This window comes from Aeromonas bestiarum (assembly GCF_000819745.1).
GTDB classification, from domain to species: Bacteria; Pseudomonadota; Gammaproteobacteria; order Enterobacterales; family Aeromonadaceae; genus Aeromonas; species Aeromonas bestiarum.
In genome coordinates this window covers 76,914-134,584 of record NZ_CDDA01000005.1, presented here as the reverse complement: position 1 = coordinate 134,584, position 57,671 = coordinate 76,914, and the positions used below count along the sequence as shown (strand labels likewise).

General features: G+C 58.2%; 53 protein-coding genes, 1 tRNA gene and 1 pseudogene (1 of these 55 only partly in view). 28 read left to right on the top strand and 27 right to left on the bottom strand.

From position 1 onward, the window contains the following. The 10 genes and pseudogenes from BN1118_RS01315 to BN1118_RS22115 all read left to right on the top strand — a co-directional run. A protein-coding gene (locus BN1118_RS01315) for a glycosyltransferase family 2 protein (protein WP_043554212.1) crosses the window boundary here: on the top strand, positions 1-195 show its 3' portion. 789 nt of this gene lie to the left of the window's left edge; 195 of the gene's 984 nt are visible here — the last part of the coding sequence; the start codon falls outside the window, past its left edge; the stop codon is at positions 193-195. A 44-nt stretch (positions 196-239) separates the two neighbouring features. Next, positions 240-1,328, top strand: a pseudogene (gene glf / locus BN1118_RS22425) (UDP-galactopyranose mutase); the annotation flags it as partial. An 81-nt stretch (positions 1,329-1,409) separates the two neighbouring features. Further along, complete coding sequence (locus BN1118_RS22420) at positions 1,410-2,402, top strand: glycosyltransferase family 2 protein (RefSeq protein ID WP_338072521.1); 993 nt, start codon at positions 1,410-1,412, stop codon at positions 2,400-2,402. Then, positions 2,399-3,454, top strand: a complete 1,056-nt coding sequence (locus BN1118_RS20910; RefSeq protein ID WP_080741203.1) for a glycosyltransferase — start codon at positions 2,399-2,401, stop codon at positions 3,452-3,454. The genes BN1118_RS22420 and BN1118_RS20910 overlap by 4 nt, the downstream gene beginning before the upstream one ends. A gap of 182 nt (positions 3,455-3,636) precedes the next feature. Next, entirely contained in the window at positions 3,637-4,914 is a 1,278-nt protein-coding gene (locus tag BN1118_RS20905; RefSeq protein ID WP_165576270.1) for an FkbM family methyltransferase, read from the top strand. 1 nt (position 4,915) lies between these two features. Then, positions 4,916-6,151, top strand: coding sequence for a glycosyltransferase family protein (locus tag BN1118_RS21515; RefSeq protein ID WP_131245270.1), 1,236 nt, complete (start codon positions 4,916-4,918; stop codon positions 6,149-6,151). Between the two features lie 17 nt (positions 6,152-6,168). Further along, positions 6,169-7,086, top strand: coding sequence for an NADH dehydrogenase (locus BN1118_RS20900; protein ID WP_080741201.1), 918 nt, complete (start codon positions 6,169-6,171; stop codon positions 7,084-7,086). A 1-nt stretch (position 7,087) separates the two neighbouring features. Beyond that, entirely contained in the window at positions 7,088-8,182 is a 1,095-nt protein-coding gene (locus BN1118_RS20895) for a DegT/DnrJ/EryC1/StrS family aminotransferase (RefSeq protein ID WP_080741200.1), read from the top strand. Continuing rightward, on the top strand, positions 8,179-8,856 hold the full coding sequence (locus tag BN1118_RS21510; RefSeq protein WP_156994790.1) for an acetyltransferase: 678 nt from the start codon (positions 8,179-8,181) through the stop codon (positions 8,854-8,856). Before BN1118_RS20895 ends, BN1118_RS21510 begins: the two co-directional genes overlap by 4 nt. Before the next feature lie 11 nt (positions 8,857-8,867). Beyond that, entirely contained in the window at positions 8,868-10,019 is a 1,152-nt protein-coding gene (locus BN1118_RS22115; RefSeq protein ID WP_052449142.1) for a glycosyltransferase, read from the top strand. 452 nt (positions 10,020-10,471) lie between these two features. On the opposite strand, the gene pseC is transcribed toward BN1118_RS22115, so the two are convergent. The 11 genes from pseC to BN1118_RS01240 form a co-directional block, all read right to left on the bottom strand. Then, positions 10,472-11,605 (bottom strand): UDP-4-amino-4,6-dideoxy-N-acetyl-beta-L-altrosamine transaminase, encoded by a 1,134-nt coding sequence (gene pseC / locus BN1118_RS01290; RefSeq protein ID WP_043142848.1) that lies wholly within the window; start codon positions 11,603-11,605, stop codon positions 10,472-10,474. Beyond that, complete coding sequence (gene pseB, locus BN1118_RS01285; protein WP_043142845.1) at positions 11,602-12,606, bottom strand: UDP-N-acetylglucosamine 4,6-dehydratase (inverting); 1,005 nt, start codon at positions 12,604-12,606, stop codon at positions 11,602-11,604. The genes pseC and pseB overlap by 4 nt, the downstream gene beginning before the upstream one ends. A gap of 221 nt (positions 12,607-12,827) precedes the next feature. Next, entirely contained in the window at positions 12,828-14,657 is a 1,830-nt protein-coding gene (gene malZ / locus BN1118_RS01280; RefSeq protein WP_043142843.1) for a maltodextrin glucosidase, read from the bottom strand. A gap of 5 nt (positions 14,658-14,662) precedes the next feature. Next, the gene (locus BN1118_RS01275) at positions 14,663-15,511 is read right to left on the bottom strand and encodes an HDOD domain-containing protein (RefSeq protein WP_043142842.1); all 849 of its coding nucleotides are present in this window, start codon (positions 15,509-15,511) and stop codon (positions 14,663-14,665) included. A 70-nt stretch (positions 15,512-15,581) separates the two neighbouring features. Continuing rightward, positions 15,582-16,001 carry an META domain-containing protein gene (locus tag BN1118_RS01270; protein WP_043142840.1) on the bottom strand — a complete coding sequence of 140 codons (420 nt, stop codon included), beginning with the start codon at positions 15,999-16,001 and terminating at the stop codon, positions 15,582-15,584. 188 nt (positions 16,002-16,189) lie between these two features. Beyond that, positions 16,190-17,551 (bottom strand): molecular chaperone, encoded by a 1,362-nt coding sequence (gene yegD / locus BN1118_RS01265; protein ID WP_043142837.1) that lies wholly within the window; start codon positions 17,549-17,551, stop codon positions 16,190-16,192. A gap of 178 nt (positions 17,552-17,729) precedes the next feature. Then, on the bottom strand, positions 17,730-18,719 hold the full coding sequence (locus BN1118_RS01260) for a 2-hydroxyacid dehydrogenase (RefSeq protein ID WP_043142834.1): 990 nt from the start codon (positions 18,717-18,719) through the stop codon (positions 17,730-17,732). A gap of 77 nt (positions 18,720-18,796) precedes the next feature. Then, a complete protein-coding gene (locus tag BN1118_RS01255; RefSeq protein WP_043554211.1) occupies positions 18,797-19,288 on the bottom strand; it encodes a CreA family protein in 492 nt (163 codons plus the stop codon). A gap of 21 nt (positions 19,289-19,309) precedes the next feature. Then, positions 19,310-19,756, bottom strand: a complete 447-nt coding sequence (locus BN1118_RS01250) for an Mpo1 family 2-hydroxy fatty acid dioxygenase (RefSeq protein ID WP_043554210.1) — start codon at positions 19,754-19,756, stop codon at positions 19,310-19,312. 181 nt (positions 19,757-19,937) lie between these two features. Beyond that, on the bottom strand, positions 19,938-20,792 hold the full coding sequence (locus BN1118_RS01245; RefSeq protein WP_043554209.1) for a type 2 periplasmic-binding domain-containing protein: 855 nt from the start codon (positions 20,790-20,792) through the stop codon (positions 19,938-19,940). Between the two features lie 185 nt (positions 20,793-20,977). Continuing rightward, a complete protein-coding gene (locus BN1118_RS01240) occupies positions 20,978-21,364 on the bottom strand; it encodes a TraR/DksA family transcriptional regulator (protein ID WP_043554208.1) in 387 nt (128 codons plus the stop codon). 467 nt (positions 21,365-21,831) lie between these two features. Between BN1118_RS01240 and BN1118_RS01235 the strand changes: the two genes are divergently transcribed. The 9 genes from BN1118_RS01235 to BN1118_RS01195 all read left to right on the top strand — a co-directional run bounded on the left by BN1118_RS01235 (position 21,832) and on the right by BN1118_RS01195 (position 31,139). Continuing rightward, positions 21,832-23,163 carry a glutamine synthetase family protein gene (locus BN1118_RS01235; RefSeq protein ID WP_043142823.1) on the top strand — a complete coding sequence of 444 codons (1,332 nt, stop codon included), beginning with the start codon at positions 21,832-21,834 and terminating at the stop codon, positions 23,161-23,163. 174 nt (positions 23,164-23,337) lie between these two features. Beyond that, entirely contained in the window at positions 23,338-24,699 is a 1,362-nt protein-coding gene (locus tag BN1118_RS01230) for an aspartate aminotransferase family protein (RefSeq protein ID WP_043142820.1), read from the top strand. 54 nt (positions 24,700-24,753) lie between these two features. Continuing rightward, a complete protein-coding gene (locus tag BN1118_RS01225) occupies positions 24,754-25,851 on the top strand; it encodes a polyamine ABC transporter substrate-binding protein (RefSeq protein ID WP_043142817.1) in 1,098 nt (365 codons plus the stop codon). A gap of 141 nt (positions 25,852-25,992) precedes the next feature. After that, positions 25,993-27,054, top strand: coding sequence for a polyamine ABC transporter substrate-binding protein (locus BN1118_RS01220; protein WP_241279475.1), 1,062 nt, complete (start codon positions 25,993-25,995; stop codon positions 27,052-27,054). Between the two features lie 75 nt (positions 27,055-27,129). Beyond that, positions 27,130-28,284, top strand: coding sequence for a polyamine ABC transporter ATP-binding protein (gene potA / locus BN1118_RS01215; protein WP_042870317.1), 1,155 nt, complete (start codon positions 27,130-27,132; stop codon positions 28,282-28,284). Then, positions 28,281-29,186, top strand: coding sequence for an ABC transporter permease subunit (locus BN1118_RS01210; RefSeq protein WP_043142812.1), 906 nt, complete (start codon positions 28,281-28,283; stop codon positions 29,184-29,186). Before potA ends, BN1118_RS01210 begins: the two co-directional genes overlap by 4 nt. A gap of 73 nt (positions 29,187-29,259) precedes the next feature. Next, complete coding sequence (locus BN1118_RS01205; protein WP_043142811.1) at positions 29,260-30,102, top strand: ABC transporter permease subunit; 843 nt, start codon at positions 29,260-29,262, stop codon at positions 30,100-30,102. Positions 30,103-30,191: 89 nt separating this feature from the next. Continuing rightward, complete coding sequence (locus tag BN1118_RS01200) at positions 30,192-30,908, top strand: MOSC domain-containing protein (protein WP_043554204.1); 717 nt, start codon at positions 30,192-30,194, stop codon at positions 30,906-30,908. Between the two features lie 154 nt (positions 30,909-31,062). Then, positions 31,063-31,139, top strand: a tRNA-Pro gene (locus BN1118_RS01195). 32 nt (positions 31,140-31,171) lie between these two features. Here the strand turns inward: BN1118_RS01195 and BN1118_RS21500 are convergent. The 3 genes from BN1118_RS21500 to BN1118_RS01185 all read right to left on the bottom strand — a co-directional run bounded on the left by BN1118_RS21500 (position 31,172) and on the right by BN1118_RS01185 (position 32,590). Further along, positions 31,172-31,354, bottom strand: a complete 183-nt coding sequence (locus tag BN1118_RS21500; RefSeq protein WP_156994789.1) for a hypothetical protein — start codon at positions 31,352-31,354, stop codon at positions 31,172-31,174. 120 nt (positions 31,355-31,474) lie between these two features. Next, complete coding sequence (locus tag BN1118_RS01190; RefSeq protein WP_043142807.1) at positions 31,475-32,002, bottom strand: AbiTii domain-containing protein; 528 nt, start codon at positions 32,000-32,002, stop codon at positions 31,475-31,477. A gap of 123 nt (positions 32,003-32,125) precedes the next feature. Further along, a complete protein-coding gene (locus BN1118_RS01185) occupies positions 32,126-32,590 on the bottom strand; it encodes a thioesterase family protein (protein ID WP_043142803.1) in 465 nt (154 codons plus the stop codon). A 133-nt stretch (positions 32,591-32,723) separates the two neighbouring features. Here BN1118_RS01185 and recQ point away from each other — a divergent pair, with 133 nt between their 5' ends. After that, positions 32,724-34,547 carry an ATP-dependent DNA helicase RecQ gene (gene recQ / locus BN1118_RS01180; protein ID WP_043554203.1) on the top strand — a complete coding sequence of 608 codons (1,824 nt, stop codon included), beginning with the start codon at positions 32,724-32,726 and terminating at the stop codon, positions 34,545-34,547. Between the two features lie 93 nt (positions 34,548-34,640). On the opposite strand, the gene BN1118_RS01175 is transcribed toward recQ, so the two are convergent. Further along, positions 34,641-34,940 (bottom strand): c-type cytochrome, encoded by a 300-nt coding sequence (locus tag BN1118_RS01175; RefSeq protein WP_043554202.1) that lies wholly within the window; start codon positions 34,938-34,940, stop codon positions 34,641-34,643. Positions 34,941-35,044: 104 nt separating this feature from the next. On the opposite strand from BN1118_RS01175, the gene BN1118_RS01170 reads away from it, so the two are divergent. The 3 genes from BN1118_RS01170 (at position 35,045) to BN1118_RS01160 (ending at position 37,614) form a co-directional block, all read left to right on the top strand. Continuing rightward, a complete protein-coding gene (locus BN1118_RS01170) occupies positions 35,045-36,472 on the top strand; it encodes a protein adenylyltransferase SelO (RefSeq protein ID WP_043554201.1) in 1,428 nt (475 codons plus the stop codon). A 10-nt stretch (positions 36,473-36,482) separates the two neighbouring features. Continuing rightward, complete coding sequence (locus BN1118_RS01165; RefSeq protein WP_043554200.1) at positions 36,483-36,770, top strand: DUF3630 family protein; 288 nt, start codon at positions 36,483-36,485, stop codon at positions 36,768-36,770. 169 nt (positions 36,771-36,939) lie between these two features. Next, the gene (locus BN1118_RS01160) at positions 36,940-37,614 is read left to right on the top strand and encodes a 7-cyano-7-deazaguanine/7-aminomethyl-7-deazaguanine transporter (RefSeq protein ID WP_043554198.1); all 675 of its coding nucleotides are present in this window, start codon (positions 36,940-36,942) and stop codon (positions 37,612-37,614) included. Between the two features lie 273 nt (positions 37,615-37,887). Here the strand turns inward: BN1118_RS01160 and rraA are convergent, their stop codons facing one another. Beyond that, positions 37,888-38,373 (bottom strand): ribonuclease E activity regulator RraA, encoded by a 486-nt coding sequence (gene rraA, locus BN1118_RS01155; RefSeq protein WP_021138460.1) that lies wholly within the window; start codon positions 38,371-38,373, stop codon positions 37,888-37,890. Between the two features lie 146 nt (positions 38,374-38,519). Between rraA and BN1118_RS01150 the strand changes: the two genes are divergently transcribed. Next, the gene (locus BN1118_RS01150) at positions 38,520-40,373 is read left to right on the top strand and encodes a methyl-accepting chemotaxis protein (protein ID WP_043554197.1); all 1,854 of its coding nucleotides are present in this window, start codon (positions 38,520-38,522) and stop codon (positions 40,371-40,373) included. 71 nt (positions 40,374-40,444) lie between these two features. On the opposite strand, the gene mgtE is transcribed toward BN1118_RS01150, so the two are convergent. From mgtE to BN1118_RS01120, 6 genes are all read right to left on the bottom strand, one after another. Further along, positions 40,445-41,869 (bottom strand): magnesium transporter, encoded by a 1,425-nt coding sequence (gene mgtE / locus BN1118_RS01145; protein WP_043554196.1) that lies wholly within the window; start codon positions 41,867-41,869, stop codon positions 40,445-40,447. Positions 41,870-42,021: 152 nt separating this feature from the next. Further along, on the bottom strand, positions 42,022-43,428 hold the full coding sequence (gene cysG, locus BN1118_RS01140) for a siroheme synthase CysG (RefSeq protein WP_043554195.1): 1,407 nt from the start codon (positions 43,426-43,428) through the stop codon (positions 42,022-42,024). 12 nt (positions 43,429-43,440) lie between these two features. Beyond that, positions 43,441-44,253, bottom strand: coding sequence for a nitrite transporter NirC (gene nirC / locus BN1118_RS01135; RefSeq protein WP_043554193.1), 813 nt, complete (start codon positions 44,251-44,253; stop codon positions 43,441-43,443). A 51-nt stretch (positions 44,254-44,304) separates the two neighbouring features. Then, entirely contained in the window at positions 44,305-44,622 is a 318-nt protein-coding gene (gene nirD, locus BN1118_RS01130; RefSeq protein ID WP_043554191.1) for a nitrite reductase small subunit NirD, read from the bottom strand. Then, positions 44,622-47,213: a nitrite reductase large subunit NirB gene (nirB, locus tag BN1118_RS01125; protein WP_043554189.1), complete on the bottom strand. Its 2,592-nt coding sequence runs from the start codon at positions 47,211-47,213 to the stop codon at positions 44,622-44,624. Before nirB ends, nirD begins: the two co-directional genes overlap by 1 nt. 300 nt (positions 47,214-47,513) lie before the next feature. Continuing rightward, on the bottom strand, positions 47,514-48,434 hold the full coding sequence (locus BN1118_RS01120; protein ID WP_043554187.1) for a LysR family transcriptional regulator: 921 nt from the start codon (positions 48,432-48,434) through the stop codon (positions 47,514-47,516). A 196-nt stretch (positions 48,435-48,630) separates the two neighbouring features. Here BN1118_RS01120 and BN1118_RS01115 point away from each other — a divergent pair, with 196 nt between their 5' ends. Beyond that, positions 48,631-50,073, top strand: a complete 1,443-nt coding sequence (locus BN1118_RS01115) for an MFS transporter (protein ID WP_052449141.1) — start codon at positions 48,631-48,633, stop codon at positions 50,071-50,073. 20 nt (positions 50,074-50,093) lie between these two features. Here BN1118_RS01115 and hslU read toward each other — a convergent pair whose 3' ends face one another. The 4 genes from hslU to argS all read right to left on the bottom strand — a co-directional run bounded on the left by hslU (position 50,094) and on the right by argS (position 54,801). Next, positions 50,094-51,422 carry an HslU--HslV peptidase ATPase subunit gene (gene hslU / locus BN1118_RS01110; protein ID WP_043554186.1) on the bottom strand — a complete coding sequence of 443 codons (1,329 nt, stop codon included), beginning with the start codon at positions 51,420-51,422 and terminating at the stop codon, positions 50,094-50,096. A 54-nt stretch (positions 51,423-51,476) separates the two neighbouring features. Next, entirely contained in the window at positions 51,477-52,025 is a 549-nt protein-coding gene (gene hslV, locus BN1118_RS01105) for an ATP-dependent protease subunit HslV (RefSeq protein WP_043142765.1), read from the bottom strand. A gap of 187 nt (positions 52,026-52,212) precedes the next feature. Continuing rightward, positions 52,213-53,052 carry an SPOR domain-containing protein gene (locus tag BN1118_RS01100; protein WP_043554185.1) on the bottom strand — a complete coding sequence of 280 codons (840 nt, stop codon included), beginning with the start codon at positions 53,050-53,052 and terminating at the stop codon, positions 52,213-52,215. Between the two features lie 3 nt (positions 53,053-53,055). Beyond that, a complete protein-coding gene (gene argS, locus BN1118_RS01095) occupies positions 53,056-54,801 on the bottom strand; it encodes an arginine--tRNA ligase (RefSeq protein ID WP_043142759.1) in 1,746 nt (581 codons plus the stop codon). 313 nt (positions 54,802-55,114) lie between these two features. On the opposite strand from argS, the gene BN1118_RS01090 reads away from it, so the two are divergent. The 3 genes from BN1118_RS01090 to BN1118_RS01080 all read left to right on the top strand — a co-directional run bounded on the left by BN1118_RS01090 (position 55,115) and on the right by BN1118_RS01080 (position 57,056). Continuing rightward, positions 55,115-55,681: an LON peptidase substrate-binding domain-containing protein gene (locus BN1118_RS01090; RefSeq protein WP_043142757.1), complete on the top strand. Its 567-nt coding sequence runs from the start codon at positions 55,115-55,117 to the stop codon at positions 55,679-55,681. Between the two features lie 132 nt (positions 55,682-55,813). Next, positions 55,814-56,383 (top strand): sigma-70 family RNA polymerase sigma factor, encoded by a 570-nt coding sequence (locus tag BN1118_RS01085; protein WP_042035936.1) that lies wholly within the window; start codon positions 55,814-55,816, stop codon positions 56,381-56,383. Further along, entirely contained in the window at positions 56,376-57,056 is a 681-nt protein-coding gene (locus BN1118_RS01080; protein WP_043554184.1) for a ChrR family anti-sigma-E factor, read from the top strand. The genes BN1118_RS01085 and BN1118_RS01080 overlap by 8 nt, the downstream gene beginning before the upstream one ends. Positions 57,057-57,117: 61 nt before the next feature. Here BN1118_RS01080 and BN1118_RS01075 read toward each other — a convergent pair. Next, the coding region (locus tag BN1118_RS01075; RefSeq protein ID WP_043554182.1) for an undecaprenyl-diphosphate phosphatase at positions 57,118-57,671 on the bottom strand (554 nt) is incomplete at its 5' end.

Genomic DNA, 57,671 nt, shown 5'->3' with positions numbered 1-57,671 from the left:
CACTACTACTCTGCCGCGCTCTATTTCTTGCGGCAGGGAGACGACGCCCGTTTTCTCAACCTGCTTGAGCAGTCGGCGAGCGAGGTGGCCACGCTGGCACCGGGCTGGTTTTTCGACGAGCGGCACCAGCTGGCGTGGGAGGGGCGCACCAATCCGGCCGGCGTTGTGCAACAACTGTTTGGAGATGCAGCGTGAGTTATCAGGCGATTGTCATCGGAGCCGGGCTGTCCGGCGCCGTCATGGCGGAGCGAATGGCCAGCCAGCTTGGCTGGAAGGTACTGGTGCTGGAACAGCGCGACCATATAGGCGGCAACTGCTTCGATGAGTATGACGAGCATGGGGTGCTGATCCATCGCTATGGACCGCACCTGTTTCATACCGACAAGCAGGAAGTTTGGGATTACCTGTCGCAGTTTACCGCCTGGCGGCCTTACGAGCATCGTGTGCTGTCACGGATCGATGGTCAGTTGGTGCCCATCCCGTTCAACCTGACCAGCATAGAGCGTTGCTTCCCGGCCGAGAAGGCAGCGGCCATGATTGAGGCTCTTCAGGCCAGGTTCGGTGAGGGGGCCAGAGTGCCCATCATGGCACTGCGGCAGGAAGCTGAGCCTCTGCTGGCTGAGCTGGCCCAGTTCATCTATGAGCGTGCCTTCGTCAACTACACCAGCAAGCAGTGGGGTGTATCACCAGAGCAGGTCTCGCCCGAGGTCACTGCGCGAGTGCCGGTCGTCGTCAATCGTGATGACCGTTACTTCATCGATCCCTGGCAGGCGGTGCCAGAGCAGGGCTACACCGCCATGTTCGAGCGCATGTTGGCGAATCCCTTGATTGAGGTCAGGCTCTCCACCCCCATGGGATCCCATGTTTGCCTGGATTGGCAACAGAAACGGATACTGCTGGATGGCGTGCCTTTTGCCGGACCCTTGGTCTATACCGGCATGCTGGATCAGCTGATGCCGGAGGATCACTATGGTCTGCCGTATCGCTCGCTGCGCTTTGAGCACTGTCATCTGCCGCAAGCCCAATTTCAGCCGGTGACCACGGTCAATTACCCGAATGAAGAGGCCTATACCCGCATCACCGAATTCAAGCATTTGACAGGGCAGCAACATCCCGGTACCAGCATTGTTTATGAATATCCCTGTGCCTATGCGCCAGGGCAGGGGCTGGAGCCTTACTACCCGCTGTTTACCGATATGGCCAAACAGAATTATCAGGCTTGCCGCGATGAGTTGGCCCAGTTCCCGCAATTGATTGCCCTGGGGCGCCTTGCCGAATATCGCTATTTTGATATGGATGATGCGGTGGATAATGCCTTGAAAAAATTCCAAGAATTTCGTTCAGTACAGAAAGGGACCGTAGTTTCTGAAACAGGAAGGTCTACAGGAACCCCTGTTATTTCTGCATTGATGAGTACGTATAATAGTGCTGATTATATTCGGGCTACAATTGATTCAATATTGACTCAGAGTCTTCAAGAATTTGAGATTGTTATTGTCGATGATGGTTCAACAGACAACACTGTCGATATCATAAAAAGTTATCATGACCCTCGGATTCGACTATTTATCAGATCGCATAATAGAGGTGTTGGATATTCACTTTCACAGGCGCTTGAATATATTTTGGCGCCCGTCTTGATCAAAGTTGATTCTGATGACTTAAGCCACCCACAGCGCTTTGAAAAACAACTGAAATTTTTAAATGACAATCCTGACATAGGGTTGGTTAAATGTTACTTTGAGTATTTCTCAGATGATTCAGGTATATTGGATAGTGAGCGATTCAAGGCAAGAGTGCATGATGCTGAAAGCATAAATAGTATCAATACAGAACAACTGATCTCTGAAAATATACCGCGTTGGTTATGTATCGAGCATACAACATATTGTGCTAGAACATCCGCGGTGCGTGCATCTGGCTATCAAGACCAGCGCCTCTGTGAAGATTATTCTTTATTCTATCGGATGCATCAACATGGTTGTCGGATGGCATGTATACCAGAAGTCTTAGTAAAGATGCGACTAAGCAACAATTCATTGACGGCATTACTGGATGCGGAAAAACGTCAACAATGGTTTGGTTATTTGGTAACCATGAAGTTACCGATAATTAGGATGTTAACCGGTCCGTCACGACAACTGGCAATATATGGTACTGGTGGATTAGCATGTTCAATGTATCATTTACTTACAGATGCCGAATTTATAGTCAGTAACTTTATAGAACAAGCAGCTAAGCCGAACATGATTGTAGGGGGGGTTAATATCGAAGTGAAGGCATTGGAAGACTGCCTGGAACAGAAAATTATAATCGCGGCTCAACCAGTAAGGCTTAAAATCATGCAGCAGTTATTAACAGTTGGACTGGTTGAGTGGCGTGACTTCATGGTGATAGCATGATGAAAGTGACAATTATTACAGCAACGTGGAACAGTGAGAATAAGCTACAATGTTGCTTGGACAGTGTTGCCCAACAAAGTGCAATTGAAAATATAGAACATATCATCGTTGATGGCCGCTCGAGCGATTCAACCATTGCTATTGCATCTCAATACCCACATATAAGTAAAATAATCTCTGCTAAAGATAGAGGTATCTATCACGCATTTAATCGTGGTCTTGAGCTGGCAACGGGGGTCATAGTTTATTTTTTAGGTTCGGATGATAGTTTGCATGACTACAATGTAATATCAGATGTACTTGAAGCATTCTCTCCAGAGGTTAATTATTATTTAGGTTCTGTGTTGTGCGAGGATTCAGTAACGGGAAATAGTTATTTAACTCGTTCAAACAATGACCATCAGGTGAATTTTCGCCCTTGTCATCAAGGATTTTTCTGTAGACGGGAGTTATTTGAACGTTTTGGAAATTTTAACGAGTGCTTCACTATTGGCGCGGATATGTATCTGATGAAGATGGTAATTAAAGAGACTGCCGGCGTCAAAACAAACAGACCGATAGCTAGATTCAGTTTACAAGGACTGAGCAGCACCAGTGATAATCAAGCATTGGTAATACGTCAGCATGAGATGATTGATATACTGATTGATGGTGATACTGTTGATAGTGAACTTCCGGATTTGCTAGCGCAGCAAAGAAATACTAATACCCTTCTGAAAAATTTGCTGCAGAATTTACTGAAAAACAAGATCAGGTTAGATGCTAGTTTATTTGAGCGCGTGGCTGTTTTCGGTACAAGAGATATGTCGCAGATTATCAGTATGGTCTTGCGTCAGTATGAGATAGAGACGCTTTGCTTCGTTGTCTCTGAAATAGACTACAAATATAGTGTTGATGAAATACCAGTTGTGTGTTTAAGTGAACTGAGTGGACTTAACCTCGACACAATCATCAACTGTATTGAAGGTCAACATGAATCGGAAATAACAGATCGAATCCATGAAGCGGATCCTGGGATCACAGTAATCAGCTGGCGGTCATTATGCAATTAACGATGGTGGGTTTTTTATAAAATATACGTAACAAAGGATCACTATCTTATAAATGATGCTCTTGGATAAGAATACAAAGGAATTGCTTAATTTATTTAGTATATCCTGAAGTGTTATGCTTAATGAACCAAAAACTACGATCCATTTATCAATGGCAACATACACCTCTACGGAATGATCATATGCTGAGAGTTCTCCCCTGGATTACCGATGGTGCAACCGAATTTGTCGATAATTTTATTTCATATAGATTGTCTGTAAAAGGACAAGTAAAGGTATTTGAGTTTGGATGTGGTAACTCTACATTATATTTTCTTTCCCGAGGTTGTATTGTTCGTAGTGTTGAGCACGATGCTGATTGGACGTCCAAGGTAACTCAAACAGCAAAAGTATTTGGGTACGAAAGTCGTTTGATGTTGAGCTGTGATCAGCGACCATATAATAAAAGCTACGATACCATTGACTATGATATTATACTTGTTGATGGGCGTGATCGTATGTTATGTATGGAACATATATTAAATTTTGGATTGTCAGATGACACAATTCTACTTTTCGACAATAGTGAACGAGCTGAATACAAATATTCTAAGTTTATAGAGTTAATGGATGTAAGAGGGCGGGATGCTATTCATTTTGAGCAACCACAAGTCGAGCGTGGAGAAGTAAGGCTTACTTCAAAATCATATGCTCGCGATAGAGTTGAGCATCGTTGGATTACCACGGTGATTGCTCCACGAGGTCAATATACTACACAAGGCAAGCCATTTATCCGCAATAGGAAAAAGATTGCCGACTCTAATTATAGAGCATTGAATGATTTAGACAAAAAACTAGAGCGATATCTTCCTGTAAAAAATGGATTCTTTATAGAGGCGGGAGCAAACGATGGAATTAAGCAAAGTAATAGTTATTACTTTGCTAAATCTTTAGGTTGGCATGGCATTCTCGTTGAGGCGATCCCATCACTATTTAATGATTGTGTGACGAATCGCTCTGAAAGTACCGTCTATAATTATGCACTAGTTCCGTCATCAAGTATCAGTTCGGTCACAATGCATTTTGCTGATTTGATGAGCACCGTTGATGGGGCATTGAAAGACAAACAAAGTGAACACATAGAAACGGGACTGAAAGTACAGAATCTCCCCCAGTCATACACTGTCACTGTTCCGGCTATAACATTATCTGATCTCATTGATACTTATAAGGATAAAGAATCTAAACCTATTCTTGATATTGATTTTATTTCTATTGATGTAGAAGGCTATGAGTTACAAGTTCTACAGGGACTGGACCTGAATAAGCACAGGTCAAAGTATATATTGATTGAGTCTAAAGACATTGATGCCGTTGACGCATATCTCCTAAATTATGAATACCAACAAATTGAGCGTTTTTCCTCACATGATTATTTGTTTGCAGATTGTAGAATTATAAGTGAATTCATGGAGAAATGATATGCTTAAAAGCAGCGTATATGCTCCTATCATTGTATTTGGATTTAATCGGCCGGAGCACCTTAAGAAAACGATATCTACCTTGGCTCAATGTGAGCTGGCAAATCTTTCAGAAGTCATTGTGTTTATTGATGGGCCAAAAGGGGGAGAGGATGTTGTCAAACACAGGAAAATACTAGACTATCTTAAATCTGTGACTGCATTCCTTCGTCTTGACATTCGAGTTAGAGATAAGAATATTGGTCTAGAAAAAAATATAAGCTCAGGTGTCACAGATGTAATGGATGAATATGGTAGGGCCATTATCCTTGAAGATGACATATTAGTGAGCAAGGATTTCTTACGATTCATGAATGAGTCCTTAGATTCCTATAAAGATAAAAAAAATGTCTGGCACATATCCGGATGGAATTTTCCGCTTATTGAGAAAGATCTACCATCTTTTTTTCTATGGAGGACGGCTCTTGGGTGGGGGTGGGCTACATGGGCAGACCGATGGCAACATTATCATCGAGATCCTCAAGCACTAATTAATATGTTTGATGAGGTCGATATCCAAAAATTCAATATATATGGTAGCTACAATTTCTGGGAACAAGTTGTAAATAATGCAACAGGCAAGATTTGTACCTGGGCTGTATTTTGGTATGGGACTATATTTAAACGTGGTGGCTTATGCTTGAACCCCACCCGAGCGATGACTACGAACATTGGCTTCGATGGTTCTGGTACTCATGATGCCAGTATCGAACATTCCTTGCCACATGACCTCGGTTTTTCGTATAGAAAAGAAGACCTACCTGTCGATATATCAGAGAATAGGACGGTGCTCAGCGCTATCATTAAGTACAATAATAATTGTAATCAAGATAAGCAAGAGCATAAAAACAAAACAATTTCAGACTTGAAAAAATTAATTAAGGTTTCTTTATCGCATCCAGACCATTTTTCCTCTTTGGCAGGGAAAAAAATTGCCATATTTGGTGTCGCTGAACTTTCTTTACTTGTTTGCCAATTGCTACAGCTTAATGGAATATACATTCATGCGTTCTTTGTGTCAGCTATAGGACAACCTGAATATATTGATTCGATACCCGTAGCATTACCACCACAGTGGCCGGATGTTGATCCTCATGTTGTCATTAGTTGTATTGAAGGGAATCATGAGCATTCGATTGAGAGGATGATTTCTGAAGCGTTGCCTGGTTGTAGTATTATTAGTTGGCGTTCATTGTAATATTGTGAGGGAACGAAATGAATAATAAGCAGGTGATTAATTCCGGTGCAGATATTAATGCTAGGATTTCAAACCTAAACAGAAAGTTTGAGATTGATGGAGCGATAAGCAAAGTTCTGTTGGGGAAAATATTATCTAAATTTAATCAAAATGCAGAGCTGTCATTGAAAGATGCAGAGTTCAGAGTGTTTTCTCAATTCGGTGATGATGGCATTATTCAACATTTAATCAATAAGCTGGGTGTTCATGACTCTGTATTTATTGAATTCGGCGTAGAAAACTACAATGAGGCTAATACTCGGTTCTTATTGGAGAATAATAACTGGAGAGGACTAGTCATTGATGCGGATCCCACCAATATAGAATATATTAAAAATACACAGAATTACTGGCGACATGATCTTACCGCACTCTGCAGTTTCGTCACTGCTGAAAATATAAATAGTATTATTTCTGATGCTGGTTTTATTGGCAATATAGGTCTACTACATATAGATATAGATGGTAATGATTACTGGATTTGGAGGGCTATTACTGTAGTCAGACCTGCTATCGTTATAGTAGAGTATAATAGTCTTTTTGGTCCTGAACGTAGTATAACAATTCCATACGATCCCAATTTTTCCCGTCATGAAAAGCATCACAGTGGTTTATATGCAGGTGCTTCCTTAAGAGCCCTCTGTCAGTTGGCAAGTGAGAAGGGGTACAACTTTGTTGGCGCCAATAGTGCAGGTAATAATGCATACTTTGTTATAGATGATCTGGCCGGTATTATACCTTCATTGCGTTGTGAGGATGGTTATGTTTTAGCCAAGTTCAGAGAACACCGTAATGAGCAAGGTCAATTGACCTTTACCCCAGGAATTAGCGCAGTTGAGAGTATTCGTGGTATGCCAGTGTTTAATATCTTGACACAGCAGCTTGAGGATTTGTGACATGCGCCCAATAATTCCAGTTTATCAACCTGATTTATCAGGCAATGAAAAGAAATACGTAATCGAATGTCTCGATTCATCTTGGATTTCTTCAAAGGGGGTGTTCATCGAGCAGTTTGAGCGGAAGTTTGCAAACTTTACAGGTATGAACCATGCGGCCTCAGTCTCCAATGGTACAGTCGCATTGCATCTGGCTCTTTTGGCTCTGGATATTGGGCATGGAGATGAGGTGATCGTACCTACGTTCACCTATATCGCTTCAGTTAATGCGATAAACTATGTGGGTGCAACGCCTGTTTTTGTTGATGCTGAGCCAACAAGCTGGCAATTGAATTGTGATCTTGTTGAAACCCTAATTACCAAAAAAACAAAAGCGATCATGGCTGTGCACATTTATGGGCAGCCATCGAATATGATTAGGTTACAGAATATAGCTCGACGGAATAACATCTATTTGATAGAAGATTGTGCCGAGGCTTTTGGCAGTCGAATCGGTGGCCGGCATATAGGAAGTTTTTCTGATATATCTACCTACAGTTTTTTCGGAAATAAGACCGTGACAACTGGGGAAGGTGGCATGGTTACAACTAACAGCATTGAGCTGGATAGAAAAGTTCGCCATCTGAAAGGGCAAGGTCTTATGGAGGGAAAAGAGTACTGGCATGATATCGTTGGCTACAACTATAGAATGACTAATATCTGTGCTGCCATTGGATTAGCGCAATTGGAAAAAGCTACACAATTTATCAATCGGAAGAGGGATATAGCTGATTTTTACAGAACGCATCTTCAAGGGTTACCGCTAGAGTTTCAAAAGGAACAGCCCGATAGTTATCATTCTTGGTGGATGTTCTCTATTTTGACCGAGAACAGGTGCCAACGAGACAAGCTTCGTGAGCATTTGAAAAATGTAGGCGTAGAAACAAGACCTTTGTTTCCCCCTATTCACTTAATGCCTATGTACCATCAACAAAATATGTTATTCCCAGTCAGTGAAAAAATTTCAGAATGTGGTATGAATTTACCAAGTTGGCCTGGTCTGACAGATGAAATGCTACAATTTATAGTTGATGAAATATTTGGGTTTTATAAATGAGCATAAAACATCAACATAAAAAAAACATGTTTTATGTTTTTGGCGCAGGGAGTTTCTCACGCTGTATTTCACCACTAATTAGGAAGCTATGTATTCAGCGTGATTTGGAGTGCTATTATGTAGCCAAAGAAGAGGATGTACATAGTGCTTTTTATGGTAAAGTTATATCTGAGAGTTTTTTTGAAAAAAATATAGAACCTGGATTTTTATTTACTATTGCTGTCGCAGATGTAGGGGTTAGGCGTAAAATTGCTGAGAGATGTATAACCCTTGGTGGAACACCGATTAATCTAATTGCAGATGAACATATAAGTTACGAGAACGTAAGTGTTGGTCTTGGTGCTATTTTTTGTGCTCATAGCATGGCGACTATCGATATAGTTATTGGAAAATTCTTTCATTGTAACATTTATTCATATATTGAACATGATTGTATCATAGGTGACTTTGTTACGTTTTCACCACGAGTAAGTTGTAATGGGCGCGTCCATATTGCTGATGATGTGTTCGTTGGGGCCGGAGCCATAATTCGTAATGGTAGCCTTCATCGCCCGCTATCAATAGGTCGAGGCGCTGTCATTGGTATGGGGGCGGTTGTTACCAAGGATGTACCACCTGGATGTACTGTTGTTGGTAATCCAGCAAGGGTGATTGCTGTCTCATCTACCTTATAATGGATATTTATATGAAGAAATTGAAATTAGCTTTATTACCTCAGCACTTCTGTTGGTCTGGTGGATTGGAATTCATTCGCCACATTCTAAATGGTCTGGCGACTGTAGCCGCCATTCATAACTGGCAAGTGCATATCGCGGTAGAGAAAGAATTCATAAATGATGACATGTATGTACAGTTGCAGGACTATCTTGCCGGTACCTCTATCATTACAGGACAGATTTTTTATTCTGCCAAGAATAATGATCTAGCTGATGTTCTAAAGGTGAACGACATTGATATGGTGTTACCAGTCAATAGTGATCTTGGGGCAGACTTTCCTGTTCCATGGTTAGCGTATATCCCGGATTTTCAACATAAGTACCTGCACAGTTATTTCACAGAGCACGAATGCTTCGTCAGGGAAACAGCCTTCTCCGCACGTTTACGTGATTGTAAAGCTGTAGTCGTTAATTCTCATGAAGTTAAGTCTGATATACTGAAATTCTATCCATGGATTAATGGGGAGCGTGTCAAGGTATTACCTTTTACTCCTCACCCTATGGCTGCTTGGCTAGAGGTGAATCCGTTCGCGATCAGGGAAAAATACGGCCTGGCACAAGATTATTTTCTTATTTGTAATCAATTTTGGATTCACAAAGATCACCCAACGGCGTTTCATGCCTTTGCAATGCTTGAAAATAAAAGCTTGCATCTGGTTTGTACTGGTACTTTGTCAGATTATCGGTACCCTAACTATATAAATGAACTGAAAGACTTACTCAGTACTCTAGGTATATCTGATCGCGTTCATTTCCTTGGCCATATTCCAAAACTTGAGCAGATAGGACTGTTAAAAGGCTCTGTTGCTTTAGTGCAACCCACTTTATTTGAAGGTGGTCCTGGTGGTGGGGCGACTTATGATGCGGTTGCTCTTAGCATACCAGTCCTACTCTCGGATATTGATGTGAATAAGGAAGTTATAGGAACAGACATATATCATTTCCACCGAAAGGATGCAGGGGATTTATCTAAGTGCATGCAAAGACTATTACTCAAGATTCGACGGGTCCCTGCGGATGATGCACTATTATCTGAAGGGTTGATACGCCAGCAGCAGCTAGGTAGTGCTCTCCATGATGCAATTAATTATACGCTTGATTGTTACGGGGTATTAGATTGAATGTAGTTATTCTCTATATAAATTCTGGTGATTATAGATCGCAACATATCTAAGACATTTCATGGATTGCAGGCCGCATCCCTGCGTTTTGTTCATGTGGTTATTAGTGGTATTAGATTACAGTCTGTTCCAAGAATATAAGCTGCCCAGCATCACAGAGTAAAATGATGGCGCTGAGCATATTGACTGCGACAGTAGTTGAGAGCCGCGTCAATGTTTTCTATTGCAAACCATAATGAGTAGATAGCCAGTGAGTGAAGCTATCGGAAGGAAAATTCTCCCGAGGTGCGGTATAAATTTATCCTGAGGTACTAATGAGAGAGATTAATGCCAACTACTTGGATGACTAGTCATAATAAATGGTTACTTTATTGTCTCCATCATTTCATCATCATGGATATCGAGAATTTGCATCTATCTATGTGTGTAGAAGCTGACTTTGTGTACATGCGTCAAGAATTTTTCGACACAAATGTCAATATGTGATCTTGCTCTGTGAGCGTCAGATGTGGGAAAAGCGGGAGAGTGATCGCACCTGAATAGCTAGATTCTCCCATCGGGAGGATTGGATGATGGCCTTGTTGTTGCCAAGGTTGACGATAGATAGGAATGTAGTGGACATTGGCGCCTATGCCATTTTCGCGCAGTCGCTGGAACAGGGCGTGGCGCTGTTCGGGTGCTACATGGTGTACATACAGGTGAAAGGCACTGCGCCGCTCCGCACTGAAATAACGGGGCAGACGTTCGGGGGCCAATGCTTCAAAGTAACGATGGGCAATTTCGCCACGCTTGGCGATCCAGGCTTCAAGATTGCTCATCTGACTCAACCCCAGCGCCGCCTGGATATCTGTCATCCGGTAGTTGAAACCCAGCATCTGCTGCTCGTAGTACCAGGGCCCGTCCGGTTCGTTGATGAAGTCTTCCGGTTCACGGGTGATGCCGTGGCTGCGCAGCATGCTCATGGTCTTGGCGAGAGCGGGATCATTGGTCATGGCCATGCCGCCTTCACCCGTGGTGATGATCTTCACCGGGTGGAAACTGAAGACGGTAATGTCGCTGTAGCGGCCATTGCCGGTCGGTTCGCCGTGATAGCGGGCGCCGAGGGCGTGGCAGGCATCTTCTATGATGCGAAACCCGTACTCCTGGCCCAGACGGTGGATCTCTTTCATATCGCAGGGCAAGCCGGCGAAGTGTACCGGAATGACCACCTTGGGCAGGCGTCCTTGCGCCTTGGCGACAATCAGCTTGCGCTCCAGCTCCAGTGCGCACATGTTGCCGGTATCCGGCTCTATGTCGACGAAGTCGACCTGAGCACCGCAATAGAGCGCACAATTGGCCGAGGCGACGAAGCTGATGGGGGAGGTCCATACCCAGTCTCCCTGGCCAACACCCAGCGCCAGGCAGGCGATGTGCAAGGCGGCCGTGCCCGAATTGACCGCTACCCCGAAGCGGGCACCGCAGTAATCTGCCACGGTTTGCTCGAAACGGGGGATGACCGGGCCCTGCGTCAGAAAGTCCGACCTCAACACTTCGACTACCGCCTCGATATCCGCCTCGCTGATCGACTGCCTGCCGTACGGGATCATTCCATTACCACCTTGTCATTCAACTCTTTCAGTTGTGCCACCGTCAGGAAGTCGCCGTTGTTGCGTGAGTTGTACTCGAATCCCTGTTCGACCATGCATCCCTTCTCGCCTGTCGCAGTGACCGAGAAGTCATTGTTGCGATTGTTGAAGTTGATGGTGGGGCCGATGATGAAGAAGTCGTCGAACTCGAAGGTATGATAGGAGTCGTCACAGGGGCACATCACCTCATGCAGCTTCTCGCCTGGGCGAATGCCGATAATTTCCTGGGTCAGCTGGGGTGCCATGGCGGTAGCCAGGTCGGTGATCCGCACCGAAGGCAGCTTGGGCACGAAGATCTCGCCCCCTTTCATGCGCGGGAAGTTGTTCATCACAAAATCCACCCCCTGTTGCAGGGTGATCCAGAAGCGGGTCATCTCGGCATGGGTGATGGGAAGCGTGCCGGCGCCCTGGTCGATCCGTTTCTGGAAGAAGGGAACGACTGACCCACGCGAACCCACCACATTGCCGTAGCGCACGACCGCGAAGCGGGTTGGATCCTGACCTGCGATGTTGTTGGCCGCCACAAACAGCTTGTCGGAAGCCAGTTTGGTGGCGCCATACAGGTTGATGGGATTGGCGGCCTTGTCGGTGGAGAGGGCGATCACCTTCTTGACCTGATTGAGCAGGGCGGCCTGGATGACGTTTTCTGCCCCATGGATGTTGGTCTTGATACACTCCATGGGGTTGTATTCGGCGGCAGGCACCTGCTTGAGCGCGGCCGCGTGCACGACGTAATCGACGCCGCGCATCGCCATGTTCAGGCGGTTGGCATCCCGCACATCGCCGATGAAATAACGCATGCAGGGTTCGTTGAACTCCTGCTGCATCTCGAACTGTTTCAGTTCATCGCGGGAGTAGATGATGAGCCGTTTCGGCTTGTGGCGTTCCAGCACTGTCTTGACCAGCATCTTGCCAAACGAGCCAGTGCCGCCGGTAATCAATAGGGTTTTATTGTCGAACATGACGGATTCTCGCTAGTGATGCCAAGAGGCAAGCAATAAATGTGCCTTGAGCCAGTTTAGCCGAAAAGAGCTGAACGCAGTTCTGCATGATGCCAGTATTATTCCACTCTGCGGGAAGTAACTAGATGATTCATAGAGAAATCCAACCCAGCTCAAACAACTTTATGCGATTTTTGATGCTTTAACAAAAAGCGAAACACCCGGTTCCGCTTTTTTGACGCCTAGCTGGAGAGCAGCACCCTGGCCGAGTTGGCGGGTATGGTCAGTTGTACCTGTCCCTGCACCACTTCGTACTTGTCGCCGTTGAAGGCATCGGTGAAGCGGCTGGCGGGGCTGGCGGTCTGCCACAGGGGCAGCTTGATAGTGCGCGGTTCGGTCGGATGACGGTTGCAGGCCACCACCACCTGATCGCTTTGCAGGGTGCGGGCGAACACATAGCTGTGCGGGCCGGCGTAGAGGGTCTGGATGTCGCCACGGCGCAGGGCTGGCCGCTGCTTGCGGATCTGGATCAGCCGGCGGTAGTGATCGTGCAGCACGTGATCCCAGGCCGTGGTTTCCCAGGGGAAGCAGCGACGGCAATCCGGGTCATTGCCACCCGAGAGCCCCACCTCGTCACCGTAGTAGATGGATGGCACGCCTATGTAGGTGAGCAGCAGGGTGGCGGCCAGGGTCATGCGCTGTTTGTCTTCGCCCAGCAGGTGGAGGAAGCGGGCGGTATCGTGGCTGTCCAGCAGGTTGAACTGGGCCAGCTGGTTCTTGAACGGGATATGGGCCCGCGCCAGCTTGAGCCAGCGATCCAGCTCGTCGGCGCTGATCCTGATGGGGTGATAGGCGATGTCCTGCCCGGTCAGGAAGGCGCGGATCGGGTGGGCGAAGCCATAGTAGTTCATGGCGCCATCTTCCTGATCCCCCTGCAGCCACTGGCTCGCCTCGAAGAAGTGCTCGCCGAGCACATAGGCGTCCGGGTTCTCCTGTTTCACCGCGCCGCGAATGGCGCGCACATGGCCGCGATTGCCCTCGGCAGTGCCCCGCTCCCCCAGCATGTGGATGACGTCGAAGCGCCAGCCGTCGATCTGATAGGGCGCCCGCATCCAGTAACGGAGGATGGCGTCGTCAGCCCGGTAGACGGCGTCTTGCACCTGTTCGCTGGCAAAGTCCAGCTTGGGCAGGCTGCGAATGCCCTTCCAGCTGACGTAGTCCCCTTCGTTGTCAAAGGTGTAGAAGCTGCGCCACGGCGAGTCCGGGTTGCTCTGGGCCCCCTGTGGCGGGCAGAACCAGGGGTGCTGGGTCGAGGTGTGGTTGACCACGGCATCCAGGATGATCTTCATGCCACGCTGGTGCAGGTTGCGGGTCAGCTCGGCGAACTGCGCGTTGCTGCCGAGGTGTGCGTCCACCTTGAAGTAGTCCTGGGTATCGTACTTGTGATTGCTCGGCGAGTCGAAGATGGGGTTGAGGTAGAGGGCCGTGACCCCGAGGGATTGCAGGTAGTGCAGCTTGGCATCTATGCCCGCCAGATCCCCGCCGTAAAATTCACAGGCACCGTGTCCCTCTTCGTGACGGCTGACCGGCTCGCCCCACGCCTTGCTGATGACCGCCTTGCCTCTGTACTCATATTCGTGATGCTTGACGCTGAGCGAGGGATCGCCGTTGCAGAAGCGGTCGGGGAAGATCTGGTAGAACACCTGATCCTGCACCCAGGCCGGCGGCTGATGCAGGCTGTTGAAGCGAAAGTGTTGCTCCCGTGGCGGCATGGCCGGGCTGACGCCGGCACCGTGCAGCCACCACTGCTCCTCGTCGGTCAGGCACTTGAAGCAGTAGAGGTGGATATCCTGTCCCTTGGCCAGCGGCAGGGTCGCCTGCCACACCTGCAACCTGTCCCGGGTCGAGACGGGGCGCATGGCCACCAGATACTCCTCGTTGTCCGGTTCGTGGCGTAGCCACACCTCTCGGATCGGGGCATCCAGCGCGCTGAACAGGGTGAGTTGCAGGGTGTCGACGCTCTCTTTGAACCAGGGCGTCACCTGGGGATGAAACAGAAATGGATGGGTCATGATGCTTATTGAGTCAGAAGGTCGGCGAGGGCATTACCCTGTTCGTGAAGCGTTTCGAGCTGGCCTGCCAGTGACTTGGGATCCAGCCCCAGCTGATCGGCGAGCGGCTTGGGGAAGCGGGCTATGATGGCCTGGACGGGCACGCCCGCATTCCAGGCGAAGGAGATGAAGACGGCGAGCCGGATCAGCACCGCCTCCTTGCTGACCGGATCGTGGGAGAGGGGATCCAGCTGCTGGGAGATGGCATCGACGAAGGCTTCCGACAGGTTCCAGCGCCGCGCCAGCTCGGCGCCGAGCTGGGCATAGTCGTAGCCCAGCATCTCCCGCTGGGCCTCGACCCGGCTGCTGCCCTTCTGGATAGCCATGTTGATGAGCTCGGCCTCTTCCGGCAGGGTGCTCTGGATGAGCAGCTCACCTATGTTGTGGATCAGGGCGCAGGTGAAGGCGGTCTCGGGATCGAGCACCTTGGCCTCCTGGGCCAGCGTCTTGGCTATGGTGGCGACCTGGAAGGTCTCGGTCCAGAACTTGTTCTTGTCGAAGCTGGGGGGGGCCTTGAAGCTGCCTATGATGCCGGAGGCGACCACCACGGAGCGCAGCCGGTTGAAACCGAGGCGGATCACCGCCTGTTCGATGGAGGTGACCTCATTGCCACGGCGCAGGGCGGCCGAGTTGGCCATGCGCAGCACCTTGACACTGATCACCTGATCCATGGCGATCTTGGCCGCGATCTGGTCGATGCGGGCGTTTTCATCGTTGAAGCTCTGCATCAACTCATGCAGCAGCTGCGGGATAGTGGGGAGTTGTTTGATCTTGTCAAACAGACGATCCATCGACATGGCTGAGACAGCCTCCATTGCGAGCACTGCCTCATAGTGTGCCACAGGCGGGACACATGTTCCTGTTTGTGATGCCGGTTTGTGAGCGCTAGTGCACCCAGTCCCGCAGCTGGTATTCCAAACGGTGCCGTTTCCCTTCCAGGATCAGGGTCTGGGTGGTGCCGCTCAGGGTGGCCCCTTCGGTCAGGGTGGTGATGACGGCCTGCTCTATGGCCTCGAGCCGTGCCTGACAGGCCATCTCTGTGCTGCCCAGGCTGGTGACCCAGAATCTGTCGCCCTCGAGGTGTCCCTGGCCAAAGTAGCGATTGCAGCCGGCGATGCCATTGACGGTGAAGTGCTCACCTATCTCGAAATCGGGCGGGTTGTCGCGAGAGGCCGTGATGGCCTGGCCATCCAGCTTGTCGAGCACCCAGTGATGGTGCTGCAACTCTTGCGGGACGAACGAGGGTGTACTGCTACAGGCGCTGAGCAGGATCAGGGCGAGCAACAGTAGCAAGAATCTGGGCATGGAAGGGCTCCAATAGTGGGAGCGACAAGCATACCTGCTGCGCAGCCCTCGGGGCAGGGCGAGGGGGGCCGCCCCCGACCGCTTCTGTCGCCCTGCTGGTCAGCCCTGTGTCGTTAAATGGCAACACTGGCGGGTTGGCGGGACACGTTCGATACCAAAAAGACGACAGGAACCCTTATCGCTCCGTATCAGCGGTTGAACAGCCGCTCGGCGTAACGGGCCAGCCCTGCGGCGACCGAGCCGAAGTCATCGCCACCCTCAAGCGGAATCGTGGGCAACTTCTGACGAATGAAGGCGGCGATGAGCGGCGACTTGGCGCTGCCGCCGGTGACGAAGATGCGGTCTGGCTGTATACCCGCGGCGGCGATGGCTTGGTCCATCAGCTCGCCAATCTTCTCCAGCAGCAGGGCCGAGGCGTTGGCCAGCTGCTCGCGATTGAGCTCAGCCTCCAGTCCCTTCTCCAGCTCGCTCAGAGACTGATGATTCGATTCCTGCTCCGAGAGGGCGATCTTGCCCTGCTCGGCGCGCCATACCAGCTGATGGCTCAGCTTGTGGGCGCGCAGATTGGCGAGGCGACCCAGCTTGCTGCCTGGCTGGCTGTCGAGCTGCAGATCCTGCAACTGACGGGCGGTATCCAGGCTGTAGAAGCGGCCCTGGGCGCTGACGTCGTTGATGGCGGCCGCATCCCAGAACAGGGGGTGGGGCAGTGGCTTGCCGGTCTTGAGGGTCTCGTGCATGCCGAGCAGCGGCATCATGCCTTCCACCGTCAGCCGGATGTCGAAGTCGTTGCCGCCGATGCGCTGGCCGCTGTGGCCGAGCAGATCGCCGCTGCGATCCAGCTGGTCGCGATGGCTCGGGCCCATGCGCAGCATGGAGCAGTCCGTGGTGCCGCCGCCGATGTCCACCACCAGCACGACCGCATCCTCGTCGAGGCGCGCCTCGAATTCGAAACCGGCCGCTACGGGTTCATAGAGGAACTCCACCTGCTCGAACCCGGCCAGACGGGCCGCCTCGGTCAGGATGGCGATGGCCTGGCTGTTGCTCTCCTCCCCGGCCAGCCCCTGGAAGTTGACCGGGCGACCGATCACAGCTTGGCGGATCGGGGCGCCAAGCTGCTGCTCCGCCTCGCGGCGTACGTGCAGCATCATGGCGCAGACTATGTCTTCGAACAGCGCTATCTGGGGGGCCTTGAGGCCGTAGGCGCCGAGGAAGGATTTCGGCGACTTGATGTAGTAGCCGTCGTCCGGCTCCTCCAGATAGCGTTCCAGCGCTGCGGCGCCGAAGCTGAGCTCGTCGATCAGCCCCTCTTCCCGCATCTGGCGGCGCACGGCCTGGGCCCGGGTGACGACGGGGCCGCGCAGCTTAAGGTATTCCGCCTGCTGGGCAGGGGCCAGCCCTTCGGCCAGCAGGCCGGCGATGGCCTCTCTGTGGGGGGCGTGCAGCGTGGAGGGGAGATAGCGGGAACCGCACAGGGTCAGCAGCCTGGGGCTGCCTTGTTCCATCACGGCGACGGCACAGTTGGAGGTACCGTAATCAAATCCGATAAACATGGGCAGCCAGACTCCTGAATAAAAAAGGGCTGGTAGCCTACCCGATGGCGTCGGGTCTCACAACCCGGCGCCATGGTTATTGCGGCCGCAGGGGAGAATTGCATGATGAAGAGCGGGTCTGTGTACAAAACAGAGGGAGTGGCTCCCTCTGTCGTTCATGGCTGCGGGTGCAAGAGGATTACTCCACCTCGTTGTCGCTATGGCCCTGGTTCTCGATGGCCTTGAGGTTGCCGAGGGTGGTATCGGCGATGGCGTGCAGCGCCTCGCGGGTCAGGAAGGCCTGATGGCCGGTAAACAGCACGTTGTGGCAGGCAGACAGGCGGCGGAACACGTCATCCGTGATCACCTCGTTGGACTTGTCGGAGAAGAAGAGGTCTTCCTCTTCCTCGTAGACATCCAGCCCCAGCGCACCGATGCGGGAGGTCTTGAGCGCCTCGATGGCGGCGTTGGAGTCGAGCAGGCCGCCCCGGCTGGTGTTGATGATCATCACACCATCCTTCATCTTGGCGAACGCCTCCTTGTTCAGCAGGTGGTAGTTCTCCTTGAACAGCGGACAGTGCAGGCTGATGACGTCGGACTGGCGGAACAGGGTGTCGAGATCCACGTATTCGGCCCCCAGCTCGATGGCCGCCTGATTCGGATAGGGGTCACTCACCAGCAGCCGCATGCCGAAACCCTTGAGGATGCGCAGGGTGGCGATGCCGATCTTGCCGGTGCCGATAATGCCGGCGGTGCGGCCGTGCATGTTGAAGCCGACCAGGCCTTCCAGCGAGAAGTTGGCATCGCGGGTGCGCTGATAGGCCTTATGGATGCGGCGGTTGAGGGTCATCATCAGCCCCACCGCGTGTTCGGCGACGGCTTCGGGGGAGTAGGCGGGCACCCGCACCACTTTCAGCCCCAGTTCCTTGGCGGCGACCAGATCCACGTTGTTGTAACCGGCGCAGCGCAGAGCGATCACCCTGGTGCCGTTGGCGGCCAGTTCGGTCAGCACCTCCCGATCGGCATCGTCATTGACGAACAGGCACACCACGGGGAAGCCGTGGGCCAGCCGGGCTGTCTTGGCCTCCAGCCGCACGTCGAAGAACTCCAGCTCGTAGCCGTACTGGCTGTTGGCCTGATTGAAGTGATCCTTGTCGTAGCTCTTGGTACTGAAAACGGCGACTTTCATGGTGCGCTCTCCGCAAATAATGATGTAGTTAAATTACAACAAATAAGGCGCTTCATCACGGCTTAAATGGCGGCTTCTCAGCCCCACGGCATGATGGGAACCGCGCTAACCGCGCTTTTATACGAGCCATCCACCAATTTGGTGCTATAGGTCAGATAGACAAGTGCCTTGCGCTTTTCGTCGTAAAAACGCACCACTTTCTGCTCCTTGAACACCAGTGAGGTGCTGACGTCGAACACCTCTTCCCCCGCCTTCAACTTGGCAGGCAGTGTGATGGGGCCAATCTGGTGGCACGACAGTGAGGCGTGAGAGGGGTCTTCCGCCAGCCCAAGCCCGCCTTTGACGCCGCCGGTCTTGGGACGTGCCAGGTAGCAGGCGACGCCCGTGATGCGGGGGTCGTCGAACGCCTCCACCAGGATCTTGTGGTTGGGGCCCACCAGCTTGAAGGCGGTGCTCACCTCACCTATGGGATCGGCCTTGTCGGCCAGCGCCGGGCCGGCAAGCAGGGCCCCCAGCAGCAGGGGCAGGGCAGGACGTAGCCTGTTACTGAGCGTGTGGCTGTATGACATTGTCTCTCCTGTTGGGCTCCCTCAGTAGGGTATGCCCAGACGACGATAGAGGCTGGCCAGCACCCAGGCGGGGCCGATCAGCAGAAATTGCAGGTCGGCGAGGAAGGAGGGGCGTTTGCCCTCGATCCTGTGACCGACGAACTGGGCTATCCAGAGCAGCCCGAAACCCACCAGGGCGGGCCACAGCAGCGGCCCCTGCCACTGGTAACAGCCCCACAGTCCCAGCGCGGTCAGCACCGCCATCCCCACAAACAGGGGGAACGACAGCCGCAGATAGAAGGCCAGCACAGGGATGGCCACCAGTGCCGCCCAGTTGAGCGAGGGCGGCAGCGGGCCGGCCGGCAGACACCAGAGCAGCGCCAGCGAGCAGAGGTAGATGCCGGGCACGGCCAGCTTGTGGATCGCCACATTGACGGGGTGCTGGTGGCTCTGGCCGTAGTCGCTGAACCATTCATCGAGTCGTTTCATGGCACCTCCCTGGTGCTGCGGGTTGGAACCTCTGCTGGCTGGCGTGTCCCTGGCCAGCCCTGCCATCGCCTCTGCGTTTTTCTGCCCGGGCTGCTTGAGCTATGTCACTGCGCCGGGTAATCCCAATGCAGAGGCCGGGGATCCATACTGCGGTGGATAATCCCCACGGCCCCGGAGCCCATTATTGGGGGGGATAATCCCAATATTGGGCCGGAATACTCCTGAGCAAGGGGGTCATGTCCGGATTGGGCAGCGAAATGGTGACCCGCTGGTTCAGATTGGCGCTGGCGAGGGCCTCACGGATCTTGGGGTTCTCCCGGAAGAAGGTCATGAAGCTGCCATCGGCATATGCTCGTTCCAGTCCGGTCTGGATCGCCTTGGCCAGCTTGGGAGACTCGGGGCTGACGAAGAAGAACTCGGCAAAGGGATAGCGGATCAGCAGGTGCTGATCTATCACCAGGTTGGGGTATTGCGCCACCAGTTCGCTGCGTTCGGCGAAGATCTCCACCAGATTGCGCGGGAAGAAGTCGAGCTTGTCACCGTCGTTGATCAGGCGAAACAGGTTGCTGTAGCGCCCGGAATAGGTGGGAATGCCGGCATTTTCCAGGATCTTGTTGTCGGCCCAGCCAACCCCCTGGGCCGCCTTCAGTCGCTTGAGATCGGCCAGCGAGTTGACCTGATTGAACTTCTCCTGGGCATCGCTGTGGATGAAGGAGAGGCGCAGCCCTTCCAGACCGCGAAACAGCGGGATCGGCACGGCGATGAGGGAAGATTCAAGTGCGCTGGAGGTGCCCATCCAGAACACATTGATGGTTTGGCCCTTGCCCAGCTGTTGCTGCAGGCTGTACTGGTTGAGGTTGAGCTCCACCTGCTGGATGCGAAATGGCTGTCCGGAGCGGGTCAGCGCCAGTTCCAGCAGCTTGAGCTGGTATTCCTTGTCGAGATCGTTGATCGGTCGGCTGGGGACCTTGACCGTGAGGGTCTGTGCTTGTGCCAGCAACGGCAGACACAAGCACAGTTTGAGGAACCATTTCACTCTCTGCTCTCCTGTAGATTCCGGGCTTGCCCGGAGTCTAACAGAAGTTGTCACTGTCTTGTGCGACGCCGTGATCTGGGCTCATGTGCAGCTTTTGGTCCGCATTTATCAACATAAACGCCGGTTCCTGCGCTGTACCTTGCCGACGACTTATCGCGACCGGCCAGTGACGGCTCTTCGCAGGATCAGGCGACGCGACGATACACGTGGGTATCGTTGAACTCCTTGGTACTCTGGCATTCGACGCAGAAGCGGGACTCAGGTCGAGCCTGCAGTCGCTTGAGGGAGATCTCGTCACCGCAGGATTCGCAGTAACCGAACTCTCCTTCGTCGATACGCTTCAACGCCCCTCTCAGCTTGCGCAGATGCAGCTTGTCATGCTCGATGCGGTTCAGCTCCAGACGACGGGCTTCCTCGATACTGGCACGGTCAATTTCATCTGCCATCTCGTTGGTATCGGTGGCGATGGCCTGGCTGGCCTGGGAGTTGAGGCGATCCTCGAGTTCGAGGATTTGGCGCTCGATCTGCCCCTTGTAAAAGGCCAGTTGGTCTTTAGTCATGAAATCACACATACGGTTTACTACCAGTCAGTTACTAACCCAATTATCCCTGTTTATGGGGGCTGTCTGCCTGCAGACCAAGCCCTGTGTCCTGCATTTGCACCAAATCCAAGCAGGAGAGTGCAAATCAGGGCGGGCCTTGTACCAAAAAAATGCAGGCATGCAAAGCAAATAGGGCAAGGATTGTGCGCCCTTGCAAAAAAATGACCCGATTCGGACAGGGTCTGACTGAGAACATGGGGGATCAGGCCCCCTCGTTGGCACCGGGATTGCAGTGAGCTTTGAGGGGGTCTGGGTGTTTAGTATTTGGTGCCGCAATGGTCATTATATGCACCGTTATTTATAGTTTTTTAAACACCACCGCTTGACATTGGCCATAACGGCGGGCTTTTATGGTGGTGTTGATTACAATTTGATAACAAGGGTGTTCCATATATTAGACACCCTTGCCAATGGCAATCGTAAAGTCGGGGTTTAACATGGACAGTATCAAGGGCTGGATGGAGAGCAATCGCATCACGGAAGTGGAGTGCCTGTTTCCGGATTTCACCGGTAATGCCCGAGGCAAGATCATTCCAGCCAACAAATTTTTGCGCGAAGGGGGCATGCGGCTGCCCGAGGTCATCTTCACCCAGACGGTGACCGGCGAGTACCCGGATGACGACAGCATGATAGACCCGCTGGAGCGGGACATGCAGCTCTACCCGGACCCCAACACCATTCGTTTCGTGCCCTGGGCGCTGGAGCCGACCGCTCAGGTGATCCACGACTGTTTCGACATCAATGGCAAGCTGATCGACATAGCGCCGCGCTCCGTGCTGCGTCGGGTCTTGTCATTCTATGAGAAACAGGGCTGGAAGCCGGTGGTGGCGCCCGAGCTGGAGTTCTATCTGGTCAAGCGCAACGAAGACCCCGACTATCCGCTGGTGCCGCCCGTTGGCCGCAATGGCCGACCCGAGACGGCCCGCCAGTCGTTCAGTATCGATGCGGTCAACGAATTCGACCCCATCTTCGAGGACATGTACGACTACTGCGAGGCGCAGGAGCTGGAAGTGGACACTCTGATCCACGAATCCGGCGCCGCCCAGATGGAGATCAACTTCCTGCACGGCGATGCCATCGACCTGGCGGATCAGGTGTTCCTGTTCAAGCGCACCATGCGTGAGGCGGCCCACAAGCACGGCATCTACGCCACCTTCATGGCCAAGCCGATGAGCGACGAGCCGGGCTCCGCCATGCACATCCACCAGAGCCTGGAAGATGTGGACGGTCGCAACCTGTTCGGCACGGAAAATGGCGGCAATACCGAGCAGTTCATGCACTTCATCGCGGGGCTGCAGAAGTACACCCCGGCGGTGACCGCCCTGCTGGCACCGAACGTCAACTCCTACCGTCGTCTCACCTTCGGCGAGAGCGCGCCGCGCAACGTGCAGTGGGGGGTGGAAAACCGCACCTGCGGCCTGCGCGTGCCCTTCTCCGAGGCCGGTGCGCGCCGCGTCGAAAACCGCTTCGCCGGCGCCGACGCCAATCCGTATCTGGCCCTGGCCGCCACCCTGGCCTGCGGCTACCTCGGCATGATGGAGAAGCTGGAGCCGCTGCAGGAGATGAAGTCGAGCGCCTATGACCTGCCCTACAGCCTGCCCCGCTCGCTGGAGGAGGCCCTGAGCCACCTGGAACAGTGCGAGCCCATCAAGGAGATGCTGGGTGAGCGCTTCATCCGCGCCTTCGTCGCGGTCAAGCGCAAGGAGTACGAGACCTACTTCGGGGTGATCAGTCGCTGGGAGCGGGAGTTCCTGCTGCTGAACGTGTGATCCGGCTGCGTGCTTGCCACGCGCCGCCCAGAAACGGGGAGGCCGATGACGGCCTCTCCTGCTCATATGGAATCAACACACTGCCCGTGAGTGGCAGTGATAGTGAGCGCGCCAGCCGCCCTCACCGACGGACGAAAGATTCTCGCTTAAATCGAAGGAACCGAGGAGCAAGCAATGAAGCAGACCACACGTGAGTGGCAACAGCTGGATGCCAGCCACCACCTGCACCCCTTTACCGATTTTCAGGCGCTCAACAAGAAGGGCAGCCGCATCATCACCAAGGCCGAAGGTGTCTATCTGGAAGACTCCGAAGGCAAGCGCATTCTGGACGGGATGGCGGGCCTCTGGTGCGTCAACATGGGCTACGGCCGACAGGAGCTGGTGGATGCCGCCACCAAACAGATGCAGCAACTGCCCTACTACAACCTCTTCTTTCAGACCAGCCACCCGCCTGCGGCCGAGCTGGCGACCCTGCTGGCCGAGATCACCCCTTCCCATCTCAATCACGTCTTCTTCACCGGCTCGGGCTCGGAGTGCAACGATACAGTGCTGCGCATGGTGCGCCACTACTGGGCCAGCAAGGGGCAACCGGACAAGCAGGTGATCATCAGTCGCCACAACGCCTACCACGGCTCGACGGTGGCGGGTGCCAGCCTGGGCGGCATGAAGGGCATGCATGCCCAGGGCGGCCTGCCCATTCCCGGCATAGTGCACATCGATCAGCCCTACCACTTCGGTGAGGGGCAGGGGATGAGTGCCCATGAGTTCGGTCTGGAGCGCGCCCGCCAGCTGGAGCAGAAGATACTGGAACTGGGAGTGGACAAGGTCGCCGCCTTCATCGGCGAGCCCATCCAGGGGGCCGGCGGCGTCATCATTCCGCCCGACAGCTACTGGCCCGAGATCCAGCGCATCTGCGATCACTACGGCATCCTGCTCATCGCCGACGAGGTGATCTGCGGTTTCGGTCGTACCGGCCACTGGTTCGCCAGCGAAGGGTTTGGCATCAAGCCGGATCTCATGTGTCTGGCCAAGGGGATCACCTCCGGCTATCTGCCGATGGGGGCTGTGATGGTGGGCGACAGGGTCGCCAAGGTGCTGGTGGAGGAGGGGGGCGAATTCAACCATGGCTTCACCTACTCCGGCCATCCTGTGGCCTGCGCCGTGGCCATCGCCAACATTACGCTTATGCAAAATGAGAGCATAGTTAAGCGAATTCATGATAACATCGGCCCCTATTTGCAGCGCCGCTGGCGCGAATTGGCCGACCATCCGCTGGTGGGCGAAACCCGTGGCAAAGGCCTGGTGGCCGCGCTGGAAATAGTGCAGGACAAACAGACCAACAGCCGCTTCCCGGCTGGGTTGCAGGCCGGTATGACCTGCCGGGAGTTCTGCTTTAACAATGGCTTGGTGATGAGGGCTGTCGGCGATACCATGATCATATCGCCCCCCTTGGTGATCACCGAGGAACAGGTGGATGAATTGGTCAATCTGGCCAGGCTCAGTCTGGATCTGACGGCTGCAAAGCTGAAAGGGTAGGCGAGTGCCTGGCAGGTTGGCTTGCGCATACAATTTGCTTAGGAGACAAGGACTATGTCTTTCAAAACGGGAATGATTGCCGCTTCCGTGGCGCTGGTCATGATGAGTGCCGGGGCGATGGCCGAGGACAAGGTGTTGCACGTCTACAACTGGAGCGACTATATCGCGCCGGATACCCTGGAAAACTTCCAGAAAGAGACGGGCATCAAGGTGGTATACGACGTGTTCGACAGCAACGAGGTGCTGGAAGCCAAGTTGCTGGCGGGCAGCTCGGGCTACGACATAGTCGTGCCGTCCAACCCCTTCCTGGCCAAGCAGATCAAGGCGGGTGTCTTCCAGAAGCTGGACAAGTCCAAGCTCTCCAATTGGCAAAACATGGATGTCGACCTGTTGAAGGCGCTCGAGCCGAGCGATCCGGGCAACCAGTACTCGATCCCTTACCTGTGGGGCACCATTGGCTACGCCTACAACGCCGAGAAGGTGAAAGCCGTGCTGGGCAAGGACGCGCCTGTGGACTCCTGGGATCTGGTGTTCAAACCGGAGAACATGGCCAAGCTGAAGGAGTGTGGCGTCTCCTTCCTCGACTCACCGACCGAAATGCTGCCGGCTGCCCTGCAATATCTGGGCTTCAAACCGGATAGCCAGAAGCCGGATGAGTTGAAGAAGGCAGAGGCGCTGTTCCTCTCCATCCGTCCCTATACCGCCTACTTCCACTCCTCCAAGTACATCTCGGATCTGGCCAACGGCAACCTGTGCGTCGCGGTCGGTTACTCCGGTGACTTGCAGCAGTCCAAGGCGCGGGCGGCGGAGGCCAAGAATGGTGTGGCGCTGACCTACACAATTCCGAAAGAGGGGGCTGGCAGCTTCTTTGACATGCTGGCCATCCCGGCCGATGCCAAGAACGTCGAGGCCGCTCACACCTTCATCAACTATCTGATGAAGCCGGAAGTGATCGCCAGCATCACCAACGTGGTGCAGTTCCCGAACGGCAACAAGGCGGCGACCCCGCTGGTGGATGAGCCTATCCGTACCGACCCGGGTATCTACCCGAACGCGGAGACACTCAAGAAGATCTACACCTTCCCGGATCTGCCGGCCAAGGTGCAGCGTCTGATGACCCGCAGCTGGACCAAGATCAAATCAGGTAAATAAGTGACGAGTGCCCCTCCCGGTCCGCAGTTCGGCCGGGAGGGTGGTGACAACCCGACAGGTTGAACGGCGCGTATGGATGCGCAGCTGGCATACCAAAAAACATGAGGACTGAGATACGTGCACACAACCAAGATAGTGACTATGGCCCTGGCGCTGGGGCTGGCAAACGTGGCCCAGGCCGCCCCTGTGGTTCATTTTTACAACTGGTCCGATTATATCGGCGAGACCACCCTCAGCGACTTCCAGCAGGCAACCGGGATCCAGACCGTCTACGACGTGTTTGATTCCAACGAGACCCTGGAAGGCAAGCTGCTGACCGGACGCACCGGTTACGATCTGGTGGTGCCTTCCAACAATTTCCTGGCCAAACAGATCAAGGCGGGGGCCTTCCAGAAGCTGGATCCTGCCCTGCTGCCCAATCTGGCCAATCTGGATCCCGTGCTGCTCAAGCAGCTCGACAAGGTGGATCCGGGTCATCAGTACGCCGTGCCCTACCTGTGGGGTACCAACGGCATCGGTTACAACGTGGACAAGGTCAAGGCCGTGCTGGGAGTCGACAAGATTGACTCCTGGGCCATGATCTTCGAGCCGGAAAACATGCAGAAGCTGGCCCGCTGTGGTGTTGCCTTCCTCGATTCGGCCGACGAGATGATACCGGCGGCACTCAACTACCTCGGGCTCGACCCCAACAGCCAGGATCCGGCCGATCTCAAGCGTGCCGAGAGCCAGCTGCTCAAGGTGCGGCCGTACGTGGCCTACTTCCACTCCTCCAAGTACATAGGCGATCTGGCCAACGGCGACATCTGCGTCGCGGCCGGCTTCTCCGGTGACATATTGCAGGCGGCGGCCCGTGCCGACGAGGCGGGCAAGGGGATCAAGATTGCCTACAGCATCCCGAAGGAGGGGGGCAACCTCTGGTTCGACATGATGGCGATCCCGACGGATGCCACCAACGTGAAAGAGGCGCACGCCCTGATCAACTACGTACTCCAGCCCGAGGTGATCGCCAAGGTCAGCAACCATGTGGGCTATGCGAATCCCAATGCCAAGGCGGGCGAGTACATGGACGAGAGCGTGCGCAATGACGAGTCCGTCTATCCACCCCAGGCGGTGCTGGAACGGCTGTATGTGCAGCAGGCACATCCCCGTGCGGTGCAGCGTCTGATCACCCGGAGTTGGACCAAGATCAAGTCCGGAACCTAACCTTGGCGCCCATCCTGGGGCGCCAGACTGTTTTATGGATCGGCCCAGGCCGGTATCACGTTTGGGAGTTTGGTAATGGCGATAGCCTCCAGTGCCTACAAGAAAGCCCTCGAGGGCAACCAGCAGCGCAAAGAAGTGCTGGTGAAGATTGACAGGGTAAGCAAGCAGTTCGATGAAACGCTGGCGGTCGACAACGTGTCACTCAACATCCACAAGGGGGAAATCTTCGCCCTGCTGGGGGGATCCGGTTCCGGCAAGTCGACCCTGCTGCGGATGCTGGCGGGATTCGAGCGCCCCACCGAGGGGCGCCTGTTCCTCGATGGCGTCGACATCACCGACATGCCGCCCTATGAACGTCCCATCAACATGATGTTCCAGTCCTACGCCCTGTTCCCCCACATGACGGTGGCGCAGAACATCGCCTTCGGCCTCAAGCAGGATGGCCTGCCCAAGGCCGAGATCGATGCGCAGGTCGAGGAGATGCTCAAGCTGGTGCAGATGACCCAGTATGCGCGCCGCAAGCCGCACCAGCTCTCCGGTGGCCAGCGCCAGCGGGTGGCACTGGCCCGCTCGCTGGCCAAGCGCCCCAAGCTGTTGCTGCTGGACGAACCCATGGGGGCGCTGGACAAGAAGCTGCGTTCCAGGATGCAGCTCGAGCTGGTGGAGATCATAGAGCGGGTCGGCGTAACTTGCGTCATGGTGACCCACGATCAGGAAGAGGCCATGACCATGGCCGAACGGATCGCCATCATGCATCTGGGTTGCATCGAGCAGATCGGCAGCCCGATGGACATCTACGAGACCCCGGCCAGCCGGCTGGTGTGCGAGTTCATCGGCAACGTCAACCTGTTTGACGGCCTGCTGGTGGAGGATGAGCAGGACCACGCCACCATCGCCTGCGCCGATCTGGAGCAGCCCATCTACGTGGGCCACGGCATCAGCTCCCGCGCCGAGAACAAGAAGGTCACCTACGCCCTGCGGCCGGAAAAACTCTTGATGAGCACCCAGAAACCGACCGAGATCGAGCACCCCGATTTCAACTGGACCAAGGGTGAGGTCTATGACATCGCCTATCTGGGCGGTCACTCGGTTTATCACATCCAGCTGCCTTCGGGCAAAATCGTGCAGGCCTTCATCGCCAATGCCGAACGCCACGGCAAGCGGCCGACCTGGGATGACCAGGTGTTCCTCTATTGGGAAGATGACAGCGGCGTGGTGTTGCAATCATGAAGGCATTGAGACGACTGAAGCGACTGGGCGGGCGCCAGCTGGTGATCGGCGTGCCCTTCTTCTGGCTGTTCCTCTTCTTCCTGCTGCCCTTCATCATAGTGGTGAAGATCAGCTTCGCCGAAGCGGACGTGGCCATCCCGCCCTACACGGACGTGGTGAGCTGGGCCGACAATCAGCTCACCATCTTGCTCAACATGGGCAACTACCTGCTGCTGCAGGAGGATGAGCTCTACATAGCGGCCTACCTGGGCTCCCTCAAGATGGCCTTCGTCAGCACCCTGCTCTGTCTGCTGATAGGCTATCCCATGGCCTACTCCATTGCGCGGGCCAACAAGGAGACCCAGACCGTTCTGCTGCTGCTCATCATGATGCCGACCTGGACCGCGATTCTGATCCGGGTCTACGCCTGGATGGGGATCCTCAGCAACAACGGCCTGCTCAACAGCCTGCTGATGGGCATTGGCCTGATTGACGAGCCGCTGACCATACTCAACACCAACCTGGCGGTCTATATCGGCATCGTTTACTCCTACCTGCCGTTCATGGTGCTGCCGCTCTACGCCAACCTGGTCAAACACGATCAGAGCCTGCTGGAGGCGGCCTCCGACCTCGGTGCCCGCAACCTGACCCGCTTCTGGCGGATCACGGTACCGCTCTCCAAGAACGGCATCATAGCCGGCTGCATGCTGGTGTTCATCCCCGTGGTGGGCGAGTTCGTGATCCCGGAACTGCTTGGCGGCCCCGAGACCCTGATGATCGGCAAGGTGCTGTGGCAGGAGTTCTTCAACAACCGTGACTGGCCGGTGGCGTCTGCCCTGGCGGTGGTGATGCTGGCGGTGCTGATAGTCCCGATTATCCTGTTCAACCGCAACCAGGCCAAGGAATTGGAGGGCAAGGTATGAAAAAGGAACTGCTGATAGTCCCCCTGTCATCCCTGTTCAACTGCAACCAGGCCAAAGAGCTGGAGGGTAAAGTATGAGGCGCTTTGGTTTTGCCAAGCTGATGTTGTGGCTGGGATTGCTGTTTATTTACCTGCCCATGGTCATCATGGTGATCTACTCCTTCAACGCCTCCAAGCTGGTGACTGTGTGGGGGGGCTGGTCGCTGAAGTGGTACTTCGGCCTGCTCGACAACAAGCAGCTGATTGGCTCTGTGTTGCGCTCGCTGGAGATCGCCTTCTATACCGCCATTGCGGCGGTGGCGCTGGGGACCATGGCGGCCTTCGTGCTGACCCGGATCCCGCACTTCCGCGGTCGCACCCTGTTCGGTGGCCTGGTGACGGCGCCCCTGGTCATGCCCGAGGTGATCACGGGTCTGTCGCTGTTGCTGCTGTTCGTGGCCATGGCCCAGCTGATTGGCTGGCCGGCCGAGCGGGGCATGCTGACCATCTGGATCGCCCACACCACCTTCTGTACCGCCTACGTGGCGATCGTGGTGTCGGCGCGCCTGCGGGAACTGGATCTCTCCATTGAGGAGGCGGCCATGGATCTGGGGGCCAAACCCTGGAAGGTGTTCTTCCTGATCACCATCCCCATGATAGCCCCCTCGCTGGCGGCGGGCGGCATGATGTCGTTCGCCCTGTCACTGGATGATCTGGTGCTGGCGAGCTTCGTCTCGGGTCCGGGCGCCACTACCCTGCCGATGGAAGTCTTCTCGGCGGTGCGGCTCGGGGTGAAACCCGAGATCAACGCGGTAGCCAGCCTGATCCTGCTGTCGGTGTCACTGTTCACCTTTGGCAGCTGGTATCTGATGGCCAAGGCGGAGAAACGCCGCCGTGCCGAGATTGCCATGACCACCCAGATGCAGGCCGTCGCCTGACCCCGGGGCTGTTGACGCCGCAACATGGCTTGCGCCGCAGCGTCAACAGCCCCTAAGATCCGCATTCTCTCATCCGTCAGGAGAATGGAATGCGGATCTCCCTCTTTATCGGCCAGAGCGCCGAGATGAATGCCGAACTGGCTCCCGCTCTCGTCAGTGCCATCGACAAGCATGTGGCAGGCAATCCCCTGTGGTGCAGTTTTTCTGGCCTGGAGGGAGATGAACAGAGCGACCAGCGCCATCACGGCGGCCCGGATCGCGCACTGCACTACTATCCCGCCGATCACTACCCCTGGTGGCACAACTGGCAAGCAGCGCTGGGCCTGGCCGCACCGCGTACGCCCTGGCAACCCGCCGCCTTTGGCGAGAACCTGTCCGGTCTCGGGCTGACCGAGGTTGAGGCCTGTATCGGCGATGTCTATCGACTCGGTGAGGCGCTGATCCAGATAAGTCAGCCGAGATCCCCCTGTTTCAAGCTCAACCAGCGTTTCGGCTATGGCCAGATGTCACAGGTGATGCAGCTCAATGGTCGTTGTGGCTGGCTGTTGCGGGTGCTGGAGGAGGGGACTGTCGCACCGCAGGAGACGATGGAATTGGTCGACAGGCCCTATCCCGCCCTGACGGTGAAACGCACCGCCGATATCCTGTTCAATCAGCTACGGGACGAAGCGGATCTGCTGTTGCTGCTGGAGAATCCGGCGCTCTCTCCCAATTGGCGCCAGCATGCGGCCAACTGGCTGGAGCATGGGGTGGTGGCCGACTGGCGTCGCCGTTTGCTGGGGCCGGCCGAATTTCAGCTTCCCTAGGATGGGTTGGAAAAATGTCACGTCCCTGCACCCTTTCTGTGAACCCGGTGCCAAAGCGCTGAATAGTTGAACGAACGGCCATTTTTTTCCCTTAAAACACAAAAAAGGCTTGTGTCATGTCGGGGCATTAGGTAAATTCTCGCCCCGCAGACATCGGTGTGTAGCGCAGCTTGGTAGCGCACTTCGTTCGGGACGAAGGGGTCGGAGGTTCGAATCCTCTCACACCGACCATATTAGAAAAGGCCGCTCAATGAGCGGCCTTTTCACATCTGGATTTTACCGATCCCGCTACGGAATATCTTGCTGGTTGCTGGTTGCTGGTTGCTGGTTGCTGGTTGCTGGTTGCTGGTTGCTGGTTGCTGGTTGCTGGTTGCTGGTGGTGGCATATCGATACCGATGCGGCTTTCTTGCTCATCTATCCGGCTGCCGTCGTGGTGCGCAGACATTAAAAGGGCCACCGCTCGGTGGCCCAGGGTGGAGTCTGATCCTGACTCCGGCACTCTAGATTGTGGCAATCTCGCTATGGGTCTTGTCTATGGTGCCCTCCTTGCGCCCTAGGCGCTTACTCAGATATGCCAGTGCTGATGCCGCAATGCCTTGAAGCTGTGTTGAGGTTGCAAGGCCGCGTGCTTGGGGTACTCACTAATGAAATGTTCGATTCCCTCCATCAGTTGTGAACGTAATGAAGACACGGGCTCATGCCAGGCTTGCAGGCATAAATGGCCGGGGATCAACTGCTCTTGATAATCTTCCAGCAGCTGCTCTGGCCAGGGTTCAATACCGGAATTGCGTTGCAGTAGATAATGGGCGGCGGGTTCACGGGCATAGATGAACTGAATCTGGGCCAGATCGCGTTGGCTTAGCGTTTGACTGTTGATATGACAGGTCAAATATTTTCCCGTCTTCAGATCCAAGAAGTGACCGCGTTGCCGACAGGCTACGATGCGATACCAGGGCAGGGGCGAACAGAGAGAGTATCCCTCAAGCTCCTGTTCCAGCCAGTGGCGACACTCGGGTGTCTGCACCTCGTCGAGCATGGACTCGAGCTGTGTCAACAAGGCTCTGGATGGTTTGGTGGCCAGTTTCGCACTCATCGCCTGCAATCCTCCCTCTGCACACAATCCCGAATTTCAGTATGGACCCGTGGGCGGCAGAGGGGGTAAGGATTCTAATGATTAAAATCAGATTAGCAGCGTGGTTTTTATGCAATGGGTGAGTCAGCCCACCAGATAGGTGCCGGTACCGAAGGCGATGTGGGTGCCCTCTTCGTTGTGCAGTTCCATTCGGGCGACGGCGACCTTGCTGCCGGCGCGGATGATGTGGGCGGTGGCGATGAACTCGTTGCCGCGGCCCGGACGCAGGTAGTCCACCCGCAGATCTATAGTGCCGAGGCGAGAGAAGCGCTCCTTGAGGTAGCTGGGGGAGAAGTCTTCCAGCTCGTCGATGCAGGAGGCGGCGACTATCATGCCGCCGGCCACATCCAGCAGGCTGGCGGTGACGCCGCCGTGCAAGATGTTGTGGAAGGGGTTGCCGATCAGCTTGTCATCCATCTTGATGCGCAGCTCCACCTTCTCGAAGTCGTAGTGGGTCACCTGCATGCCAATCAGCTTGTTGAACGGCATCCGCTCGGCGAACAGGTTGGCAATGCCACTGAGCGCCATCTTCTTCAGCATGTGTTTCATTCTCTGATACCGATCCCTGTCATCAAAGCCGAGTAAAAACTCCAGCCAGTCTGCAACACTTCCTTAACAGTCGCAATGGCAGGTTTATTGTGAGCGGCGGCTGCTTTAGAATGGCGACCCCAAAGGAGAGCCCATGACCGTCATTGCCGAAACCTTGCCCGATACCCCACTTGCCTTGTTGCAGGCGGTATTCGGCTACCAGCAATTTCGGCCGGGCCAGCTGGAGATCATCGAGCAGATAGTGGCGGGACGCGATGCCATGGTGCTCAAGCCCACAGGTGGCGGCAAGTCACTCTGCTTCCAGATCCCGGCGCTGCTGCGACCCGGGCTGGGCGTAGTGGTCTCCCCGCTTATCTCGCTGATGAAGGATCAGGTCGACAGCCTGCGCGCCAACGGTGTGGCGGCCATCTACATCAACTCGGCCCTGAGCCGGGAGGAGATGATCCAGAACTTTGCCGCCATGCGTCGCGGCGAGATCAAGCTGCTCTACGTCTCCCCCGAGCGCTTGTTGCAGCACGAGTTCATGGATCGGCTGGCGGAGCTGCCGCTCGGCCTGTTTGCCATCGACGAGGCCCACTGCGTCTCCCAGTGGGGTCACGATTTCCGGCCGGAATACGCGGCGCTCGGGCGGCTCAAGCAGTGGTTCCCCCAGGTGCCCGTGGTGGCGCTCACCGCCACCGCCGACGAGGCGACCCGCAGCGATATGCTGCACCGGTTGGAGCTCAACGATCCCTTCATCCACACCGCCAGCTTCGACAGGCCCAATATCCGCTACAGCCTGGTGGAGAAGTTCAAGGCGGCGGAGCAGTTGCTGCGCTATGTGCAGAGCCAGAAGGGCAACTGCGGTATCGTCTACTGCTCCAGTCGCAATCGGGTGGAGGAGGTGGCCGAGCGCCTCTCCCGTCACGGCAGCAAGGCTGCGCCCTACCACGCCGGTCTGCCCCTGGCCCAGCGCCAGCAGACCCAGGATGCCTTCCTCAAGGATGACATAGAGATAGTGGTGGCGACGGTGGCGTTTGGCATGGGTATCGACAAGCCGAACGTGCGCTTCGTGGTGCACTACGACATCCCCAAGAACATCGAGTCCTACTATCAGGAGACGGGCCGGGCCGGCCGCGATGGCACGCTCGCCGAGGCGCTGCTGCTGTACGATCCCGCCGACATAGGCCGGGTGCGCCGCCTGCTCGACAACATAGAAAACCCCCAGCAGTTGCAGGTTGAGCAGTACAAGCTCAACGTGATGGCGGCCTTCGCCGAGGCGCAGACCTGCCGCCGCCAGGTGCTGCTCAACTACTTCGGCGAGTACAACGACAAGCCGTGCGGCAACTGCGACATCTGTCTGGATCCGCCCAAGAGCTACGACGGCACCGAGGATGCCCAGAAGGCGCTCTCCTGCGTCTGGCGGGTGGGTCAGAACTTCGGGGTGGGCTATGTGGTGGAGGTGCTGCGCGGCTCCCTCAACCAGCGCATCAAGGATCACGGCCACGACAAGCTGTCGACCTACGGCATCGGCAAGGATCAGAGCCACGAGTATTGGATGAGCGTGATCCGCCAGCTGATCCACAAGGGGCTGCTGACCCAGAACATCACCCGCAATCTGGTGCTGCAGCTGACCGAGGCGGCCCGCCCGGTGCTGCGCGGCGAGATGAAGCTGGAACTGGCGGTGCCACGGCTGCAGCCCATCTCCAGTCGCAAGGAGAAGCGCAACGGCCTGCTGGACAACGCCAACTACGACAAGCGGCTGTTCAAGGAGCTGCGCGGCCTGCGCAAACAGATTGCCGAGGATGAAGAGGTGCCGCCCTATGTGGTGTTCAACGACGCGACCCTGGTGGAGATGGCTCAGCTGATGCCGATGACCGAGGCGGAGATGCTGGCGGTCAATGGCGTCGGGCATCGCAAGCTGGAGCGCTTCGGTGAGGCCTTTATGGACCTTATCATCGACTACTGTAGGCGCTAGGGTCGATTAGCGAAGCCTAATCGACCGCAGCAGGTGCACTCCTGGATGAGGGAAAATCAGGAATGGGGCGCCCGTCCGTCGGGCGCAGAGAGGTTATTTCAAGCTGGCGTAATAGGCCGCCAGGTTCTCCATGTCGGCCTCGGTGAGCGGCGCCATGAAGGGCAGCATCAGGGGTTCCTTGCGACTGCCCTCCTTGAAGGCTTTCAGCTGTTTCACCAGATAGGCGGCATTCTGGCCGGCCAGATGGGGATAGTTGGGGATCAGTGCCTTGCCCTCGACCCCATGGCAGGCGGAGCAGACCGCCGCCTTGGCCTTGCCCGCCTCGATATCGGCCGCCTGGGCCTGTCCCCACAACAACATCAGCAGGGGCAGGGTGCCCAACCATCTTTGCATCTTCTTCTCCTTGAAATGAAATAGCGCGATCACCTGTTAGCCGAACTCGGCCGACGGCGGTATAAAGAGTAACACGAGCATACGCAGGGACGAATCGCACTACCATGAAGCTGATCAACACTTTCGCCACCGAACTGCCCTGGGCCTGTGAGCCCGTGGCCCCCCAGCCGCTGTGCGAGCCCAGCTTGCTGCACCTCAACCACGGCCTGCTGAACGAGTTGGGACTGGGCGATGTCGGCGAAACAGACTGGCTTGCCTGTTGTGGTCTGGGCCAGCCGCTGCCCGGCATGCAGCCGGTGGCCCAGGTCTATGCGGGTCATCAGTTCGGTGGTTACAGCCCGCGGCTCGGCGATGGCCGTGCGCTGCTGCTGGGGGAGCAGCTGGCGCCGGATGGTCAGGGCTGGGATCTGCATCTGAAGGGGGCGGGCAAGACCCCCTTCTCCCGCTTCGGTGACGGTCGTGCCGTGCTGCGCTCCAGCATCCGCGAGTATCTCGCCTCCGAGGCGTTGCATGCCCTCGGCATTCCCACCACCCGGGCGCTGGTGCTGGTTGGCAGCCAGGAGCCTGTCTACCGGGAACAGGAAGAACGCGGGGCGACAGTGCTGCGCACAGCCCCGAGCCACCTGCGTTTCGGTCATATCGAATATTTCGCCTGGAGCGGGCAGGGAGAGAAGATACAGCTGCTCATCGACTATCTGCTGCGTCACCACTTCCCCGAGCTGAACAACGGGGCCGAACTGTTTGCCGAGGTGGTGCGGCGTACCGCGCGGCTCATCGCCAAGTGGCAGGCCGCCGGTTTCTGCCACGGCGTGATGAACACCGACAACATGTCGCTGCTCGGGCTGACCCTGGATTACGGTCCCTACGGTTTCATCGATGCCTATGTGCCGGACTTTGTCTGCAATCACTCGGATCCGGGTGGCCGCTACGCGCTGGATCAGCAGCCGGCGGTGGGTTACTGGAACCTGCAGAAGCTGGCGCAGGCGCTGGCGGACCATGTGGACGGCGAGGCCCTGGCCGCCGCGCTGGCCGAGTATGAACATCAATTGATGCTGCACTACTCCGAACTGATGCGCGCCCGGCTCGGGCTGGCGGTGTGGGAAGAGGAGGACCCGGCGCTGTTCCGCGAGCTGTTCCGGCTGTTGGCGAGCCAGGGAGTGGACTATCACCTCTTCCTGCGCCGGCTGGGTGAGGTTACTCAGCAGGGGGATTTGCCCGCCTCCCTGTTGGCACTGCTGCCGGATCCTGCGCTCTGGCAGCAGTGGCTCGCGCGCTATCGGGCGCGACTGGTGCGGGAGGGAGGCGAGGATGCCGCCCGCAAGCGGCAGATGGACGCCGTCAATCCCAAGTACGTGCTGCGCAATGCCCTGGCCCAGCAGGCGATAGATGCCGCCGAGGCGGGGGATATGACTCCGTTCGAGCGGTTGTTTGCGGCCTTGCAGCACCCCTATGACGAACAACCCGAGTATGACGACCTGGCGACACCGGTTCCCCAGTGGTATTGCGGTGGCGAGCTTTCTTGCAGCAGTTGAGGGATGAGAGATGAATTGGCGTGTAACGCGGACAGACATTGAGTCGGCCGTGCTGATGCTGGATTGCCCCGGGCTCTGCTGGGATACCTTCCCGGCGCTGGCCGAGGCCTTGCTGCAGGAGTGGGAGCTCAGGCTGCTCGACAAGGAGTGGGGCGCCGATCGCCACGGCTGGTTGCTGGAATTTGAAGGCAGCCAGCTCAGGCTGGAGTATGAACACCATAGCGGTTGCTGGCTGACGGCGGTACAGCCGGTCGATCGCGAGGTATTGCTCTGGCTCGGTCGCCAGCATAGCGGCTGAACGGGCTGTTTGGGGCGCATGACCTTGCCCTTCGATGACAATGGCCGCTGGTCGAATCAACAGCATAAAGATTGAACTATCAGTTGGGGGGCGTATAATCTCGCCCCTCAATTATCGCCAATGGTGGCGGTATGGGTTCCCTAACCCCATTAACCAAAAAGGTCACAATATGAATTTGACCCCTGCTCAGCACCAGACGGCGCTGGTGCGCCTCTCGTTGTTCCACATCCTGATCATCGCCAGCAGCAACTATCTGGTGCAGCTACCGATCACCATCTTCGGCTTCCACACTACCTGGGGTGCCTTCAGCTTCCCGTTCATCTTCCTGGCCACCGATCTGACGGTGCGGATCTTCGGTGCCGGTCTGGCGCGCAAGATCATCCAGACCGTGATGTTGCCTGCGCTGGCCGTTTCCTATGTGCTCTCCGTGCTGTTCTTCGAGGGCAGTTATCAGGGCATGGGCAATCTGGCGGAGTTCAATCTGTTCGTGGCGCGTATCGCGCTGGCCAGCTTCATGGCCTATCTGGTGGGCCAGTTCATGGACGTGGTGGTATTCAACCGGCTGCGGCTGCTCAGGGCCTGGTGGGTGGCGCCAGCCGCCTCGACCCTGTTTGGCAACCTGGTGGATACCATCGCTTTCTTCAGCATCGCCTTCTGGCGCAGCACGGATCCCTTCATGGCCGAGCACTGGGTCGAGATCGCAACCGTGGACTATGTATTCAAGTTGCTGATAAGCCTTGGTTTGTTTGTGCCTCTCTACGGCGTCTTGCTGCGTTATCTCAGCCGCAAGCTGGTGGGCGAGGCCGGATTGGCCGGCCTGCAAACGGCGACGCGCCAGGCCTGATGCAATTGACCACCCCAGCGGTGGTCAATTTTTTTGCACGTTTGGCAAATAAGAGTTGCTTAGTTAAATGAGAATGATTATTGTTAACTTGTTTTCCGGGAAAGACTTCATTCGTTCCAACGTGATGGACTTCTTGTGAAGGCACGACATTGCTCACATTGCTTCCAGTTATAGGGCCAGTTCTTCTGGCCCTCTTTTTTTGTTTTTTTTCAGCAAGTTGCAGCCATAAAAAATGGGAGCCAAGGCTCCCATCGTCACAACTCAGGTTGCGGCTTACTCGATATCGAGCGCCTCAGGGGAGAGGATCACCCCTGTGGTGTCTGCGTAGAGATGATCATCCGGCAGGAAGGTGACGCCACCGAAGTTGACCGGCAGATCCGTCTCCCCCACGTCCTTGCTGTCGGCGCCCACCGGAATGGCGGCCAGTGCCTGAATGCCGATATCCAGATCTTCCAGGATGTCGACTTCGCGCACGCAGCCGTAGCAGACGATGCCTTCCCACTCGTTCTCGGCTGCCGTAGTGGCGATCTCGCTGTCGATCAGGGCGCGGCGCATGGAGCCACCGCCATCGATCAGCAGCACGCGGCCGACGCCGTTCTCTTTGACGAGTTCACGGATCAGGCCATTCGATTCGAAGCATTTGACTGTGGTGATGACGCCGCCGAAAGAGGCGCGGCCGCCGAAGGAGCAGAGCATGGGTTCGAGCACATCCACCATGTCCTGATAGATGTCGCACAGTTCTGAAGTGTTGTATTCCATAGTGTCAAATCCACGGCTGGAAACAGGTGGGATCCAGTATAAGGAGTGGGACTGGCATTTCAATGAATATTCCTTGAACAACAACAGGGATGGCGTTTTCTGCATAAGCTCAATGCAGTTCATTCCCTGTTCGTGAGAGGTCCATCGTGCTGATCCGTCATAAGTTGATCCTGAACACAGTGCTGGTGGCCATTGCCATGCTGGTGCTGAGCGGTTTGTTTCTCTACTCCAGTCAGGTGAGTCGCCACCTGACCGAGGCTCAGCGCAACGTGGATGCGCTCGAGATTGCCATGCTGAACCTGCGGCGGGCCGAGAAGGATTTCCTGATCCGCAAGGATTTGGCCTTCGTCGATCGCTTCAACCAGGGGCTTGCCGATTTTCACAAGCTGGACCAGACCTTGAGTGCCGATGACAACCTGAGGGCCGTGAACGGCGAGCTGGCCCGGCTGGATCAGCAGATGGGGGCCTATGGCAAGGCCTTCAACGATCTGGTGGCGCAGCAGCAGACCATAGGGCTGGGGCCGGAAGATGGTCTCTACGGCCGTCTGAGGGCGGCTGTGCATCAGGTCGAGGAGGGGCTCAAGCAGCTGGATCAGCAGGGGTTGATCATCACAATGCTGCAACTGAGGCGGGCGGAGAAAGACTTCATGCTGCGCTCCGACATCCAGTATCTGGAGCGTTTCCAGACCTTGCACAAGAGCTTCCAGGAGAGCCTGGCGACGCTGCCGGAGGCGGACCGCGGCAAGCTGGAACAGGCCAGCCTGCAGTATCGGCAGGACTTCGTCGCCCTGGTGGAGGGCATGCAGGTGCTGGGGCTGAAAGAGGATGAGGGGCTGCGCAACCAGATGCGGGACTTGGTGCATCAGACCGAGCAGGGCTTCACCGCCCTCGGTCAGCACATAGCCGACGAACTGGTGCGGCAGACCTCGCGCCTCAACAGCCTGATGCTGGTCTGCGGCGGCGTGATCATAGTGCTGATCGGCATCATGAGCATCTTGCTGGGCCGTAGCATAGACAGGCCCATCTCGCGGGTGAACGATACAGTCAACCGCATCCGCCAGGACAACGACCTGCGCCTCAAGATCGAGCTGCAAGGAGCCGACGAGATGGCCCAGCTGGCAGGCAATCTGGACGTGATGCTGGGGGGCTTTCGCCATCTGATCGGCGATGTGAAGCAGAGCGTGCATACCCTGACCGAGGCGGCGGATCACCTCTCCAGCAACGTCAGGCGCACCAGCGAGGGGGCGTCACGCCAGTTGCAGGAAACCGACATGGTGGCGACGGCCTCCACCGAGATGGGCTCCACCATAGAGGAGATAGCCCGCAACACAGAGCAGGCCGCCAACAATGCCCAGGCCACCAACAACAAGGCGATGGAGGGGCGCACCGCAGTCGAGAACACGGTTCGCCAGATCCGCTCGCTGGCCGGCAATCTGGAGAGCTCCTCCCAGGAGGTGGCCCAACTGCAGAAAGAGAGCGAGACCATAGGCTCCGTGCTGGACGTGATCCGCGGCATCGCCGAGCAGACCAACCTGCTGGCGCTCAATGCGGCCATCGAGGCGGCGCGGGCTGGGGATCAGGGCCGTGGTTTTGCGGTGGTGGCGGACGAGGTGCGCAGCCTTGCCATCCGCACCCAGAAGTCGACCCAGGAGATAGCCGGCATCATCAGCTCGCTGCAGAAGCAGACCGGCAGCATAGTGGGCATGATGGCGACCTGTCGCGAGCAGGGCAACAGCAGCTCGGAGCAGGCCAGCACGGCGGGCGAGCTGCTGGGGCAGATCACCCAGGATGTCACCCACATCATGGACATGAGCACCCAGATAGCCGCGGCCATCGAGCAGCAGAGCCTGGTGGCCAACGAGGTGAACCGCAACGTCAACAACATCCGCGACATAGCCCAGGAGTCGAGCCTGATGGCGGAGGAGAATGCCAAGTCCAGCCAGGGCCTGACCGAGCAGGCCAAGTTGCTCAACCAGGCGGTGGCCAAGTATCGGGTCTAGCGGCCAGACCCCTGGAACAGCAAAAAGGGAGCCGTGCAGGCTCCCTTTTTCATCGAGACGACTGGCCCCTACTAGATGAGGAACAGGGTCGCCAGCCCGAGGAAGATGAAGAAGCCGCCGGTATCCGTGATGGCGGTGATCATCACGCTGGCACCGATCGCCGGATCCCGGCCGAGACGCGACATCGTCATGGGGATGATGACCCCCATCAGGGCGGCGACCAGCAGGTTGATCATCATGGCCAGCGTCATCACGGCGCCCAGCGCCGCATCCTGATAGAGGGCATAGGTGGCCAGCCCCATGGTACCGCCCCACACCAGACCGTTGATCAGTGCCACCCCCAGCTCGCGCCACAGCAGGAAGGAGACGTTGCCCGCCTGTATGTGCTGCAGCGCCAGCGCCCGCACTATCATGGTGATGGTCTGGTTGCCCGTGTTGCCGCCGATCCCCGCGACGATTGGCATCAGGGCCGCCAGCGCCACCAGTTGCGATATGGTGTGCTCGAACAGGCCTATGACGCGGGAGGCCACGAAGGCGGTACAGAGGTTGATGGCGAGCCAGGCCCAGCGGGTTTTGACCGCCTTGTTGACAGGCGCGAATACGTCTTCATCTTCGCTGATCCCCCCCATGCGGCGCAGATCCGTGTCGCTCTCCTCATACACCAGATCCACCACCTCGGCGACTGTGAGGCGGCCCATCAGCTTGCCGCGGCCGTCGATGACGGCGGCGGAGACCAGGTCGTCCCGCTCGAAGGTTCGGGCCGCAGCCTCGTCGTTGTCCTCCGGATCGAAGGTGACAGGATCCCGCTCCATCACCTCGCCGACCAGAGTCGCCGGCTTGTGCAGCAGCACAGTGGTGAGCGGCAGCTCCCCCTGCAGCCGGTTGCGCCTGTCGATGACGAACAGCTTGTCGGTGTTGACGGGGATCTTGCCGCGCAGGCGCAGGTAGCGCTGCACGGTCGCCAGGCTTACCTCGGCGCGTACCGTGATGAGCTCGAAGTCCATCATGGCGCCGACCGTGTGCTTGCCGTAGCGGATCACCTCCCTTACCTGGTCGCGCTGGGGGGGCGCCATGGAGGTGAGCAGCCGGCCCATCAGGTTGCGGGGCAGGTATTGACCCAGATAGATCTGATCGTCTATGTCCAGGGTGCGCAGGGCGTGCAGCAGCGCCTTGTCGCTCATGCCGCTGATCAGGCTGTCCCACACAGTCTCCGAGGCCTCGACCAGCACCTGGCCATGTTTCTCCGGGTCTACTTGCTGCCAGAGCACGTGGCGCTCGTCCGGTGGCAGGGATTCCAGCGCATCGGCGATGTCGGCGGCCGGCAGGCTGTTGACCAGTCGCGTCAGCTCGCTGGTCTGATCCCGCAGCTCGGCATCCTGTACCGTCTGCGGATCCAGCAGGCTGTCGGTGAGGGCATCATCGGCCAGCAGCAGGGTGAGAATGCGCGATCTGTCTTGTTCACGCTGCTTGGCGCTGTTCTTGAAGGGGAGAGACATGAAACAGAATTCCTGAATTCGGTTGGCCGGATGACCTTCCCCATAGGATACCAGACTCAAAACAAGAGGTTATGACCATGAATGCGGTAAGTGCGGATAAAAAAACCGCCACCATGGTGGTGACGGTCTCAATGGCGAGGCTGACGGCCGGCTCAGGCCAGTGCGGCGGCCTGCGAGGGGGCACCAGTCTGACCGAACCAGGCGAGCTGGTCGGCCAGGGTGACCACGGATCCCACCATGATGAGAGCCGGACTCTCTACCCCGACGGCCAGCTCAGGCAGCTGGTCGAGCGTGCCGCGGATGACCCGCTGGCTAGGTTGGGTGCCGCGCTCGATCAGCGCCACCGGGGTGGCGCCGCCCTTGCCGTGGGCCATCAGCTGCTCACGGATGGTGGCGCAGCTTGAGAGTCCCATATAGAACACCAGCGTCTGCTGATCCCGGGCCAGCAGGGGCCAGTCGAGATCCTGGGTGCCGCCCTTGCCGTGGGCGGTGACGAAGCGCACGCTCTGGGCATGATCGCGGTGGGTCAGCGGAATGCCGGCGTAGGCGGCGCAGCCGCTCGCCGCCGTGATCCCCGGCACCACCTGGAAGCCGATGCCGCTGCCGACCAGCGTCTCCAGCTCCTCGCCGCCACGGCCGAAGATGAAGGGGTCACCCCCCTTCAGCCGTACCACCCGTTGCCCTTTTTTAGCCTCATCCAGCAAGAGTTGGTTGATGCCCTCCTGGGGCACGCAGTGGTTGCCCGCCTGCTTGCCGACGAAGATGCGTTTGGCGTCCCGTCTGACCAGCGCCATCACCTCGTCGGAGACCAGACGGTCATGGACCACCACGTCCGCCTGCTGCATCTGGCGCAGGGCGTGCAGGGTGAGCAGACCGGGATCGCCCGGGCCTGCGCCCACCAGGATCACTTCCCCCTTGGCCGCGGCATCCTCGGCAAACAGAGCGTCGGCCAGCTGGTTGGCCGAGGCCTTGTCACCCCGTGCCAGCGCCTGCCCGAGCCGATCCGCCCCGAGCAGCCGTTCCCAGAAGCGGCGCCGCTCGCCCATGCTGGCGAAGCGTGCCTTGACCCGCTCCCGCAGGCTGCCGGCGAAGGCCGCCATGGCGCCCAGATGTTGCGGCAGCAGGGCTTCGAGTTTTTCCCGCAGCAAGCGGGCCAGCACCGGGGCCTTGCCGCCGGAGGAGATGGCCACCATCAGCGGCGAGCGGTCGATGATCGACGGCATGATGAAGCTGGAGCGTTTCGGGTCATCCACCACGTTGGCAAAGATCCGCGCCTGATTGGCGCTCTGGTAGACCAGGGCGTTCACCTCGCGCCGATCGGTGGCGGCCACCACCAGCCACTTGCCCGTCAGTTGTGCCGGCGCGAATTCACCGGCCAGCCACTCGATGCTGCCGTTGGCAGCCAGTTCCGCCAGCTCGGGGTCGAGCTCGGGGGCGACCACGGTGAGGTGGGCACCGGCATCCAGCAGCAGGCGCGCTTTGCGCTCCGCTACCTCGCCGCCGCCGACCAGCAGCACGGGTTTGTTGTCGAGTCGGCAAAAGATGGGCAAGTAGTCCATGGGGCCTCCTGATCAGGCGGTTTGGGTCTGGCTGGCAGTGGTGGTGGTCTCGTTCACCGCGACCGGGCGCTCAGCCTTGGGGGTGGCATACCAGTAGCCGAGGCCCATGAAGAGGGCGCCGGAGACGGTGTTGCCGAGGGTCACCCACAGCAGGTTGTGGCCGATGCCACCCAGGGTGTAGGCCTCGGAATGGGCACCGAACCAGGAGAGGGCGAACAGGGTCATGTTGGCGACCGAGTGCTCGTAGCCGGAGGCGATGAAGGCCAGCAGGCACCACCAGATGGCGATGAACTTGGCGGCACCCTCGGTGCGCAGCGCCATCCAGATAGCGAGGCAGACCAGCCAGTTGCACAGCACGCCCTTCATGAACAGGGTCAGCGCCGGTGCCTGGGTCTTGGCCAGCGCCACCTTGTGGGCCAGGCTGCCCGCGTCCGGCAGCAGGCTACCGCCGTAGGAGTAGATCAGCGCCACTGCTATGGAGCCGAGCAGGTTGCCGGCCCAGGTCTGGGGCAGGATGCGCAGCAGATCGGCCATGGTAATTTTTCCCGTCTTCACCCCGAAGGTGAGGAACATGGTATGGCCGGTGAACAGCTCGGAGCCGGCGATGACAACCAGGGTCAGGGCTATGCCGAAGGTGGCCCCCATCACCAGCGGGCGAATGCTGGGGTCGACCAGGTTGCCCAGGGTGAAGATGAGTATGATGCCCAGGCCCACATAGGCCCCGGCCATGGCGGAGCTGAGCCAGAAGCCCAGCTTGTCGCTGCGCTCGAAGCGGTTGATGCGGGCCGCATTGGCGGCGCACTTGTTGATGGTCTCGGTATACATGTTGGTTCTCTTGTAGGGGGCTGCCTGCGGGCAGCCCCGATATTCATGGAATTAGACGGCGACCCAGACTTGCTGGTCGCGCACTTCGACTGGGTAGCTCTGCACCGACATGGCTGCGTTTTCGAGACAGTGGCCGTCGCTCAGGCGAAAGTGCTGCTTCTTGAGCGGGCTGGCGACCCAGAGCTCACCCTCGTGTTCGCAGATGATGCCGCGCGACAACACGTTGGCGGCGAAGAAGGGGTCCCGGTTGTCGATGGCGAACACCTCGGCCGCGTCGCTCGGGCGGAACAGCGCGATCTGGCGTCCTTCGATCAGGGCGCAGACGCCGGTGCCTGGAAATATGTCATTGAGTTGACAGGCTAATTTCATCACTTTGCCTCCACTTCGATCTGATAGACGGGAATGCGCTCGGCCGGAGCTGAGGTATCCGGTCTGTGCTGTTCACCTTCGCGCTCTGCTGGAGTGGCCGGTCTGTGCTGGTCGCGTTCGGTGACGAACTGCACGTCCGGGTCACGCTTGTCGCTGTTGATGAAGTGGCTGAAGCGCTTGAGCTGATCCTCTTCATTCAGGGTGCGGGACCACTCGCACTCGTAGCTGTCGATCAGCACCTGGATGTCGCGTTCCAGGGTGGCATTCAATCCCAGCTTGTCGTCGACTATCACCTCGCGCAGGTAGTCGACGCCCCCTTCCAGGTTGCCGAGCCAGACCGAGGTGCGCTGCAGTTTGTCGGCGCTGGTGACGTAGAACATCATAAAGCGGTCGATCAGCTTGATGAGGGTCTCCCGATCCAGGTCGGAGGCCAGCAGGTCGGCGTGGCGCGGTTTCATCCCGCCGTTACCGCCCACATAGAGGTTCCAGCCCGCGTCCGTGGCTATGATGCCGACGTCCTTGCCCTGGGCTTCCGCGCATTCGCGGGTACAGCCGGAGACACCGAACTTCATCTTGTGGGGGGTGCGGATGCCCTTGTAGCGGTTCTCGAGGAAAACCCCGAGGCCGACGCTGTCCTGCACCCCGAAGCGGCACCAGGTGCTGCCGACGCAGGTCTTGGCCATGCGCAGTGCCTTGGCGTAGGCCTGACCGGTCTCGAAGCCGGCGGCCAGCAACTTGCGCCAGATGGCGGGCAGATCGTCTTTCTGGGCGCCGAACAGGCCGATGCGCTGGGCACCGGTGATCTTGGTGTAGAGCTGGTAGTCGCGGGCCACTTCGGCCACCGCCAGCAAGCCTTCCGGGGTCACTTCACCACCGGCCATGCGCGGGATGACGGAGTAGCTGCCGTCCTTCTGCATGTTGCCGAGGAAGATGTCGTTGGTGTCCTGCAGCTGGGTATTGAGCGGGCTCAGCACATAGCCGTTCCAGCAGGAGGCGAGGATGGAGCCGACCGTGGGCTTGCACACCTCGCAGCCATAGCCGTGACCATGCTTGGCCAGCAGCTCGTCGAAGCTCTTGATCCCTTCCACCTTGACCAGGTGGAACAGCTCCTGGCGGGAGTGGGGGAAGTGGGCGCAGAGGTGGTTGTTGACCTCTATGCCCTGCTTCACCAATTCGGCGTTGAGCACCTGGCTGATGAGGGGCACGCAGCCGCCGCAGCCGGTACCGGCCTTGGTGTGCTGCTTGATGGCGGCCAGGGTGGTGTGGCCCTCGGCGACCGCCTGGGCTATGTCGCCCTTGGAGACGTCGAAGCAGGAGCAGATCTGGGCGGTGGACGGCAGGGCATCCACCCCCAGGGTCGGCTTGGCACCGGCATAGGCGGGCAGGATCAGGGTATCCGGGTGGGCGGGCAGCGGCATGGCGTTGAGCATCAGCTGCAGCAGGTTGCCGTAGTCATCCACATCGCCAACCAGCACGGCACCGAGCAGACGGCTGTTGTCTTCGCTCACCACGATACGCTTGTAGACGCCGGCCTGATCGTCCTGGAACACATAGCTGTGGCTGCCGGGGGTGCGGCCATGGGCATCGCCGATGGAGCCGACGGAGACGCCGAGCAGCTTGAGCTTGGCGCTCATATCCGCCCCTTCGAAACGGCTGTCGCCGCCGAGCAGGTGGTCGACCGTGATCTGGGCCATCTTGTAGCCGGGCGCCACCAGGCCGAAGAAGCGGCCCTGCCAGGCGGCGCACTCGCCGATGGCATAGATGTCGGGGTCGGAGGTGAGGCAGTGATCGTCGACAGCTACGCCGCCGCGCTCGGCGATGGCCAGTTCACAGTAACGGCCGAGGGTGTCCTGCGGGCGTATGCCGGTGGAGAAGACCACCACATCCACTTCCAGCTGGCTGCCGTCGGCGAAGGCGAGGCGGTGTTTGGCCTCCTTGCCGCCGTGCATCAGGATCTCGCTGGTGCTCTTGCTGGTGTGAACCTGCACCCCCATGGACTCGATCTTGCGACGCAGCAGCTGGCCGCCCTGACCGTCGAGCTGTTCCGCCATCAATACCGGGGCAAACTCCACCACGTGGGTCTCGAGGCCGAGCGCCTTGAGGGCCCCCGCCGCTTCCAGACCGAGCAGACCGCCACCGATCACCACCCCGTTCTTGCCACTCTTGGCGGCGCTGCGGATGGCTTTCAGATCTTCAATGGTGCGATAGACGAAGCATTCGTGGTGCTGACTGCCCGCAATAGGCGGCACCCAGGGGTAGGAGCCGGTAGCCAGCACCAGCTTGTCGTAGCCGACCACAGTGCCCTTGTTGGAGTGCACTTCGCGGGCCGCCCTGTCGATTTTTTTCACCGCTTCGCCGAGCAGCAGGCGGATGCCGTGCTTCTCGTAGAAACCGGGTTTGACGAGGGAGAGATCTTCGCTGGTGTGGTGGGAAAAGTAGGAGGAGAGATGGACACGATCGTAGGCGGGACGCGGTTCTGCACCGAAGACGGTGATCTCGAACCGGTCCGGATCGGACCGCTCGATCAACTCTTCGATGAAGCGGTGCCCCACCATGCCGTTCCCTATGACGGCCAGCCTGACTTTGCTCATGATTGCCTCTAGTTTGGAGTAATAAAACATCATTCTGAGGCTAGGCTACCCAGTCGCAGGGACGGGACGATTGATGCAAATCAAGTGTCTATTTATATATCTCCTCAGGGGTAATTCGATACAATTCAAAGCTATATATAAATAGGTATACCAGTGGTGCATTCTGGGCTTTGGTTGTCATGGAGCAAGGGGGGAAAGAGGGGGGGCTCGTCTGGCCAGGCATGATGAAAGAAAGCACCTCGGCAGAGGTGCTCTCACTGTGCGGCATCCGGATGGCGCTGAGGGTTGTGGCGGCGCAGATCAGCGCTCTTTCGGGATGGCCTGATAGGGGGCGCGGGCGCAGGTTTCACGGATGAGGGTGCGCAGCCAGCGGTGAGCCGGATCGGCGTCCAGCCGTGGGTGCCAGAGCAGTGCCAGGGTGATCCCGGGCAAGGGGAAGGGCAGGGGCAGGGTCACCAGATCGGCGTGCAGGGAGGCGCAGTGCAGGGCGGGCACGGTCGCCACCAGATCGCTGCCCCGCACCAGGGCCAGCGCAGTGGCAAAGCCCGGCACCAGGGTGGCGATGGCACGCTCCAGCTTCAGGGCGGCGAGCGCCTCGTCGACGGGGCCGTGCTCCTGCCCGCGCCGCGACACCAGCACATGGCGGGCGGCGGCATAGCGGACTGCGGTCAGGGGCCCCTCGCACAGTGGATGGCCCGGCCGCACCACGGCGACGAAGCGATCCTGGAGCAGCGCCTGGGTATGCAGCTCGGGTGCCGTATTGGTGCCGATCACGCCGGTTTCAAAATCCAGCTCACCGCCGCGCAGGGGGCCGCTCTCCTTGTCGGGCTTGGCCATGAAATGCAGCCGAACCCCGGGTGCCTCGGCGGCGAGCCGCGCCAGCAGCGCCGCCCCGACACTCTCCACGAAACCGTCGCTGGATCTGAGGCGAAAGGTGCGTACCAGATGGGCCGGATCTATCTCCTGCTGGGGGCGCAGCACGGCCTCGGCCTCCTGCACCAGCTGGCTGACCCGCTCGCGCAGGGCCAGGGCGCGCGGCGTGGGCACCAGCCCCCGGCCCGCCCGTACCAGCAGCGGATCCCCGGTCGTCTCACGCAGGCGGGCCAGCGCCCGGCTCATGGCGGAGGGGCTGAGACGCAGCCGTCTGGCGGCGCCGGCCACGCTGCCCTCATCGAGCAGCGCATCCAGGGTGATCAGCAGGTTGAAATCAGGGGTGCTCATGGTCGTGCCCTCGCCGGCCTGGTATGCGGGGTGATCAGCCGATGGCGATCATATCTGTGTGTTGACTCATCATACGCGAGAATCCATGGCTTCATATGGCGTGCTGTGCAGCTATAAGCTGCATGTCGTGCGTCTTCCGCCGGATCAGCGTCAGGGCTAGCCTTGTGGTCATCCTGGTTCGCTTGAGGTCACACCCATGCCATACCCCAGCATAATTCCCTCTCCCTGGGTTCGCCGTGCCGGCTTGCTGGCACTCGGCCTCGCCACCCTGTTGCCCATGCTGGCGGGGAGCATGACCAACATGGCGCTGCCCGCGCTGGGACAGGCGTTTGCCGCCCCTTTCGCCAGCCTGCAGTGGGTGCTGGTGGCCTACCTGCTGGGGATCACCTGCCTGACCCTGGTGGCCGGCCGGCTCGGCGACAGGTTTGGCCGGCGGCGCCTGTTGCTGGGGGGCGTGGCGCTGTTTGCGCTGGCATCCCTGCTGTGCGCCCTGGCGCCGACCATAGGCTGGCTGATTGCGGCGCGTGTACTGCAGGGGATCGGTGCGGCCTGCATGCTCTCTCTGGCGCTGGCCATGGTGGGGCAGCTTGTACCTGCGGCGCAGCGTGGCCGGGGCATGGGGCTGCTCGGTACCCTCTCGGCCTGCGGCACTGCCCTTGGTCCCTCGTTCGGTGGCCTGCTGATCGGCGGGTTTGGCTGGCAGGCCCCCTTCCTGTTGCTGGTACCCGTCAGCCTGCTGGCGCTGGGTGCCGGCATGGTCGGTCTGCCACCTGAGGGGGCTTTGCCACAAAGAGAGAGGGTGACGCTGGCGAGCCTGTCGATGCTGGTGGTGGCGCTGCTCTGCTACGGGCTGGCGCTGACCTCGGGGGGCACCCCGGCGCTGGGCTGGTGGGCGGGGGCACTGCTTGGCACTGCCTTGTTCGTTCGCCGCGAGCGCCGTGCCCGTTTCCCCCTGCTGCCGCTGGCACTGCTGGCCGACTCCCGGCTCAAGGGTGGCCTGCTCGCCAGTGCGCTGGTGGCCAGCGTCATGGTGCTGACCCTGCTGATCGGCCCCTTCTACCTGCACGGCGTGTTCGAGCTCGACATGGCGACGGTCGGGCTCATGATCTCCGGCGGACCCCTGCTGGCGGCCTTGACGGGCATGCCTGCCGGCTGGCTGGTGGACAGGTTAGGTTCGCGCCGGGTCGCTCGGCTGGGGTTGATGGCCATGATGATCGCGCTCCTCGGGCTGGCCACCCTGAGCGCCGGATATGGCCCGCTCGGTTATCTGCTGCCCATACTGCTGCTGACCGCCGGCTATGCCCTGTTCCAGACCGCCAACAACAGCGCCGTGGTGGGGGTGGCAACCGAACAGGCGCGGGGAGCCGTGGCCGGCTTGCTGACCCTGTCGCGCAATCTGGGCCAGCTGACGGGGGCGGCCGGACTCGGTGGCCTGTTTGCCACCCTGGTGGGAACGCCCAACCTGGCCACGGCCATGCCGGCGGATCTGGTGTTCGGCATGCAGACCAGCTTTGCCCTGAGCGGCCTGCTGATTGGCGCCGCGATCTGGCTGACGGGAAGAGGCCACAGTGGCGCGCCGGTCGAAACGATCCAGGGGGGAGCCGAAAACGAAGACGCCTCCGCAAGGGAGGCGTCTTGAATGATGACGGTAGGGCGCGCTTACAGGATAAAGCGGCTCAGATCCTCGTCCTCGATCAGCGCCCCGAGGTGGGCGTTGACGTAGTCGGCGTCTATGGTGAAGGTCTCGCCGGACCTCTCGGAGGCGTCATAGGAGATGTCTTCCATCAGCCGCTCCATCACTGTGTGCAGGCGGCGGGCACCTATGTTCTCGGTGCGCTCGTTGACCTGCCAGGCCGCTTCGGCCAGACGGCGGATGCCATCCTTGGTGAACTCGATCTTGACCCCTTCGGTGGCCATCAGCGCCTGGTACTGATCGGTGAGCGAGGCGTTCGGTTCGGTCAGGATGCGCTCGAAGTCATCCGTGGTGAGCGCGGTCAGCTCGACCCGGATCGGCAGGCGACCCTGCAGCTCGGGGATGAGATCCGACGGGCGGGCCACCTGGAAGGCGCCGGAGGCGACGAACAGAATGTGGTCTGTCTTGACCATGCCGTGCTTGGTGTTGACGGTGCAGCCTTCCACCAGCGGCAGCAGGTCGCGCTGTACCCCTTCGCGGGAGACATCCGGGCCCGAGCTCTCGCCACGCTTGCAGATCTTGTCGATCTCGTCGAGGAAGACGATGCCGTTGTTCTCGACCGCGGCGATAGCCTTCTGCTTCAGTTCCTCCGGGTTGACCAGACGGGCCGCTTCCTCTTCGATCAGCGCCTTCATGGCCTCTTTGACCTTGATCTTGCGCTTCTTCTTCTGGTTCTGACCCAGGTTCTGGAACAGCCCCTGCAACTGGCTGGCCATCTCTTCCATGCCCGGCGGGGTCATGATGTCGACGCCCATGGGGCTGGCTGACAGCTCGAGTTCTATCTCCTTGTCATCCAGCTGGCCTTCCCGCAGCTTCTTGCGGAAGATCTGGCGGGTGTTGGAGTTGTCGGCCTTCTCCTCCTCGCCCCAGCTGTTGCGCGGGTTGGGCAGCAGGGCGTCGAGGATGCGCTCCTCGGCGGCTTCCTCGGCGCGGTATTTCATCTTCTCCATCTCGGTCTCGCGCACCAGCTTGATGGCGACGTCGGTCAGATCGCGGATGATGCTGTCCACTTCCTTGCCCACATAGCCCACCTCGGTGAACTTGGTGGCTTCCACCTTGATGAAGGGAGCGTTGGCCAGCTTGGCCAGACGACGGGCGATCTCGGTCTTGCCGACCCCGGTCGGGCCTATCATCAGGATGTTTTTCGGGGTCACCTCGTGGCGCATCTCTTCATCGAGCTGCATCCGGCGCCAGCGATTGCGCAGGGCGACGGCGACGGCACGCTTGGCATCGGCCTGACCAATGATGTGTCGGTCCAGCTCGTGGACGATTTCTCTCGGGGTCATCTCGGACATGATGGCATTCCTGTATCCGGGGCGGGCAGGGCCCACCCCTTGCAAATGGGGGGCTTACTTGGGCTCGGCTTCTTTCGGATCGTAATTCAGCACTTCGACCGTGTGATGCTGGTTGGTGAAGACGCAGATGTCGCCCGCGATCTTGAGGGACTTCTCGACGATGCTCTTGGCGTCGAGATCCGTGTTCTCCAGCAGGGCGGTGGCGGCGGACTGGGCGAAGTTGCCGCCCGAGCCGATGGCGATCAGATCATGCTCCGGCTGCACCACGTCACCGTTGCCTGTGATGATGAAGGATTTGTTTTCATCGGCGACCGCCAGCAGGGCCTCGAGACGGCGCAGGGCGCGATCGGTGCGCCAGTCTTTGGCCAGCGCCACGGCGGCGCGTTCCAGATTACCCTGATGGGCCTGCAGTTTGGCTTCGAAGCGCTCGAGCAGAGTGAAGGCATCGGCGGTGCCGCCGGCGAAACCTGCCAGCACCTTGCCGTTATAGAGACGATGAACCTTGCGGGCGTTGCCCTTCATGACGGTGTTGCCGAGGGATACCTGGCCATCACCACCTATCACGACTTGGCCGTTGCGGCGGACAGAAACTATGGTAGTCACTTTACTTACCTCGCTTGAGCCGAATAACGGCCTGACTGTGCATGGCAAGAAAGATGGGGATGGGGTTGGCGCTTTTCAACCCTGGCTGATTATCCGCCACGGGTCGACTGCCGTTGAGACGCGTGACGCAGAAAAGAAAAGGGCCGAGTCTTCAACCCGGCCCTGATCACTCATCCGCTGGCGGCGGTCACCCCTTTTTGGGGATGCAGCCGCTGATGCCGGAGCCTTGCAGCTTGCGGTTGGCCGCATCGACGGCCGCCTTGCCGCTGAAGGGACCCACCATCACCTTGTAGACGGTGCCGTTGGCGCCATTCACCACCTGCAGGCTGGAGGAGAGGCCGGCACCGAAGGCGATACGTGCCTTGAGCGACTCGGCAGAATCCTGCGAGCGCAGGGCGGCGCACTGCATCATGTAGCGACCGCTGTCCGCCGCTGCGGTTTGCGCCGGCTGGGTCGCTGCCTGAGCCCTGGTGGCTTCGGCGCGCTCCCGTTCCAGCTCGGCCCGCAGTTCACGCTCCATCCGCTCACGCTCGGCCTTGCGGTCGATCACCTGCTCCTGGGCACTGGCCACTGGGGCTGGCTTGGCGGGTTGAACCGGTTGCGGCTTGTAGGGCTGCACCTGGCCGATAGGCGTTCCCGGCTGGGGAATGTCGGTCGGCACCGGCTGCGGCAGTTTCTCCGGCTGCAGGGTCAGGGTCTGGGCAGGGGGCGGTGGCAGCACACCCGGTTGGGGGGGCGGCTCAGTGATATCGACCTGCTTGTTCTCCAGCCGTTCGATATAGCTCCACTTCTCCTGCGGCAAGCCGTTGTTCTGCGCCTTGGGTTTGTTGGCCTTGACCTGTTCTTCAATGGTGGGGGCATCGCTGCCCTTGCCGTTGATCATGTAGAGGAAGCCGCCGAACCCTGCCAGCAGCACCCCGGCCAGCAGTGCCGGGATAACAGGAAAGCGGCGAGGTGCCGCTTTCTTGGTGTTACGACCACCGGCCCGTCTTCTCGGGCTGTTGCCGACGTAATCCCGGGTTGCCATCTATTACATGCGCTCCAGGGTATGGATACCCAGCACGCCCAGACCCAGTTTCAGGACCTTGGCGGTGGCTGCGCACAGCAGCAGACGGCTCTGGCGGGTGGCTTCGTCGACGCCATCCTTGTTGATCGGGCAGGCTTCGTAGAAGGTCATGAAGTTGCCGGACAGCTCGTACAGATAGGTACAGAGCAGGTGCGGCATGCCCTTGTCCGCCACGCCGTTGACCGCGTCGGAGAACTGGATCAGCTTCTGGGCCAGCACCTCTTCGGCTTCCTCGTTCAGGGTCACAGTACCGGTCAGGGTCTCGGCATTGACACCAGCCTTGCGGAAGATGGACTGGATCCGGGTGTAGGCGTACTGCAGGTAAGGGGCCGTGTTGCCTTCGAACGACAGCATCATGTCCCAGTCGAAGATGTAGTCTGTGGTGCGGTTCTTGGAGAGATCCGCATACTTGACCGCACCCATGGCGATGGCGTGGACCACTTCGGCCTTCTCTGCGGCGGAGAGATCGCTGTTGCGGTTCTCCAGCAGGGCGCTCGCGCGCTCCTCGGCTTCGTTGAGCAGATCGACCAGCTTGACGGTGCCGCCGGAACGGGTCTTGTAGGGACGGCCATCCTTGCCCAGCATCATGCCGAAGGCGTGGTGCTCGAGCGGCACGGATTCCGGCACATAGCCCGCCTTGCGGGTGATGGTCCAGGCCTGCATCAGGTGCTGGTGCTGACGGGAGTCGATGAAGTACATGACGCGGTCGGCACCCAGGGTTTCGTAACGATATTTGGCACAGGCGATGTCGGTGGTGGTGTAGAGGAAGCCGCCATCGCTCTTCTGGATGATGACGCCCATGGGCTCGCCATCCTTGTTCTTGAATTCGTCCAGGAAGACGACAGTGGCCCCTTCGCTCTCGACCGCCAGCCCGCGGGCTTTCAGGTCATCGACGATTTGCGGCAGCATGTCGTTGTACATGGACTCGCCCATTATGTCCTTGTTGGTCAGGGAGACATTCAGGCGGTCGTAGTTGATCTGGTTCTGCTCCATGGTCATGTCGACCAGCTTCTTCCACATGGTGCGGCAGTATTCATCGCCACCCTGCAGCTTGACCACGTAGTTACGCGCACGCTCGGCGAAGGCTTCGTCTTCGTCGTAGCAACGCTTGGCCTGGGTGTAGAAGGCTTCGAGATCCTTGAGCGCCATGTCGGAGGCGTGCTCGTTGGCCATCTTCTCCAGATAGGCGATCAGCATGCCGAACTGGGTGCCCCAGTCACCGATATGGTTGGCGCGTACCACCTTGTGGCCGAGGAATTCCAGGGCACGGGCGGCTACGTCACCGAGCACGGTAGAGCGGATGTGGTGCACCGCCATCTCTTTGGCCACGTTCGGCGCCGAGTAGTCCACCACCACTGTTTGCGGGGTCGGCAGCTTCACGTTGGCGTTGGCAGAGGTCACCATGGCTTCCACCTGGCCGGCCAGCCAGCGCTGGTCGAAGAAGAAGTTGATGAAGCCGGGGCCGGCGATCTCGACCTTGGCGATCAGGTCCGAGGCGGGCAGGTGCTCTATGATGGCAGCGGCCAGCTCACGGGGGTTCTTGCGGGCCGGTTTGGCCAGCAGCATGGCCAGGTTGGTGGCCAGGTCACCGTGAGCCTTCTCCTTGCATCGGTCTACTTGCACCCGGGCTTCCAGGTCCGCCGGCAACACGCCCGCTGACTTGAGATTGGCTACCGTTTGTTCAAGTAGATGATGAATATGCTCTTTCATAACTGACCACCAAGGTTGCGCGTCGAAAAATGACTGATATATAAGGGCGTGAATTTTACCCGCATCGGCCCGAGAAAACTATAGGGACGGCCCGCCGGAGTTGGTCGGGCGGATATTTCACTGCATTTGTCACCAGTATCCAGAATATTCAATGGATTAAATGGTGCTTATCCATTTCTACTGCATATCGAAGCGGCTTGTCCAGGCTATTTTCCCCTGATTGTTAAGGGTTTTTTTATTCCAACTCGGTCTGAATGATCTGCCCGTCCACGGCGGTCGTATCAACAGGTATCTTCCACAGAGGAATATCCTGATGAAACTGGCGCTGTTTCCCCTCTCGGCTCACCTGCTGCCCGGTGGCATCATGCCGCTGCGCATCTTCGAGCCCAGATACCAGCGCATGATCGCCGAGGCGGGAGATCAGGGCTTCGTGCTCTGCATGCTCGACCCCCGCCAGCCCGATGCGCTGCGCAACATGTACCCCATCGCCACCCGGGTGCGGATCATCGATTTCGATCAACTGCCGGACGGTCTGCTGGGCATTACCGTGCTCGGCATGGAGCGGGTCAGGATCGTCGATCTGTGGCAGGAGCCCGACGGGCTGAGGGTCGGCGAGGTGGCGCTGCTGCCGCCCTGGCAGACGGGCAGGCTCAATGCCGATCAGCACTCACTGGCCAGGGCACTGCAGGAGGTATTCAACGACTACCCGGAATATGCGGCCCTCTACCATGATCCCGACTGGGACGATGCCAGCTGGGTGGCCCAGCGCTGGCTGGAGGTGCTGCCCATTCCCGTGGAACAGAAGCAGTGGTTGCTGGCGGCGGACGACAACCAGCCTGCGCTCTCCCTGCTGAGCGGCCTGCTGGTTGCCAGCCATTGAGTGCCAATTTGCGGCCCGCCTGTGATCCTTTTGCCACGCCCGGCGTAATGGTGATGACCACAACATTCAAGGCATGGCGCAATGGCATATACTGGCCAACCCCAATCGACTCAGCGCAGGATATCGCCCCCCATGGACAATCCAGATGGCGATCTGAAGTCTCTTCTCATCCGGGTCGCCGAGCAGGCCGACAAGGCCGCCTTCGCCCGCCTGTTCCACCACTTCGCGCCGCGCATCCGCAGCTATGGGTTGCGTCACCTCGGCAGCGAGGCCAACGCCATGGAGCTGGTGCAGGAGACCATGCTGCTGGTGTGGCAGAAGGCCCGCCTCTACCACCCCGAGAAGGGGGCGCCGACTACCTGGATCTACACCGTCATGCGCAACCAGAGCTTCGACATGCTGCGCCGCCGCCGCGCCAGCAAGGAGGATCTCTGCGCCGAGGAGCTGTGGCCCATGCTGGAGTTCAGGGCGGAAGAGGAGCACCTGAGCGGTGGTGAGGATGCCGTGCTGACCCGCCAGATGGCGCACTACCTCGCCACCCTGCCGGAGCCGCAACAGCAGGTGGTGCGCGGCATCTATCTGCAGGAGTTCTCCCAGCAGGAGCTGGCGGAGCGACTCGGCGTGCCGCTCGGTACCATCAAATCCCGCCTCAGACTGGCATTACAGAAATTGAAAGAGCAAGTGGAGCAAGGCCATGATTAAAACCCATCCGACTCACGCCATGTTGCGCGCCTTCGCCGCCGACGAGCTGCCCCTGCCGCTGGCGGTCGGTGTCTCCGCCCATTGCGAGCTCTGCCCCGAGTGTGCTGCCAGTCTGCGAGCCTGCGAAGAGGAACTGGCTCGCCAGTATCTGGAGCCGGCAGAAGATCAGCCGGCAACGATGAGCGAGAGCATGCCGGTGGCACTCGATGCCATGCTGGCCGGCATACTGCAGCAGCCGGTAGCCACGACGGCAGCACTCAGCCAGTTGGCACCCCCCCAGCCCGAGTTGCAGGTGGCGGGCCAGTCATACCGCTTGCCCAGGGTGCTGGCGCGTCACCATGCCCCCAAGTGGCGTCACATTGGCGCCATTCGTCAGCACAGTCTGCCGCTGGACGAGCTGGGGGCCCGCGCCAGCCTGCTGCACATAGAAGCCGGTGGCCGCATCCCCGAGCACACCCATCAGGGCTATGAGCTGACCCTGCTGCTGGCAGGCACCATCGAAGATGGCGACACCTGCTATCAGGCGGGGGACTTCATCTGGCGCGATGCCAGCCATGCCCACAGCCCGCACACCCCGGACGGCTGCCTCTGCTACACGGTGCAGGATGCGCCGGTACAGTTCACCAAGGGGCTGTCGCGGCTGCTCAACGGCATCACCCATCGCCTCTATTGAGGACGGGCAACAATAGAAAAAGGGACCGACAGGTCCCTTTTTTCATGGTGTCGCGGCCGGATCAGGCAACGAATACCAGGTAGACGGCGAAGGCCACCACGAAGCGGTAGATGGCGAACGGGATGAAGTCGAGACGACGGATCAGCGCCAGGAAGGTCTTGATCGCTATCATGGCGACCACGAAGGCGGTGACGAAGCCCACCGCAAACATGGGGAAGTCGGCCATGGAGAGCAGGTCGCGGCTCTTGTAGAGATCCAGTCCGCTGGCGGCCACCATCATGGGCACCGCTAGGATGAAGGAGAACTCGGCCGCCGCCTGGCGACTGATCCCCATCAGCATGCCGCCGCTGATGGTGGCGCCGGAGCGGGAGAAGCCGGGCCAGAGCGCCAGGCACTGGAACAGGCCTATGCCAAACGCCTGCTGGTAGCTGATGTCATCCAGGGTCTCGGAGCGTACCGCCGGGCGAAACTTCTCGGCGATGATCAGCAAGATGCCGCCGGCGACCAGGGCATACATCACGGTTTCCGGGCCGAACAGGTTGGCCTTGATCCAGCTGTGAATGGCGAGACCTATGAGTACGGCGGGCAGCATGCCGAGGATGATGTGGACCAGGG

Coding starts and splice junctions, on each gene's coding strand:
- argS (WP_043142759.1), bottom strand. CDS start 54,801: ATGAAAGAGCATATTCATCATCTACTTGAACAAACGGTAGCCAATCTC.
- BN1118_RS01165 (WP_043554200.1), top strand. CDS start 36,483: ATGAATTGGCGTGTAACGCGGACAGACATTGAGTCGGCCGTGCTGATG.
- BN1118_RS01100 (WP_043554185.1), bottom strand. CDS start 53,052: ATGGCAACCCGGGATTACGTCGGCAACAGCCCGAGAAGACGGGCCGGT.
- BN1118_RS01235 (WP_043142823.1), top strand. CDS start 21,832: ATGGACAGTATCAAGGGCTGGATGGAGAGCAATCGCATCACGGAAGTG.
- BN1118_RS01090 (WP_043142757.1), top strand. CDS start 55,115: ATGAAACTGGCGCTGTTTCCCCTCTCGGCTCACCTGCTGCCCGGTGGC.
- BN1118_RS01115 (WP_052449141.1), top strand. CDS start 48,631: ATGCCATACCCCAGCATAATTCCCTCTCCCTGGGTTCGCCGTGCCGGC.
- BN1118_RS21515 (WP_131245270.1), top strand. CDS start 4,916: ATGCTTAAAAGCAGCGTATATGCTCCTATCATTGTATTTGGATTTAAT.
- nirB (WP_043554189.1), bottom strand. CDS start 47,213: ATGAGCAAAGTCAGGCTGGCCGTCATAGGGAACGGCATGGTGGGGCAC.
- BN1118_RS01225 (WP_043142817.1), top strand. CDS start 24,754: ATGTCTTTCAAAACGGGAATGATTGCCGCTTCCGTGGCGCTGGTCATG.
- nirD (WP_043554191.1), bottom strand. CDS start 44,622: ATGAAATTAGCCTGTCAACTCAATGACATATTTCCAGGCACCGGCGTC.
- BN1118_RS01220 (WP_241279475.1), top strand. CDS start 25,993: ATGGCCCTGGCGCTGGGGCTGGCAAACGTGGCCCAGGCCGCCCCTGTG.
- mgtE (WP_043554196.1), bottom strand. CDS start 41,869: ATGTCTCTCCCCTTCAAGAACAGCGCCAAGCAGCGTGAACAAGACAGA.
- BN1118_RS01120 (WP_043554187.1), bottom strand. CDS start 48,434: ATGAGCACCCCTGATTTCAACCTGCTGATCACCCTGGATGCGCTGCTC.
- BN1118_RS22420 (WP_338072521.1), top strand. CDS start 1,410: ATGAGTACGTATAATAGTGCTGATTATATTCGGGCTACAATTGATTCA.
- BN1118_RS20910 (WP_080741203.1), top strand. CDS start 2,399: ATGATGAAAGTGACAATTATTACAGCAACGTGGAACAGTGAGAATAAG.
- hslU (WP_043554186.1), bottom strand. CDS start 51,422: ATGTCCGAGATGACCCCGAGAGAAATCGTCCACGAGCTGGACCGACAC.
- BN1118_RS21500 (WP_156994789.1), bottom strand. CDS start 31,354: ATGTCTGCGCACCACGACGGCAGCCGGATAGATGAGCAAGAAAGCCGC.
- BN1118_RS01170 (WP_043554201.1), top strand. CDS start 35,045: ATGAAGCTGATCAACACTTTCGCCACCGAACTGCCCTGGGCCTGTGAG.
- BN1118_RS01080 (WP_043554184.1), top strand. CDS start 56,376: ATGATTAAAACCCATCCGACTCACGCCATGTTGCGCGCCTTCGCCGCC.
- recQ (WP_043554203.1), top strand. CDS start 32,724: ATGACCGTCATTGCCGAAACCTTGCCCGATACCCCACTTGCCTTGTTG.
- BN1118_RS01240 (WP_043554208.1), bottom strand. CDS start 21,364: ATGTGTGATTTCATGACTAAAGACCAACTGGCCTTTTACAAGGGGCAG.
- nirC (WP_043554193.1), bottom strand. CDS start 44,253: ATGTATACCGAGACCATCAACAAGTGCGCCGCCAATGCGGCCCGCATC.
- BN1118_RS01175 (WP_043554202.1), bottom strand. CDS start 34,940: ATGCAAAGATGGTTGGGCACCCTGCCCCTGCTGATGTTGTTGTGGGGA.
- BN1118_RS20895 (WP_080741200.1), top strand. CDS start 7,088: ATGCGCCCAATAATTCCAGTTTATCAACCTGATTTATCAGGCAATGAA.
- BN1118_RS01275 (WP_043142842.1), bottom strand. CDS start 15,511: ATGGAGGCTGTCTCAGCCATGTCGATGGATCGTCTGTTTGACAAGATC.
- BN1118_RS01200 (WP_043554204.1), top strand. CDS start 30,192: ATGCGGATCTCCCTCTTTATCGGCCAGAGCGCCGAGATGAATGCCGAA.
- BN1118_RS01270 (WP_043142840.1), bottom strand. CDS start 16,001: ATGCCCAGATTCTTGCTACTGTTGCTCGCCCTGATCCTGCTCAGCGCC.
- BN1118_RS01190 (WP_043142807.1), bottom strand. CDS start 32,002: ATGAGTGCGAAACTGGCCACCAAACCATCCAGAGCCTTGTTGACACAG.
- BN1118_RS01260 (WP_043142834.1), bottom strand. CDS start 18,719: ATGAAAGTCGCCGTTTTCAGTACCAAGAGCTACGACAAGGATCACTTC.
- BN1118_RS21510 (WP_156994790.1), top strand. CDS start 8,179: ATGAGCATAAAACATCAACATAAAAAAAACATGTTTTATGTTTTTGGC.
- cysG (WP_043554195.1), bottom strand. CDS start 43,428: ATGGACTACTTGCCCATCTTTTGCCGACTCGACAACAAACCCGTGCTG.
- rraA (WP_021138460.1), bottom strand. CDS start 38,373: ATGGAATACAACACTTCAGAACTGTGCGACATCTATCAGGACATGGTG.
- yegD (WP_043142837.1), bottom strand. CDS start 17,551: ATGTTTATCGGATTTGATTACGGTACCTCCAACTGTGCCGTCGCCGTG.
- BN1118_RS01205 (WP_043142811.1), top strand. CDS start 29,260: ATGAGGCGCTTTGGTTTTGCCAAGCTGATGTTGTGGCTGGGATTGCTG.
- BN1118_RS01210 (WP_043142812.1), top strand. CDS start 28,281: ATGAAGGCATTGAGACGACTGAAGCGACTGGGCGGGCGCCAGCTGGTG.
- BN1118_RS01230 (WP_043142820.1), top strand. CDS start 23,338: ATGAAGCAGACCACACGTGAGTGGCAACAGCTGGATGCCAGCCACCAC.
- BN1118_RS01185 (WP_043142803.1), bottom strand. CDS start 32,590: ATGAAACACATGCTGAAGAAGATGGCGCTCAGTGGCATTGCCAACCTG.
- BN1118_RS20905 (WP_165576270.1), top strand. CDS start 3,637: ATGCTGAGAGTTCTCCCCTGGATTACCGATGGTGCAACCGAATTTGTC.
- BN1118_RS01160 (WP_043554198.1), top strand. CDS start 36,940: ATGAATTTGACCCCTGCTCAGCACCAGACGGCGCTGGTGCGCCTCTCG.
- potA (WP_042870317.1), top strand. CDS start 27,130: ATGGCGATAGCCTCCAGTGCCTACAAGAAAGCCCTCGAGGGCAACCAG.
- BN1118_RS01085 (WP_042035936.1), top strand. CDS start 55,814: ATGGACAATCCAGATGGCGATCTGAAGTCTCTTCTCATCCGGGTCGCC.
- malZ (WP_043142843.1), bottom strand. CDS start 14,657: ATGACCCATCCATTTCTGTTTCATCCCCAGGTGACGCCCTGGTTCAAA.
- BN1118_RS01255 (WP_043554211.1), bottom strand. CDS start 19,288: ATGTCATACAGCCACACGCTCAGTAACAGGCTACGTCCTGCCCTGCCC.
- BN1118_RS22115 (WP_052449142.1), top strand. CDS start 8,868: ATGAAGAAATTGAAATTAGCTTTATTACCTCAGCACTTCTGTTGGTCT.
- pseC (WP_043142848.1), bottom strand. CDS start 11,605: ATGATCCCGTACGGCAGGCAGTCGATCAGCGAGGCGGATATCGAGGCG.
- BN1118_RS20900 (WP_080741201.1), top strand. CDS start 6,169: ATGAATAATAAGCAGGTGATTAATTCCGGTGCAGATATTAATGCTAGG.
- BN1118_RS01250 (WP_043554210.1), bottom strand. CDS start 19,756: ATGAAACGACTCGATGAATGGTTCAGCGACTACGGCCAGAGCCACCAG.
- pseB (WP_043142845.1), bottom strand. CDS start 12,606: ATGTTCGACAATAAAACCCTATTGATTACCGGCGGCACTGGCTCGTTT.